Consider the following 55,436-nt stretch of genomic DNA (forward strand, 5'->3'; position numbering starts at 1 on the left):
CATCAGGCCGCTTGAACGATAGGCCCCTGCGCCGCGGATTCCATGATGGCCCGGACGATCAACGTCCACCCCAAGGCCGAATACACGACTGCAACCGCACCACTTCCCGACGATCGAAGATCAGCTACGGCAGCCCTGCTTGACGGAGGAGTCCATACACGAATTGTTAGGGCTCAACCAGCTTAAAATCACCGGCCGCTGCTGCGAACGGCTGGCCAAGCTGAAAGGCCCCGTGAGAGTCACGAGAATACGGCACAAAGACCTCCACTGCCTCACCAGAGATATGAGCCAGTCTTGTACAGATGGCGTCAGTCTTTTGCTGCTGCCCGGGTGGCACCACGTACATGTCCAGGCAGACACCAGCCGCCCGGATAGCACCAGAAATGGCGGATTGAGCAAACGAGGATTGAAGAAACTCAACCATCTCAGCTGACTTCGGATGCTCTGTGCCAAGGTCACCAGCGACCTGTGCAATTTTTCCGTCGCGGCTCATCTGGACGCCAAATGGAATGAACTCTCCGTGCGTGAGCAACATGTACTCGGCAAAGCCACGGGCTTCGTTGTAAAGCGCGTTGAGATCATCTGAAGCCACAATTGAGCCCTAACACCAAGTAGACCCCAAAAATGGGGTGATAACGGATTGTGGGTCGGCGCCGGCTGTGGCGTCAATCAGACAAATCCTACAGGTATTCAAGGACTTGGATGATTGTAGTCGACTTGCTCCAAGCCGATGCTTCCTGGATATCAGGCGAATTGGAGGCGGTATGGCAAGGACGCTCGAAAATGGGGTGCTAATCGGGAGTGAAAGGCTGCAGGGACGGGCGGAGGCGGTTGCGCCGGGTGGGCGATCCACTGGCTTGGCGCTTGCTCGTGACCCGCTTCCCGGGGCGCCGCGGCTGCTGGACCGGTTGCGTGCGCGTTGCCGGGTGATGCATTACAGCGTCCGCACGGAGCGGGCATACGTGGAGTGGGCGCGGCGCTTCATCCTGGCCAATGGCAAGCGTCATCCCAGGGACATGGGCCGCAAGGAGGTGGAGGCCTTCCTGACGCAGCTGGCGGTGAAGGGACGGGTGGCGGCCAGCACGCAGAACCAGGCGCTTTCCGCCTTGCTCTTCCTGTATCGGCAGGTGCTGGGGATCGAGCTGGAATGGATGGAATCGGTGGTCCGGGCGAAGCGGCCGTCGCGCTTGCCGGTGGTGTTGTCGCGAGAGGAGGTGGGACGCCTGCTGGCGCTCCTCGATGGGCAGTGCTGGCTGGTGGCCGCGCTGATGTACGGCACGGGCATGCGGCTGATGGAATGCCATCGCCTGCGGGTGAAGGACGTGGACTTCGACTGCAATGAGATATGCGTGCGCGACGGAAAAGGCGGCAAGGACCGTCGCGTGCCATTGCCGCAGCGCTTGAAGTTGGACCTGCAGCGGCAACGCGACAAAGTGAAGGTGTTGCATGGGCAGGACCGCCTGGCAGGTGTCGCCGGCGTCCACCTGCCGCATGCGCTGGAGCGGAAGTATCCGAATGCCGGGTTCACCCTGGGCTGGCAATACCTGTTCCCGGCGGCGCGACTGTCCCGCGATCCCCGCACGAACCTCAGGCGCCGGCATCATGTCGACGAGTCGGTGCTGCAACGCGCGTTCCGTGCCGCGCGCGACCGGGCGGGCATCGCGAAGCCGGCCAGCTGCCACACCCTGCGGCACTCGTTCGCGACCCACCTGCTGGACGCCGGACAGGACATCCGCACGGTGCAGGCACTGATGGGACACAAGGACGTGGCCACGACCCAGGTCTACACCCATGTGCTGGGCCGTGGCGCGGGCGGCGTGCTCAGTCCGTTGGACCGAGCCGGCGTGGCCGAGGGGCCGGCACCCTGTGTGGCTGGTGCCCAAGCGCCACCATCCCTGTCGTCACCCGCGGTCGATGCCCTGGCTTGAGGTGCACCCCAACGCCACGGGGCCACGCAAGCGCTCCGGTGGGCGGCGTGCTCAGCCTCAGCCGCCCTTGCCCAGCATCAGCAGCAGGCCCTTGGCCGCGGCGAGGCGCGAGAGCGCATCGGGCAACTCGAGCTTCAGTTTCAGCTTGTCCGGACCGTCCATCTGGTAGTGCCTGGGCTGGCCCTGGATCAGTTTGATGATGGCCATCGGGTCGACGTCGGGCTTCTCGACGAACTGCACGCGGCCGCCGTTCTCGCCCAGGTCGAGCTTGCGGATGCCCAGCCGGGTGGCGTCCAGTTTGAGTTCGGCGATGGCGAACAGGTGCTTGGCGGCATCGGGCAGCAGGCCGAAGCGGTCGATCATCTCCACCTGGAGTTCCCGCAGCGCGTCGGCGTCGCGGGCGCCGCTGATGCGCTTGTACAGGGTCAGGCGGGTATGGACGTCGGGCAGGTAATCGTCCGGGATCAGGGCCGGGATGTGCAGCTCGATCTCGGCGCCGCGCGACTCGGTGCCGTCCACGTCGGGGAGCTTGCCCTGGCGGATGGAGTGCACGGCACGTTCGAGCAGTTCCGTGTAGAGGCTGAAGCCGACCTCGGCCATCTGTCCGCTCTGGTCCTCGCCCAGCAGCTCGCCCGCGCCCCGGATCTCGAGGTCGTGGGTGGCCAGGGTGAAGCCGGCGCCGAGTTCGTCCATCGAGGCGATCGCCTCCAGGCGCTTCTGCGCGTCGGCGGTGATCGAGCGCTGGTCGGGGATCACCAGGTAGGCGTAGGCCCGATGGTGCGAGCGACCGACGCGGCCGCGCAGCTGGTGCAGCTGGGCGAGGCCGAACTTGTCGGCGCGGTTCATGATGATCGTGTTCGCGTTCGGGATGTCGATGCCGGACTCGATGATGGTCGTGCACAACAGCACATTGAAGCGTTGTTTGTGGAAGTCGAGCATGACCTTCTCGAGTTCGCGCTCGGGCATCTGGCCATGGGCGATGCCGATGCGCGCGTCCGGAACGAGCGCCTGCAGCTCGCGCTGCATGCGGCCGATGCTCTCGACGTCGTTGTGCAGGAAGTAGACCTGGCCGCCGCGCGCAAGCTCGCGCTGGAAGGCTTCGCGAAGCTGGGCATCGTCCCAGGGCACGACGAAGGTCTGCACGGCCAGGCGGTGCTCGGGCGGGGTGGCGATGATGCTCAGGTCGCGCAGGCCCGCCATGGCCATGTTGAGCGTGCGCGGGATCGGCGTCGCGGTGAGGGTGAGCAGGTGCACGTTGGCGCGCAGGGCCTTGAGCGCCTCCTTCTGGCGAACGCCGAAACGCTGTTCCTCGTCGACGATGACCAGGCCCAGGTCCTTGAAGCGTACGTCCTTCTGCAGCAGCCGGTGGGTGCCGACGATCACGTCGATCTGACCGTCGGCGAGCTTGTCCAGCTCGGCCTTGATTTCCTTGGTGGTCTTGAAGCGCGACAGGACTTCCACGCGCAGCGGCCAGTCGGCGAAGCGGTCGCGGAAGTTGCGGTAATGCTGTTCGGCGAGCAGGGTGGTCGGCACCAGCAGGGCCACCTGGCGACCCGCGCTGGCGGCGACGAAGGCCGCGCGCACCGCCACTTCGGTCTTGCCGAAGCCGACGTCGCCGCAGACCACGCGGTCCATCGGCTGGCTGGAGCCCAGGTCGCGGATGACCGCTTCGATCGCGGCGTGCTGGTCGGGCGTTTCTTCGAAAGGGAAGGCCGCGGCGAAGGGTTCGTACATCGCGCGGTCGACGTCGATCGCGAGGCCGGCGCGGGCCTGGCGCTTGGCCTGGATCTCTAGCAGTTCGGCGGCGACGTCGCGGACCTTCTCGGCGGCCTTCTTCTTCGCCTTCGTCCACTGCTCGCCGCCAAGCGAGTGCAGCGGCGCGGTCTCGACGGAGGCGCCGGAGTAGCGGTTGATCAGGTGCAGCTGGCCGACCGGCACGTAGAGGCGGTCGCCCTTGGCGTACTCGATCTCCAGGTATTCACCGGGCTCGCCGCCGGCCTCGAGCAGCACCAGGCCGCGATAGCGGCCGACGCCGTGGTCTTCGTGGACGATCGGCGCGCCTTCGGTGAGCTCGCCCAGGTCGCGGATGATCGCGTCGGGCTCGCGCCCCGCGCGCCGGCGCCGCCGCGGCTGGCTGGCGCGCTCGGGGAACAGCTGGCGCTCGGTGAGGACGGCGAGTTGCGGCGTGTCGAGCGCGAAGCCATCGTCCAGCGGGGCGACGGCGATCGCGAAACGCATGTCGCCGGCGAGGAAGGCGGGCCAGTCTGCCACCACGTCGGGCTTCAAGCGGGCGGCATCGAGGACTTCCAGCAGCGCCTCGCGCCGGCCCGGCGAGTCGGCGGCCACCAGCACGCGTCCCGGGTAGCTGGACAGGAACGACACCAGCGCCTCGCCGGGCGCGTGGTCGCGCGCGACCACCGGCAGCGGCGGCGCGGGCTGGTCGCCCAGCGCCATGGCGCGCTCGCGCTGCGGATGCGTCTCGCCGCAGATCTCGATGCGGCGGCCGCCGGTCTGCGGCGCGGTGTTGAGCTGTTCGCGCAGGGCGTCGGGCGACAGGTACAGCTCGGCCGGCGGCAGCACCGGCCGCTCGATGTCGTGGCGCCGTTGTTCGTGGCGCTCCGCGGTCTGCTTCCAGAAAGCGTCGGCGGCCTCGATGACGCCTTCGCCCAGCAACGGCAGCGTGTCGTCGCCGAAGTAGTCCAGCAGGGTCGCGGTCTGGTCGAAGAACAGCGGCAGGTAGTACTCCACGCCCGAGGGCGCGAGGCCGGCCTTGAGGTCCTGGTAGAGCGCGCTGCGCCGCGTGTCGAGGTCGAAGCGTTCGCGCATGGTGTCGAGCACGCGCTTGAGCGACGCCTCGTCGAGCGGCATCTCGCGGCCGGGGAGCAGGTGCACGCCGTCGATCTTCTCCAGCGAGCGCTGGGTTTCCGGGTCGAAGCCGCGGATGGTGTCGATCTCGTCATCCAACAGTTCCACGCGGAAGGGTTGCTCGGCGCCCATCGGGAACACGTCGAGCAGGCCGCCGCGCACCGCGAAATCGCCCGGGTCCAGGACCTGTGGGACATGGCGGTAACCGGCCGACTCCAGGCGTCGTTTTTCCGCGTCCAGGTCCAGGCGCTGGCCCAGGGCGACGTCGAAGCTCCCGCCGACGATGTGGCGCTTCGGTGCCAGGCGCTGCATGAGGGTCTGTACCGGGACCACGACGATGCCGCGGCGCAGGCCGGGCAGGCGGTGCAGGGCCGACAGGCGCTGGCTGACGATGTCCGGATGCGGGCTGAAGACGTCGTAGGGCAGCGTTTCCCAGTCCGGGAACGGCAGGACCGGCAGCGTGCCGCCCGCCGCCGAATCCGCGCCGAGCAGGGTGCGCAGGTCCGCTTCCAACTGGTGGGCGCCGTGGTTGTCGCGCGCCACCGCGAGCACGGGGCCGTCATGGGCCCGCGCCGCCTGCGCGACATGCCAGGCCAGCGCGGACGCAGACGCAGGGGCGCGCCACCAGGCACGTTGCTGGCCGGGGCGGGGCAGGGGCGGGGACGGTACGGCGGTGGGACGGTCGTCGGAGCGGGGCATCGGCAGGGCGGGGGATGGAAACGGCGACGGCGCGGGGCAGCAGGCTGCCCCGCGCGCATGACGGATCGCGCAGTTTACCGCGCCGGTCGCGGCAACCGGGCGGTGCGGCCGTACCGGTTCAAGCGCCGATCAGGGCCCTGCCTGGCGGCCCGGTGATGGGGGCATGCGGTCCCGGTCGCGGGCGAGTCGGTCAGCGCCCCTCAGGAAGCGGCTTGCAGCGGCGTCGGGCTGAGGTCGAGGATGACCCGCACCAGGCCTGGCGCGTCCTGCTGCTGGTGGCGCACGAAGCCCAGCGACTCGGCCAGTTGCAACATCGGCAGGTTGTGCTCGAGCACGTCGCCATAGACGTGCCGGACGTGCTTGCCTCGGGCCCATTTGACGATGCGCGTCATCAGGTAGCGCCCCAGTCCCATGCCGGCGATGTAATGGCTCACCAGGATCGCGAACTCGGCGTTGTGCGCGTCCGGGTCGAGCACGATCCGGGCGACCGCGCCCACCAGGGCCTCGCCGGGCGGCAGCGGTTCGGCGGCCACCAGGGCGAACTCGGTCTTGGGGTTGATCCGGGTGAAGCGCTCGGCAGCGTCCGGCGAGAGTTCCTTCATCGTGTGCAGGAAACGCTGGCGGACTTCTTCGGGCTGCAGCAGGCCGAAGGCGGCGCGGATGGGGCCCGCGTCCTCGGGGCGGATCGGGCGTATGAGCACCTCGCGCCCGTTGGGGAGGCGCTGGAGCTCATGCCATGGCGGCAGGCGGTCACGCGTAGCCATGGCGGGATCTTGGCACATGAGGGGTGGACGACATCTTCATCTGGCGATCACCTTCTCGATGGCGGGGAGCCGGACGCCCACCCTTGTTGCGGGACAACGCGCCGGGCCCGAAAAAGCGGACGCCGCGCCGCTGCCGGGGCCATGGAAACGCCCCCGGCAATGCTAGACTCGCGCAGCCTCAATGCATGGAATGTGATCATGGCCGGTGGTGGTGACTCGACCCGCGCGATCTTCTTCGCCCTGGGCGCCAATTTCGCGATCGCGGTCGCCAAGGGCGTAGCGGCGTTCTTTACCGGTTCCGGCGCGATGCTCGCCGAGACCGTCCACTCCCTGGCCGATTGCGGCAACCAGGGCCTGCTCCTGCTGGGCATGAAACAGGCGCGCAGGCCGGCCTCGCCGGAGTATCCGCTGGGCTACGGCAAGGCGATCTACTTCTGGTCGTTCCTGGTGGCGGTGATGCTGTTCACCGTCGGCGGCATGTTCTCGCTCTACGAGGGCATCCACAAGCTGCAGCACCCCGAAGAGCTCAGGCAGTGGTGGTGGGCCGTGGGCGTCCTGATCTTCGGCATCATCGTCGAGGGGATTTCGATGCGCGCCTGCATGCAGGAGGTCAACAAGTCACGCGCCGGCCGCGGCCTCTGGCAATGGTTCCGCGAAAGCCGGCAGAGCGAGCTGGTGGTGATCTTCGGCGAAGACCTCGCGGCGCTGCTTGGCCTGATGTTCGCGCTGGTCGCGGTGGTGCTGGCGGTGGTGACCGGCAACCCCATCTGGGACGCGATCGGCACCATCGGCATCGGCGTGCTGCTGATCGTGATCGCGGTGCTGGTGGCGGTGGAGGTCAAGGCGATGCTGATCGGCCAGAGCGTCGACCCGGAGCGCCAACGGCAGATCCGTGCCTACCTGGAATCGCGCCCGGAGATCGGCCGCCTGATCAGCCTGATCACGCTGCAGCTGGGCAACGACATGCTGGTCTCGGTGCAGGCGCAGATGCAGGGCGCCGCGGACGCACGCGGCCTGGTCGAGCAGATCAACACGGTCGAACGCGGCATGAAGGAGGCCTTCCCCGACATCCGCTGGAGCTTCTTCGAGCCCGACATCAAGGCCGGGATCTGACCCTGATCCGGGGCCGCCTGCTCAGCCGGCGGCCTTCAGCCAGTCCACCCGCCACGAGGCGCCCGCTTCGCCCAGGGTGCCGGCGAGCGGCTTGAGCGCGGCCCGCAAGGTGTCGTCGAGGTGCCAAGGCGGGTTGAGCACGAGCAGACCGCTGCCGTTCATGCGAAGGGGCGAATCGTCGGGGTGGACCATCAGTTCGGCGACCAGCGAGGCCTTCGCCGGCAGGGTGGAGGCGCGGCGGAAGAACGGCTGCAGGGCGCGCCGGCGCTTGATCGGATACCACAACATGTAGACGCCCTGCGGCCAGCGCTCCAGTGACTGCCGGAGGGCCGCGAGGGCGTGGTCGAACTCTTCCAGCTGTGCCTCGTAAGGTGGATCGATCAGGACCAGGCCTCGCGCGAAGCGGGTCTCGCCGATCCGCGGAGGCAGCAGGGCCTTGAGCGCGCCGTAACCGTCGCGCGCATGCACCGCGACGCGGCGGTCGTCGGCGAATACCGTCTTCAGGGCCTGGGCTTCTTCGGCCTGCAGCTCGCAGGCGGCGATCCGGTCCTGTTCGCGCAGGGCATGGGCGAGCAGCCAGGGCGAGCCGGGGTAGGCATCCGCGCCATGCGCCATGCGGCAGGCCTGCACCGCCTGCAGGTAGCGCTCCACCGGCGCGACCTGGCGCGCGCTCGCAAGCAGGCGACCGATGCCGCCATCGGCTTCGGCGGTACGCCGCGCCGCCTCGGCATCCAGGCGATACAGGCCGCGCCCGGCGTGGGTGTCGACGGCAAACACCGGGGTCGGCTTGGCGCACAAGGCGTCGCAGACGGCGAGCAGCACGACATGCTTGATGACATCGGCGTGGTTGCCGGCGTGGAAGGCGTGGCGGTAGTTCATCGGCGGGTCCGTCGGCAGGATGTCCATCCTACGGGCTCCGGCCACGCAAGTGTCGATGGGCCGGCGAGCGGGGTGCATACCCCATGGGCCGGCGGATATGCTGGCCCCATTCCCCATTCCCCATTCCCCATTCCCCATTCCCCATTCCCCATTCCCCACCTGCGCCATGCCCCGAGTACTCCTGGTCGAAGACGAAACCGACATCGCCGAAACCGTTCGCTACGCCCTGGAGGCGGCCGGTTTCGGGGTCGACCATGCGCCGACCGCGGGACATGCCGAGGCGATGGCCGTGCCGGGGCGCCACCAGCTCGCGATCCTCGACATCGGGCTGCCCGACATGAGCGGCCTGGACCTTTGCCGCCGCCTGCGCCGGCATCGCGACCTCCCGGTGATCTTCCTGACCGCGCAGAACGCGGAGATCGATCGAATACTCGGACTCGAGCTGGGCGCCGACGACTACGTCACCAAGCCGTTCTCGCCCCGCGAACTGGTCGCGCGCGTGCGCGTGGTCCTGCGTCGCGGCCAGCGGCAGGACGGGCCCACTGCGTCCGTGGGCGGTTTCGAGCACGACCTGGAGGGGCGCCGCATCCGCTACCGCGGCCAGTTGCTCGACCTCACCCGCTACGAGTACGGCCTGCTGGCCGCGCTGCTGCAGCGCCCCGGCGCGGTGCTTTCGCGCGCGCAGTTGATGGACCGGGTATGGGGCGATGCACTGGAGAGCGGCGACCGTACCGTCGACACCCACGTCAAGACCCTGCGTGCCAAGTTGCGCGAAGCGCGTGGCGAGGGCGACTTCGATGCCATTCGCACCCATCGCGGGCTGGGCTATTCGCTCGACCTCGACCGCGACGCGGGCTGAGGTGGCCTCGGTGCGGACGCCATGAAGATCGGCCTGCGGATTTTCCTGGGGTATTTCCTGATCGTCGCGGTCGCCGGGCTGCTGCTGGCCCGCGTATTCCTGGCCGAGGTGAAGCCGGGCGTGCGGCAGGCGATGGAGGACACCCTGGTCGACAGCGCCAACGTGCTGGCGGAGTTGGCCACCGACGACTTCCTCGCCGGGCGCATCAACGACGGACGCTTCGCCACGCGCATCCGTGCACTGGGCCGGCGCGACCTGGGCGCGGAGATCTGGGGTTTCGGCAAGCGCGCCGCGCAGTACCGCGTCTACGTCACCGACGCCCGCGGCATCGTCGTGTTCGACAGCCAGGGGCGCGACCTGGGACGCGACTACTCGCGCTGGAACGATGTCTACCTGACCCTGCGTGGACGCTACGGCGCCCGCTCCAGCCCGGAGGATCCGGGCGATCCGGATTCGACCGTCATGCACGTGGCCGCGCCGATCCGCGATGCCGACGGGGCGATCGTCGGCGTGCTGACCGTGGCCAAGCCCAACCGTACGATCGCGCCGTTCATCGCGCGCAGCCAGGGCGTGGTCCTGCGCTGGGGCCTGCTGCTGCTCGGCGTGGCGCTGTTGGTCGGACTGGTCGCGGCGGGCTGGCTGTCGCGGCAGCTGCGCGGCCTGCAGCGATACGCCGACGCGGTGACCGCCGGCGAGCGCGTGCCGCCACCACGCGCCAGCGGCGAGTTCCAGGCCCTGGGCGACGCCCTGGAAACCATGCGCACGCGCCTGGAAGGCAAACAGTACGTCGAGCAGTACGTGCATGCGCTGACCCACGAGATGAAGAGCCCGCTGGCGGCGATCCGCGGCAGCGCCGAGCTGCTCGAGGGCGACGAGGAGGGCGGTACGCCGATGGGCGAGGCCGACCGGCGTCGCTTCGCCGCGCGCATCCGCCGGCAGAGCGAGCGCCTGGCCCTGATGATCGACAAGCTGCTGGCGCTGGCATCGGTCGAGCACCGCCGGCAACTGGACGACCCGCGCCCACTGGAGCTGGGCGATGTGCTGCGCGACGCCCTCGAGCTGGCGCGGCCCGGCCTCGACCAGGCCGGGGTCGAGTGCCATATGGAACTCCCGGAGGCCGCCGTGAGCGTGCGCGGCGATGCGTTCCTGCTGCGCCAGGCCTTGGTGAACCTGCTCGAGAACGCCGCGGATTTCGCGCCGCGGGGCAGCCGGATCGAACTGGTGGCGAGCCGTGCGGGCGACCGGGCCGTGGTTGAGGTCCGCGACCGCGGCCCCGGGATCCCCGGCTATGCGCTGGACCGCGTGTTCGAGCGGTTCTATTCCCTGGCCCGACCCGAAGGCGGCAGCCGCAGCAGCGGGCTGGGCCTGTGCTTCGTCGCCGAGGTCGCCGCCCTGCATGGCGGCGAAGCCAGCCTGGCCAACCGCGACGGCGGCGGCGCGATCGCCCGCTTGAGCCTGCCGACGGCGACGCGCTAGCCGGCTTCACCGCCGCTTCACCGTCGCGCCTCCGCCAGCCCCCATCGACCCGCGATCCTGCGCCGGTCGCGACTATGGGAGGACGACATGCGTTTGTGGATGAAGATTCTGCTGGTGGCGGGCATGACGCTCGCCATCCTGGTGCCGTTGACGATGATCCGGGGGGTGATCCAGGAGCGCCAGGCGTACCGCGTGCAGGCAGTGCAGGAGGTGGCGCGGAGCTATGCCGGCACGCAGGCCTTCTCGGGGCCGGTGCTGGTGGTGCCCTACACCGATACGGTCTGGGTGGAGGAGAAGGACGAGGGCGGCGTGCCGCGGCGCGTGGAGCGCGAGCGGACGGGCCGTTGGCTGTTCTTCCCCGAGACGCTGGAGGTCGGCGGACCGATGCGGCCCGATACCCGTCGCCTGGGCCTGCACGAGGTGCGCGTCTACGAATGGGACGGCGTGGCGAAGGCGCGCTTCCGGGCGACGATCCCCGGCACCGATCCCGATGTCCGGCGCCGGATTGGCCGGCCGTGGCTCGACTACGGCTTCGCCGACGTGCGCGGCCTGCTGGAACCGCCGGTGCTGCAGGTCGACGGACGGACGCTCGAGGTCGAAGACGGCCTGGGCGGTGATGGCGGCAATGGCGTGCACGCGCGCCTGCCGGTGCCCACTGCCGGCAGCACCCTCGCATTGGACACGCGCCTGGCGTTCACGCTGGGCGGTACCGAGTCGCTGTCACTGGTGCCGCTGGGCAAGCAGAACAGCTTCGTGGTCGCGTCGACCTGGCCGCATCCCCGCTTCAGCGGCAGCTTCCTGCCGCGCACCCGCGACATCGGCGCGAGCGGCTTCGACGCCCGCTGGCAGGTCGCCTCGGTGGCCACCAACGCGCAGCGCCAGTATCGCGAAGGCCGGCGCCTGCCGGGCAGCGTCGGCGCCGGCAGCGACGCCGACCTGGACGGGACGCGCGGGCGCGGGCCGCTTGACGCGGTCGAAGTCGCGCTGGTGGAACCGGTGAACGTGTACTCGCAGGCGGACCGGGCGAGCAAGTACGGCCTGCTGTTCGTCCTGCTGACCTTCGTGGGCTTCTTCATCTTCGAACTGGTCAAGCACCTGCGCATCCACCCGATCCAGTACGGCCTGGTCGGCCTTGCCCTGGCCATCTTCTTCCTGCTCCTGGTCAGCCTGAGCGAACACATCGACTTCGCCTGGGCCTACCTCGTCGCCAGCGTGGCCTGCATCGGCCTGATCGGCTTCTACCTGGTCGCGGTGCTGCAGAGCGCGCTGCGTGGCTGGGGATTCGCGGCCATGCTGGCGACCCTGTACGCCGCGCTCTACGGCCTGCTGGTCTCGGAGGACAATGCGCTGGTGCTCGGAGCGGGCCTGTTGTTCGTGATCCTCGCCGGCCTGATGGCGATCACCCGCAAGGTGGACTGGTACCAGCTTGCCGGCGGGAGCGTGCCGCCGCTGCCGCGCGCCTAGCCGGAGCGGCTCCGGTGCCGGCGTGGCGACGCGCCGGCACCGGGCTTGGCGGGACCGCAGGCGCATGACCGGTCGCCCCGGCGGCGCCAACGGTTCCGTGACGGGGCGCACAGCCCCTAGAATTCGCGGATGAACACGGCATCGCGCGACATCCAGACCCGGGTCCTCTCGGGCGCGGCCATACAGGCCCACGTCGTCGACCTCGCGCGCCTGCGCATCGAGGTGTTCCGCCAGTGGCCCTATCTCTACGAAGGCGACGCCCGTTACGAGGCGTCCTACCTCAAGGTCTACCTGCAGTCGGCCCACAGCATCGCGGTGCTCGCGATGGAAGGCGGCAAGGTGGTGGGCGCCTCCACCGGCCTGCCGTTGCAGGACGAGAGCGTGGCGTTCCGCAAGCCGTTCGAGGCCGGCCCGATCGCCCCGTCGGAGGTGTTCTACTTCGGCGAATCGGTGCTGTTGCCGCCGTATCGCGGTCGCGGACTGGGACATCGCTTCTTCGACCTGCGCGAGGCGCATGCGAGGTCGCTGGGCGGCTTCCGCTGGACGGCGTTCTGCGCGGTGCAGCGCGATGCCGGCGATCCGCGCCAGCCGCCGTTCCATCGCGGCCACGAAGCTTTCTGGCGCAAGCGTGGCTACACCCCGCGTCCGGAACTGAGCGTGCGCCTGCCCTGGAACGAAATCGACGTCGGCGAGATGGACCACGTACTGACGTATTGGATGCGACCGCTGGAGCGAAGCTGATGCGGGGCGGTGTCGACGTGCCGGGTCGCTGGCGGGTCGCGGCGGCGAAGTACCGGGTGGTGCCGCGGGCGACCGGCTTCGACTTCGCGGCCTTCGCCCGCAAGCAGGCCGAGTGGCTCGACGAGGCCCGGGAGCAGGGCGCGGGTTGGGTCGTCCTGCCCGAGTACCTCTCGCTCGAACTCGCTGCGATCCATCCCCCCGCGGTGCATGCCGACCTGCTGGCCTCGCTGGACGCCTTGCAGGCGCACCACCAGGCGTGGATGGCGCTCTACGCCGGCCTGGCGAGGGCGACCGGCATGCACGTCACCGCGGGCAGCTTCCTGCTGCGGCTCGGGGACGGGCGCTGGCGCAACCGCAGCTACCATTTCAGTCCCGACGGTGGCCATGGCTGGCAGGACAAGCTGCAGCTGACCGGTTTCGAGAAGCAGGCGGGCGTGATCGCCCCGGGCGACGTGCTGCGGGTGTTCCAGGCGGGGCCGGTGCGGTTCGGCATCGCGGTCTGCTACGACAGCGAGTTCCCGTTGCCGGTACGCGCCCAGTGCGAAGCCGGCGCGCGGGTCATCGCCGTGCCCAGCTGCACCGACACCGAGGCCGGCGCGACGCGGGTACGCGTGGGATGCATGGCGCGCGCGCTGGAAAACCGCTGCTTCGTCGTGCAGTCGGTGACCAGCGGCGAGGCGCCCTGGAGTCCGGCCCTGGATACCAACACCGGCGAAGCAGCGATCTTCGCACCGATGGACGCGGGCCTGCCGGCCGATGGCGTGCTTGCCCGGACGCGGGGCGACGAACGCTGGGCCATCGCCGACCTCGACGTCGCCGCGCTCGAGGCCAGCCGCGCCAGGGCCCAGGTGGCCAACGACCTCGACTGGCCCGGACAGGCGCGCCCGGGCCTGCTGCGTGCCCGGGTGTGCGGGCTGGACGCCTGAGCGCGCTCAGGCCAGCAGCGAGACGCCCGGCACCAGCCACAGCGAAACGCCCGCCAGTCCGATCCCGATGGCGGTCGCGGCCAGGACGTCGCTCGGCCAGTGCAGCCCCAGCACCACCCGCGACAAGGCCACGCTGAGGGTGAAGGGCAGCAGGAGCCACGCCAGGGCCGGATAGTGGGCGGTCGCGACGAGGCTGAAGGCGACCGCGTGCAGGGTGTGGCCGGAGGGGAAGCTGAACTCGTCCAGCGGTGCGACCAGCGCGTGGATGCGGCGATCGGTCGCGAACGGGCGCGGCCTGCGCGTCCAGCGCTTGAGGCCCTTGTAGAGGGTCAGCGCGATGGCGCCGGTCGCGGCCATGTGCGCGGAGGCCGCCAGACCGTCGATCCCGTCGAACCCGATCAGCGCGCCCATGAGCACGTACCAGAACACGCCGTCGCCCAGGCGGCTGACGGCGGCGAAGAAGCGGCATGGCCAGGAACGGCGCTCGCCCCAGCGGTTGGCGCGCAGGCACCAGCCCGAGTCGCCCAGGGCGGCACCGTCGATGAGCCGTTTGTGCAGGGGCAGGCGTTGCATCGTCATCTCCTCACGGCGCTCCGGCCATGGCGGTGGATACGGTGTCGGGGTCGACAAGCCCTTCCAGGATCGCGTCCAGGTCGGCGGCCACCTGCTCGGGGCGCAGGGCCGCCACCCCGCGACGGCATTCGGCGGCCATGCGCCGGCGCACGGCATCGTCGTTGGCGATCCGGCAGCTCGCGGCGACGAAGGCATCGTCGTCGCCGTCGGCGATGGTGAAGCCGTCCAGGCCGTCGCGCAGGCGCTCGCGCGCGGCGCCGTAGTCGAAGGCCACCGTCGGCACCCCGCTGGCGAGGGCTTCCAGGGTCACGTTCCCGAAAGTTTCGCTGCGGCTCGGGAACGGGAACAGGTCGCCGCTCGCGCAATGTCGCGAGAGGGCCTCGCCACGCTGCATGCCGCAAAAGACGAAGTCGGGATTGTCGCGCTGCAGGCGCGCGCGCTCGGGTCCATCGCCGATCCAGACGAAGCGCGCATCCGGGCGCTGCGCCTGGATCGCTCGGAAGGCGCGCGCCGCCAGGTCGAGGTTCTTCTCGGCCGCGATGCGGCCCAGGTACAGCACGGCGAGGGCGTCGTCGGCCAGGCCCCAGCTGCGACGCAGCGCCATGTCCCGGTGCGCGGGATCGAAGGCCTGGGTGTCCACCGCGCGCGGCAGCTGCAGGACGTCGCGGAAGCCGCGTTCGCGCAGGAAGCCGGCCAGTTCGGCCGTCGGCACCAGCGTTGCGTTGGCGCGGTTGTGGAAGTGGCGCATCCACGCCAGCGCCGGGCCCTCGAGCATGGCCGCGCCGTAGTCGCGCATGTACTCGTCGAAACGGGTGTGCAGGCCGGTCGCGGCCGGGATGCCCAGGCGGCGCGCGGTGCGGACGGCCGACCAGCCCAGCGGCCCCTCGGTGGCGACATAGACGGCGTCGGGCGCCGCGGCCCGCCACAGGCGCTTGAGCGCGCGGCCGGCCGGCAGGCCCAGGCGCAGGCCGGGATAGCGGGGCAGAGGCAGGCCGGTGACCAGGTGCTCGTGCGCCAGTGCGCGGTCGGCGCGCCCCTGGCGGGGGCGTACCACCTCGACGTGGTGGCCACGGGCCCGCAGCCCGCGCTCGAGGCGCTGCACCGTCAGGGCGACGCCGTTGATCTCGGGCGGATACGTCTCGGTGACGATGGTGTAGCGCATGCACGCCTCCCCGGTTTGGGGAAGCATCACCCTGCCAGGTGTAGGCGCCATGGCAGGGGGGTTACGCGGGGATGACGAAGCCGGCTTGGGGTCGCGCCGGGGGCGCGCTCAGCTCTCGTGGTAGCCGAAGGAGATGCCCAGGCCGGCGATGTCGCCCGATTCGCCCTCCAGGTCGGCCTGGAGCAGCGGGCGCGCCTCCAGCCAGCGCCGCGGCAGGGTCAGCTCGAGATGGTTGCCCTCGGCGACCAGGTCCAGCTGCGGGATCGGGTCGGCCTCGTGCGAGCGGTGCAACAGGACGGCCAGCCGCAGCAGCGCCGAACAGTGGCGCGCCGACGCCAGCAGGCGGTCGGGCAGGGCGTCGAAGGCGGATTTCGGGATCCGGCGCCGGTGCGTGCGGATCATCGCGGCGAGGAACTGCTGCTGTTGCCGCGAGAAGCCGGAGATGTCGGTATGTTCGGCCAGGTACGCGCCGTGCACGTGGTACTGGCTGTGCGCGATGGACAGGCCGATCTCGTGCAGGCGCGCGGCGTTGACCAGCATCACCCGGTCGTCCTCGTCCATGCCCCAGGCCCCGGCGACCTGGTCGAACAGCCGCACCGCGGTCGCCTCGACCCGGCGCGCCTGCGCATCGTCGATGCCGTAGCGCTGCATGAGCGCGGCCACCGCGGACTCGCGCGGATCGTGCTCGCCGCCGCGACCCACCATGTCGTAGAGCACGCCCTCGCGCATCGCCGCCTTGCTGACGGCCATGCGCTGCAGGCCCAGTGCATCGAAGGCCGCCTGCATGATCAGGATGCCGCCGGCGATGACCGGCCGGCGCTCGGCCGACAGGCCCGGCAGGTCTATCTGGTCCAGGCTGGAGGCCTCCAGCAGCCGGTCGCGCAGGGGCGGCAGCGCCTCGGCGGTGATCGCGCCCTTGGTCAGCTTCATCGTCCGGCAGATCTCGCCGATCGCCTTGCAGGTACCGGAAGCGCCGATCGCCTCGTCCCAGCCGAGCGAGCGGTAGGCATTGGCGAACTGCTGGAACTCGGCGCTGATCTCGGCCAGGGCCGCGTTCCACTTCTTGCGCGACAGCTTGCCGTTGCCGAAGAAGCGCCGGGTGCTGGCCACGCAGCCGACCTGCAGGCTCTCGCGCTCGATCGCCTCGAAACCGGAGCCGATGATGAATTCCGTGGAGCCGCCGCCGATGTCCATCACCAGGCGCAGCTGGCGCGGCTTGGGCGGCTGGGCGTGGGCCACGCCGAGGTAGATCAGTCGCGCCTCCTCGCGGCCGGACACCACCTCGATCGCGTGGCCCAGGGCGGTCTCGGCCGGCACCAGGAAGGCCTGCGGCGCCGACAGCCGGCGCACGGTGTTGGTCGCGATCGCGCGCACGCGCTGCGGCGGGATGTCGCGCAGGCGTTGCCCGAAGCGCGCCAGGCAGTCGAAGGCGCGGGTACGCACCTCGGGGGTCAACCCACCCTTGCCGTCCAGGCCTTCGGCCAGGCGCACGGTCTCGCGCAGCCGGTCGACCGTGCGCAATTGCCCCAACATGTAGCGGGACACCATCATGTGGAAGCTGTTGGAGCCCAGGTCGACGGCGGCCACCAGGTCGCCGTCCTTGAGGGGCAGTCTCGCCGCATGCAACAAACCGTTCATGCGGAGATGATCGTTCATCCGCAGATCGACGCCAACAGGGAAAGCTGCGCGGCATGCGGGGCTTCGCCCTCGGCGGGCGTGATCGGCACGTAGTGGCCGTCGCTGCGCAGGGCCCAGGCATTGACGTTGTCGCTGAGGTAGTTCACCACGACCTCGGCGTGGATCCGCGCGGCCACCTCCGGGTCGAGGATCGGGAAGCAGGTCTCCACGCGACGCAACAGGTTGCGTTCCAGCCAGTCGGCACTGGAGCACAACAGGTCCGGCTGGCCGTCGTTGGCGAACCAGTACACGCGGTGGTGCTCGAGGAAGCGGCCGACGATCGAGCGCACCCGGATGTTGTCCGACACCCCGGGCACGCCCGGTCGCAGGGTGCAGGCGCTGCGCACGATCAGGTCGATCTGCACGCCCGCCTGGGAGGCACGGTAGAGCGCGCGCACGACCTGGGGCTCGTTGAGCGCGTTCATCTTGGCGACGATGTGCGCCGGACGGCCCGCGCGGGCGTGCTGGGTCTCGCGGTCGATCCGCTTGAGCACGCCGTCGTGCAGGGTGAAGGGCGACTGCAGCAGGCGCTTGAGCTTGATCGACGGGGCCAGGCCGGACAGCTGCTGGAAGATCAGGTGCACGTCGTTGCCGATTTCGGGGTTGGCGGTGAACAGCCCCAGGTCGGTGTAGAGGCGGGCGGTGCCGGAATGGTAGTTGCCGGTGCCCATGTGCACGTAGCGGCGCAGGCGGCCGTCCTCGCGCCGCACGATCAGCAGCATCTTGGCGTGGGTCTTGAAGCCGACCACGCCGTAGACGACCTGCACCCCGGCCTCCTGCAGGCGGTCGGCGAAGCCCAGGTTGGCCTCTTCGTCGAAGCGCGCGCGCAGCTCGACGACCGCGGTCACGTCCTTGCCGTTGCGCGCGGCCTGCACCAGCTGTTCGACGATCGGCGAGTCCTTGCCCGAGCGGTACAGGGTCTGCTTGATCGCCAGGACGTGCGGGTCTTCGGCGGCCTGGCGCAGCAGTTCCAGGACCGGGGTGAAGGCGTCGAACGGGTGGTGCAGCAGCACGTCGCCGCGGCCGATGCGGTCGAACATGGCCTCGCTGCCCGGCAGCTGGCGTTGCTGGAAGGGCGGGAACTTCAGGTCCATCCGGGTGACCAGGTCGTAGACCTGGATGACGCGGTTGAGGTTCACCGGGCCATTGATGCGGTAGACGGCGTTCTCGTTGAGGTCGAAGTTCTCCAGCAGGGTGCGGACGATCCCGTCCGGGCACTGGTCGGCGATCTCCAGGCGCACCGCGCGCAGGTAGCCGCGACCGACCAGTTCGTCGCGCAGCGCCAGGGCGATGTTGTCCACTTCCTCCTCGTCGACCAGCAGTTCCGAGTTGCGGGTGACGCGGAACTGGTAGGCGCCCTTGACCTCCATGCCCGGGAACAGCTCGTCGACGAAGGTCGACAGGACGGCGGAGAGGAACACGAAGTCGTTGGGGCCGCCCGACACGTTCTCGGGCAACTGGATGATGCGCGGCAGCGAACGCGGTGCGCGGACGATGGCGAGGTTGCCGTCGCGGCCGAAGGCATCGCGGCCCTTGAGCACGACGACGATGTTGAGCGACTTGTTGAGGATCTTCGGGAACGGATGCGCCGGGTCCAGGCCCAGCGGCGACAGCACCGGCATGATCTCGTCGCGGAAGTAGGCCAGCAGCCAGCGCTTCTGCCGGCTGTTCCAGCTGTCGCGGCCGAGCACGCGCACGCCGGCCTCGTCCAGGGCGGGGCGCAGGACGTGGTTCCAGCAGTCGTACTGCGCGCTGACCAGTTCCGCGGCGCGATCGTGGATGCGTGCCAGCACGGTCGACGGCGACAGGCCGTCCGGGGCGGGCATCAGGCCCAGGTCGCCGGCGTGGCGCAGGGTGCCGGCGCGGATCTCGAAGAACTCGTCGAGGTTGGTGCAGGAAATGCACAGGTACTTGAGCCGCTCCAGCAGCGGCACGCTCTCGTCGCGCGCCTGGGCGAGCACGCGGAAGTTGAAATCCAGCTGCGACAGCTCGCGGTTGAAGTACAGCGACGGGTCGTAGAGCGAGCCCGCCTCGCCGGTCGCGGCGTCGTGGGGGGGCGTGTCGTGCGCGGCGTTCATGGACATGCCTCAGGAGTGTACGGGGGCGGGCGGATCGATGGGGGCGGGCAGGTCGTTGGGCCGCAGGCGGCCGGTGCCGAAGTGGCAGGAGAAGGTGCTGCCCTGGCCGACCTCGCTGCTGATCTCCAGGCGGGCATCGTGCAGCTGGAGCACGTGCTTGACGATCGCCAGGCCCAGCCCGGTGCCGCCGCTCTCGCGCGAGCGGCTGGTGGAGACCCGGTAGAAACGCTCGGTGATGCGCGGCAGGTGGCTGGCGGGGATGCCGTAGCCGCTGTCGGTGACCTGCAGGGCGACGCCGCCCTGGCCGTCCGGGCGCCAGGCGATCTCGATGCGGCCGCCTGCCGGGGTGTAGCGCACGGCATTGCTGACGAGGTTGGAGAACGCGCTGTGCAACTCCTTGCCCGAGCCCATCAGGTCCACGTGGGCGCTGTCGTCGATGTCGATCTGATGGCGGCCCTGGCTGAGCGCGGCGGCCTCGCGGCGCAGGGTATGCAGCATCGAGGCCATCGAGACGTGCTCCTCGGCCTGCAGGTGGTCCTGGGATTCCAGCCGCGACAGCGTCAGCAGGTCCTCGACGAGCTGGGTCATGCGCTGCGATTGGCGCTGCATCTCGGCCAGCATCGGCGCCCAGTCGGGCTGCTCCTCGGGATCGAGCATGTCCAGGTAGCCGTGGATGACCGTCAGCGGGGTCCGCAATTCGTGGGACACGTTGGCGACGAAATCGCGGCGCATCTGTTCGAGCTGCAGGAGGCGGCTGACGTCGCGCGCCACCAGCAGCCACAGGTTCTCCGAATACGGGATCAGCCGCAGGCTGAGGGTCGCGGCCGGATTGAACGGGGAATAGGTCTCCAGCGGCTCGGCATTGCGGCCCGCGGCCATCCAGTGCGCGAGCGGCATCGGTTGCAGGCGCTGGACGAGCGACGCGCCGATGTCGTCCGGGTAGCGCAGCCCCAGCAGGCGCGTGCCGGCCTCGTTGAACCACTGGATGCGCTGGCTGTTGCGTTCGACCACGATGATCGCGTCGGGCAGTGCGGCGGCGGCGGCGCGGTAGGCGCGCAGCATCTCCATCAGCCGGCGCTTGCGCGCGCGCATCTCGCCCTGGGTGCGATAGAGCAGGCGGTCGAGCTCGTTCCAGACGCCGTCGCTGTTGGACGGCGTCAGGCGCTGGCGCGCGGTCAGGCGGATAAGCACCTTGCGCAGGCGCCAGTAATGCCAGGCCACGATGCCCAGGGCGGTGGCGGTGAGGAACGGGAACAGCTGTCCGCTCAGCAGGCCCAGCACCGTGGCGGCGGCCAGGATGAGCAGGAGCAGGCCGAGGGTGCGGAACCAGGCGGAGCGGGCGCGAGGAGGCATGGCAGTCAGAGTGTAGTCCGGTCGGCCGGGCCGCGGTGCGTGCGACGCGCCCGCGGGACCCGCGCCGGGTCAGGCTTCGGCCGAGGCCGAGAAGCGGTAACCCGACCCGCGCACGGTCTGCACCATGCCGTCGTAGGCGTGCGGCTCCAGGGTCTTGCGCAGGCGGCGGATGTGCACGTCGACGGTGCGCTCCTCGACGTAGACGCTGCCGCCCCAGACATGGTCGAGCAGCTGCGTGCGCGAGTACACGCGCTCGGGATGGGTCATGAAGAAGTGCAGCAGGCGGTACTCGGTGGGGCCGATCTGCACCGGCTGGTCGTCGGCGAAGACGCGGTGCGCGGCGCCATCGATGCGCAGGCCGCCGACCGAGACGCTGCCGTCCTCGTCGTCCTCGCGCGAGCGACGCAGCACCGCGCGGATGCGCGCCAGCAGCTCGCGGGCCGAGAAGGGCTTGACCACGTAGTCGTCGACGCCGGCCTCCAGGCCGCCCACGCGGTCGTTCTCCTCGCCGCGGGCGGTCAGCATGATGATCGGGATCTCGCGGGTCAGCGACTCCTTCCGCCAGCGCCTCGCCAGCTCCAGGCCGCTGGTGCCGGGCAGCATCCAGTCGAGCAGGATCAGGTCGGGCACCCGGTCGGCGATGGCCGACTGCGCTTCGCGCGCGTCCCCGGCATGGATCGGCTCGTACTCGCCCTTGCGCAGGGCAAAGGACACCATGTCACGGATGGCGGGTTCGTCTTCTACGATCAGGATGCGCTTCTGCACGCGGTCACCAGTGGGGGTTGAAGCGAGCCATCCCGGGTGCGGCCGGCCTGGCGGACCCCGGGTCGACGGAGCCGGCACGGGGCCGGGTCCGGCTTCGCTGGTGCGACCGGAGCGGGTCCGGCCGGGGACCGGGGCATGCGTCCTGGCTGCATGCCCGGAGCGCGTCTGGCTCCCCGAAGCGACCCCAGTAGACTACGGTTTTATGACTGCCGCGTGACAGGGTCGCCCGTCGCATCGCGCAGGGCCACGGGCGCTCAGTCGCGCTTGAGATCCTCGTCGCGGATGCCCTGGCGACGCAGTTCCAGCACGGTCGGCGTGATCGCGGCGATCCGCGACTCGATCCGGGCGCGTGCGTAGTAGTCCAGGTCATCGCGCTTCTTGAGCAGGTTCAGGCGGGTCAGCGCCAGCTCCGGCCGCCCGTTGAGGTAGGCCGCCTCGGCGTAGGCCTCGCCGGCGCGGATGGGGTCGCCGGCGATCTCGCAGGCGCGTGCGAAGACCTGCTGGAACTCCGGGTCCTCGCCCGAGCGCGACAACAGGGGGCGGAGCACGGCCTGGGCGCGCTTGCCCGACTCGGCCGTGTTGTATTCGGCCAGTGCGCGGGCATAGGTGAGCGCCACCGCGCGGTCGTTGGGCGAGCGTCGCAGCAGGGCCTCGAAACGTTCATTGGCCTGTTCGCGCTGGCCGCTGCGCGACTCGGCCTCGGCCAGGCCCAGTGTCACCCAGCTGTCATCGGGGCGTTCCTGGTGCAGCGCGGCGAGTTGGGTGGCGGCGTCGCGCGCCTTGCCGTTGCGCAGCAGGGCGATGGCCTGGCCGTACCGCTGGGCGTCGTCCAGGCGGCCGACGCGGGCGATCTGCGCGTATTCGCGGATCGCTTCGGCGGGGGTGTCGGCGCTGAGCACCCGCAGCCGCTCGCGCGCCATCTCGTACAGGCCGGTCCCGCCGCTGGCCAGCGCATCGGTGTCGATCACCAGGCCGCCGGGCAGCAGGGGGTTGGTGCTGGGCGTCGTGCCGCCGCCGTAGCGCGGGCGCCCCGACTCCTGGCGGCAGGCGTCCTCGCCATCGGGCGAGCGCACGCAGACTTCGCCGCCGCCCTGGGAAAGCCGGATCTGGCGGGCCCGTTCCTTGGCTTCGGTGATGCGGGTGGTGGTGACCGGGTGGGTACGCAGGTAGTCCGGGAAGTCGCCGTAGTAATTGGCGGCGTTCGTCCTTGATTTGGCCTGCATCGTCGCGAAAAAGTCGGCCATCGCGACCGGATCGTAATCGCTGCGCGACAAGGTCTGGATGCCCAGGCGGTCGGCTTCGGACTCGTTGGCGCGGGTGTAGTTGATCTGGCGCTGCTGCATCAGGCCCATGGCGCCGACCATCGCCGCCTGCGCGGCGTCGTCGGCGGAGTTGCCGCCCGCGGCCTGCGCCGCGGCGAGGGCGCCGAGCATGGCCAGCAGGATCGGCACCTGGTCGCGCTGGGCCCGTTCGACCCCGCGCAGCACGTGGTACTGGGTGACGTGTGCGATCTCATGCGCCACCACGCCCGCGACCTCGTCCTCGCGCTCGCTCGCCAGGACCAGGCCCGCGTTCACCCCGATGTAGCCGCCCAGCGTCGCGAAGGCGTTGATCTGGCGCTCGCGCATCATGAAGAAGGTGAACGGCTGGGTCGGTCGGTCGCTGTTGGCCGCGAGCTGGCCGCCCATCGCCGAGAGCCAGCTGTCGATGAGCGGGTCCTCGAGCACGTATTCGTAGTGCCGCAACTGCGCGAGCATCATCGCGCCGTACTCTTCCTGCTGCGTCGGGCTCAGCAGTTCGCCGGCCGAGGAGCCGATGTCGGGCAGGCGGTTCTCCTGGGCCGGGGCGCAGACGCTGGCGACGGCCAGGGTGACGGCGATGGCGAGTGGAGCGATCCGGCGCAAGGGAAACCTCGTGGTGGGGCGGGGCGGTCGAGCCCCGAGCATGGGGGTGCCCGGGGAGGGTGGCGTGAATCCCCGGTTAACCGGAGCCGGCGTGCGGCCGGGGGCGCGGCGCTGGAAAAGACGTCGTGCCATGCCCATATTCGACAATATCGCGAATCGCAAAGTTTCCGCAGGAGTGCCGACTTGAACAGCCCGAGCCACCCGGACGACGCCCGGCGTCCCGAGATCACCCTCTACAGTTCCGCCATCTGTCCGTACTGCGTGGCGGCCAAGAACTTCCTCAAGAGCAAGGGGCAGACCTGGCGCGAGGTGCGCATCGACCTCGACCCGGAGGCGCGCGAGCGGATGATCGCCCTGGCCAAGCGCACCAGCGTGCCGCAGATCTTCATCGGCGACACCCACGTGGGCGGCTACGACGACATGATCGCCCTGCATCGCGCCGGCGGCCTGGAACCCCTGCTGGAGGGCGCGGCATGAGCGCGGACGCCAGCGGCCCGCAGGGCGAGCAGGACCGCATCGAGGCCTTCACCTCGTTCCGCAAGCGCATGAACGAACGCATCCTGGCCGAGCCGAACCAGGTGGTGCGGCGTTTCTTCGCGCTCGATACCCAGACCTACCAGGCCGGCGCGCTCGACGTGAAGACCAAGGAGCTGCTGGGCCTGGTGGCGTCGCTGGTGCTGCGTTGCGACGACTGCATCAGCTACCACGTCGCCCAGTGCCGCGAGGCCGGCGTCGGTCGCGAGGAGATGTTCGAAGCGTTCTCCGTCGGCCTGGTCGTCGGCGGCTCGATCGTGATCCCGCACATGCGTCGCGCGGTCGACTTCCTGGACCAGCTCGAGCAGGGGGCCGCGACCGTGCCCGGGTCGTCCCACGCGCACGATTGAGCGCGCCCCGCGCCGCGCCCGGACCCGTGCCGGGCGCGCATGCGCGCCGCATTCCAGCGTGCCGCCACCCCCGCCGCGGGGACCCCGGGCCCTGAAAAACAGCGCCGTCTCAGGCATAATCCTCCGGCTAACCATCCGGCGGCGTACTTCCCCGACGCCCGCCCCCAGCTGGAAGAATTCCCTATGACGCAGACGATTACCGTCATCCGTGGCGATGGCATCGGCCCGGAAATCATGGACGCCACCCTGCACGTGCTCGAGGCGATGGACCTTGGCCTGCAGTACGAGGAAGCCGACGCCGGCCTGGCCGCACTCGAGAAGCACGGCGAGCTGATCCCGCAGTCCACGATGGACTCGATCCGTCGCAACCGCGTCGCCCTCAAGAGCCCGCTGACCACGCCGGTCGGCGAGGGCTTCCGTTCGATCAACGTCGAGCTGCGCAAGCGCTTCGACCTGTACGCCAACGTGCGTCCGGCCAAGTCCTTCCCGAACACGCGCTCGCGCTTCCCCAGCGGCGTCGACGTGATCACGGTCCGCGAGAACACCGAGGGCGCCTACATCGGCGAAGGCCAGGAAGTGTCGGCCGATGGCGAGACCGCCGTCCTCACCCAGAAGGTCACCCGCCGCGGCTCGGAGCGCATCGTGCGCTATGCCTTCGAGCTGGCGCGCAAGGTCGGTCGCCGCAAGGTCACCATCGTGCACAAGGCCAACATCCTGAAGTCGACGTCGGGCCTGTTCCTGAAGACCGCGCGCGCGGTGGCCGCGGAGTATCCGGACATCGAATGCGACGAGATGATCGTCGATGCGTGCTGCATGAAGCTCGTCATGCAGCCGGAGACCTTCGACGTGATCGTGACCACCAACCTGTTCGGCGACATCCTTTCGGACCTGTGCGCGGGCCTGGTCGGTGGCCTGGGCCTCGCCCCGGGCGCGAACATCGGTTCGGACGCGGCGATCTTCGAGGCCGTGCACGGCACCGCGCCGGACATCGCCGGCCAGGGCAAGGCCAACCCGTGCGCCCTGCTGCTGGGTGCGGCGCAGATGCTCGACCACCTGGGCATGCCGGAGAAGGCCGCTTCGCTGCGCGCGGCGATCATCGCCACGCTGGAGGCGCAGGACTCGCTGACCCCGGACCTGGGCGGCAGCGGCAACACCATGTCCTTCGCCAAGGCGATCGCCAGCCGCGTGTGACCTCGGCGGCGCCGCGGTCTGGCGCATGCAGGCGGTACGATCATGGGCGCCCTCCGGGGCGCCTTTTTCGTGCCCGGGATCGCCCGTCGCGCCACCGGCAGGGGTACGGCCCGCCGGGGGCTCGACAGCACGCCCGCGCGGCCCCAGAATTGCGATTCCTTTCATCCGTATGAAGCGATGAACAAGTCTTCGCCGCCCGTCGAGGTCCGACCCAGCGCCCTGGCGCTGCTGCCGCTGTTCCTGTTCCTGCTGCTGTTCTTCGGCGCCGGCCTGTACTTCACCGGCCAGGGCGAGGCCATGGGCTTCTACCAGCTGCACGCGCCGGTGGCGGTGCTGCCTGCGCTGGCGCTGGCGGCCTGGCTGGCGTGGCGGCGACGCATCCCGCCGATGGCGCCGTTGCTGGCCGGGATGGGCCACCCGAACGTCATGCTCATGTGCCTGGTCTTCCTGCTGGCGGGCGCCTTCGCGACCGTCTCCAAGGCGGTCGGCGCGGTCGATGCGGTGGTCGCCCTGGGCCTGGGCGCGCTGCCGGCTTCGCTGATCCTGCCCGGCCTGTTCCTGGTGGCGGGGTTCATCGCCCTGGCCATCGGCACCTCGATGGGCACCATCGCCGCGGTGGTGCCGGTCGCGCTGGGCGTGTCCGACGCGGCCGGCCTGGACGCAGGCCTGGTGCTGGGCGCCGTGGTGGGCGGGGCGATGTTCGGCGACAACCTGTCGATCATCTCCGACACGACCATCGCCGCCACCCGCAGCCAGGGCTGCCGGATGCAGGACAAGTTCCTGGAGAACCTGAAGTTCGCCCTGCCTGCGGCGTTCGTCACCGTGGCCGCGCTGGCCTTCCTCGGCGACAGCGCCCCGGTCGCCGCACCCGACGATCCGGTCAGCCGCTGGCTGGTGCTGCCCTACCTGGCGGTGCTGGGCCTGGCCCTGGCCGGCATGAACGTGGTGGTGGTGCTGGGCATCGGCCTCGTGCTGGCCGGCGCGATGGGCGTCTGGCTGGGCGGCTACGACGCCATGAGTTTTTCCGGCGACATCTATACCGGCTTCGAGGGCATGGTGGAGATCACCCTGCTGGCCCTGCTGATCGGCGGCCTGGCCGAGTTGACCCGGGTCACCGGCGGCCTGGCCTGGCTGGCGGCGACGATCCGCCGCTTCGCGCGTGGGCACCGCGGGCGCCGTGCGGGCGAGCTGAGCATCGCCGCGCTGGCGGCGGGCAGCGATGCGCTGACCGCCAACAACACCGTGGCCATCCTGGTCAGCGGCAGCCTGGCCAAGGACATCGCCGACCACCACGGCATCAGCGGCCGCCGCAGTGCCAGCGTGCTGGATGTGTTCTCCTGCGTGATGCAGGGCCTGCTGCCCTATGGTGCGCAGATCCTGCTGGCCGGTTCGCTGGCGGGGATATCGCCGCTGGCGATCGCCGGGCAGGTGTACTACTGCTGGGTACTGGCGGCGATCGCGGTGGCGTTCATGCTGTGGCCCTCGCGATCGTCGCAGCCGCCGGTCGCCGCGCCAGCGTCGCGGCGCGGCTAGGGCAGGGGCGCCTGCCGGCAAAAGGAAAGGGGCGCCGAGGCGCCCCTTTCGCATGCAGCAGGTTGCGGCGGGATCAGCGCGACTGCAGCTTCGACAACAGGCGCAGGAACTCCACGTACAGCCAGACCAGGGTGACCAGCAGGCCGAAGGCGCCGTACCACTCCATGTACTTGGGCGCGCCGCGCTCGACGCCGGTCTCGATGAAGTCGAAGTCCAGCACCAGGTTCAGCGCCGCGATCACCACCACGAACAGGCTGAAGCCGATGCCGATGATGCCCGACTCGTGGATCAGCGGGATCTGCACGCCGAACATGCCCAGCACCATGCTGGCCAGGTAGACCAGGAAGATGCCGCCGGTGGCGGCGACGATGCCGAGCTTGAAGTTCTCCGTCGCCTTGATCAGGCCCGAGCGATAGGCGAACAACAGCGCGAACAGGGTGCCGAAGGTGAGCAGCACCGCCTGCATGACGATGCCTTGGTAGAAGTGGTTGTACATCGCCGAGATCGCGCCGAGGAAAAAGCCCTCGACGATCGCGTAGAGCGGGGCGGTGACGGGCGCCCACTCCTTCTTGAACACGGTGACCAGGGCCAGTACGAGGCCGCCGATCGCGCCGCCCCACAGGTACGGGCCGGCGCCGACCGGGCCGTCGAGGGTGAACTCGACCTGGCTCCAGGCGAAGGCCGCGGTGATCACGCACAGCAGGAGCAGCACGCCGGTCTTGTGGACCGTGCCGTTCAGGGTCATGACGTCGCCGCTGCCCTGGACGACGCTGCCGCTGGCGAGGTCGAGGAAGGTGGATTCTTTCAGTGCCGGATTGCCGCTGCGCATGCTCGCTCCTGAAGTGGCATGTGGATCGGGGCGGTCGGTGCCGCCGTTCATGTTGGAGCATACACGGCCCCGCGCGCGCTGGCGCACGGTGCACGTGCTCGTTGACAGTTGCCCGCACCAAGCCCAAAATGGCCGGCCTTTCGCGGCGTTGGCGCGCAACGGAAGTCCGGACCTCGGGGCATAGCGCAGTCTGGTAGCGCATCTGCTTTGGGAGCAGAGGGTCGGGGGTTCGAATCCCTCTGCCCCGACCAAGCCCGGCGCAGGCCGGTTAAGATGCTGGGCCTCGCGCCCGTAGCTCAACCGGACAGAGCATCGGCCTTCTAAGCCGACGGTTGCAGGTTCGAGTCCTGCCGGGCGCGCCAGTGAACGTGTACGTTTTTGTGGTGGGTGTAGCTCAGTTGGTTAGAGTACTGGATTGTGATTCCAGTGGTCGGGGGTTCGAATCCCCTCATCCACCCCATTCATTGCGGTAGTTGTTGCAGCAGGTTGTGGTAAAAAGTGTTTGCGAGCCGGGAATGTTCTGCTATCATCCCGCTCCGCGATTTGGGCCGTTAGCTCAGTTGGTAGAGCAGTTGACTCTTAATCAATAGGTCCAAGGTTCGAATCCTTGACGGCCCACCAAATCGAAGAACACCCGGCCCCGCGCCGGGTGTTTTTTTATGCGCGGACCATGGGCAGCGGGCGCGGTCGCGCTCTAGAATGCCCCGGTTGGCGGCCTCATCGCGAAAGTGGCGGAATTGGTAGACGCCCTGGTTTTAGGTACCAGTGCCGCAAGGCGTGGGGGTTCGAGTCCCCCCTTTCGCACCAGGCCCGGTCGCCGGGTGCCCGGGCAGGCGAGGGCACGGGGCGCGTTCGTCGCAGTCCCGCCGGAGACGTGACCGGCACGGCTGGCAACTGGCGGCCATATCGGGGAAAATAGTCCGTTCCGCTGCCGTCCGGCCCCGTGCCGCCGGCCGCATCTGGACAGCTCAGTCAAACATCGTGCCGAGGCAGGCTGCCCGGTAGCAGGAGTGGATATGCAAGTTTCGGTTGAATCCGTCGGTAACCTCGAGCGCCGCATGACCTTCAGCCTCCCGGCCGACCGCCTGGAGAGCCAGGTGGGCGGCCGCCTGCGCGAGATCGCGCGCGGCGCCAGGATCAAGGGCTTCCGCCCGGGCAAGGTCCCGGCCAAGGTCATCGAGCAGCGCTTCGGCCAGCAGGTCCGCGCCGAGATCCTGGACGGCATGCTGCGCGAGGGCTTCAGCAACGCGGTCCGCGAGCAGTCGCTCAAGATCGCCGGCAACCCCAGCATCGAGCCGGTCGAGGGCGGGGAAGAGCTCGCCTACGTGGCGACCTTCGAGGTGGTGCCGGACTTCGGCGACATCGACGTCGCCAAGCTCAACGTCGTGCGCCACACCGCCGAGGTCGCCGACGGCGACATCGACACCATGATCGAGAACCTGCGCCTGCAGCGCCGCAGCTGGAACGCGGTCGACCGGGCCGCCGCCGAGGGCGATGCCGTCGAGATCGAGACCTGGTCGCAGGCGGGCGAGCAGCGCGTGCCGGCCGAGGGCGTCGAGCGCGGCACCACCGTCATCGGCTCGGGCGCGATGTTCCCGGCCATCGAGTCGGCGCTGGTCGGCCTGAAGGCCGGCGAGGAGAAGGAAGCCGAGGTCGAGTTCCCCGCCGACTGGCGCATGCCGGCCTTCGCCGGCAAGAAGGTCGCCGTCCACCTGAAGGCGGTCAAGGTGTCCGAGCCGGTCCTGCCCGAGGTCGACGCCGAGTTCATCAAGAGCTTCGGGGTCAAGAGCGGCGAGCCGGAACAGTTCCGCGCCGACATCCGCAGCAACCTGGCGCGCGAGCTCAAGGGCGCGCTGATGACCCGCCTGCGCCGCGAGGTCGGCGAGCAGCTGATCGCCGCGTACTCCGACGTCGAGATGCCGCCCCGCCTGGTCGAGAACGAAGCCCGCCAGATGGCCGCCCAGGCCGCCGAGCAGGCGCGTCGCCAGGGGCGCAAGATCGACCGCATCCCGGACGATGCCCACCTGGGTTTCACCGACGCCGCGCGCAAGCGCGTGCTGGTCGGGCTGATCGTGGGCGAAGTGGCCCGTCGCAACGAGCTCAAGCTCGAGCCGGCGCGCCTCAACGAGACGCTCAACCTGATCGCCTCGACCTACGAGGAGCCGCAGCAGGTCATCGAGCTGTACCGCAACGATCCGCAGCTGATGAACGGCCTGCAGGCGCGGGTGATGGAGGAGCAGGTGATCGACTGGATCGCCGAGCGCGCCCAGCACACCGAGCAGCCGCTTTCGTTCAGCGAAGCGATCCGCCAGTAAGCCCGCGCGCCGTCCCGCCCGCGGGACGGCAGGCGACCCGAAGGGCCGGCCTCCGGTGCGTGCACCGGGCCGGCCTTGTCGTTCCAGCGGGCCGGGCGCGCCATGGAGGCCGATTGCCCCTTGCGTCGTGCCGCGAATGGCCCCAAGTTGGACGCATCACACCCTTGATCCCGCAGGTGCCCCGTTGATGGACAACCGAACCAAAGCCCTGAACCTCGTGCCGATGGTGGTCGAACAGACCAGCCGGGGCGAGCGTGCCTACGACATCTACTCGCGCCTGCTCAAGGAGCGGGTGATCTTCCTGGTGGGCGGGGTCGATGACCACGTCGCCAACGTGATCGTCGCGCAGATGCTGTTCCTCGAGGCCGAGAACCCCGAGAAGGACATCAGCCTGTACATCAACTCGCCGGGCGGCATCGTCACCGCCGGCATGGCGATCTACGACACGATGCAGTACATCAAGCCGGACGTCAGCACGATCTGCGTGGGCCAGGCGGCGAGCATGGGTGCGCTGCTGCTTGCATCGGGCGCGCAGGGCAAGCGCTACGCGCTGCCGAACTCGCGCGTGATGATCCACCAGCCGCTGGGCGGCTTCCAGGGCCAGGCGACGGACATCGACATCCATGCCCGCGAGATCCTGGGCATGCGCCAGCGCCTGAACGAGATCCTGTCCAAGCACACCGGCCAGTCGCTGGAAACCATTGCCCACGACACCGAGCGCGACAACTTCAAGGGGGCCGAGGCCGCCCGTGAATACGGCCTGGTCGACCAGGTGCTGGAGCGTCGCCCGGAAGAGTCGATCCAGGCAGGCTGACGGATTGCCCGGGTTCGACCACAAGTTGTTGATTGGACAAGTAATTAATTGCAGGTCCCGGTATGGCTGCCATACCGGGACGCTGTGCTATTCTCGACTCGCGCCAGCCCCGCACCTCGCGGTCGGCGAGATTCAAGCCACACGTACGATTTGGGCCAAAGCATGAGCGACGACCGACAGGGGCGCACACCCGCCGACAGCAACAAGATCCTTTACTGCTCGTTCTGCGGGAAAAGCCAGCACGAGGTCCGCAAGCTGATCGCGGGCCCGAGCGTGTTCATCTGCGATGAATGCGTCGAGCTGTGCAACGACATCATCCGCGAGGAGCTCGAGGAGAAGGCGCAGTCGGCGCGCAGCCACCTGCCCAAGCCCAAGGAGATCCTCGAGGTCCTGGACCAGTACGTGATCGGGCAGCAGCGCGCGAAGAAGACCCTCGCCGTCGCCGTCTACAACCACTACAAGCGCATCGAGAGCCGGCAGAAGAACGACGACGTCGAGCTGGCGAAGTCCAATATCCTGCTGGTCGGCCCGACCGGCTCGGGCAAGACCCTGCTGGCCGAGACGCTGGCGCGGATGCTCAACGTCCCCTTCACCATGGCCGATGCCACCACGCTGACCGAGGCCGGCTATGTCGGCGAGGACGTGGAGAACATCATCCAGAAGCTGCTGCAGAAGTGCGATTACGACGTCGACAAGGCGCAGCAGGGCATCGTCTACATCGACGAGATCGACAAGATCTCGCGCAAGAGCGACAACCCGTCCATCACCCGCGACGTATCGGGCGAGGGCGTGCAGCAGGCGCTGCTCAAGCTGATCGAGGGCACCGTCGCCAGCGTGCCGCCGCAGGGCGGGCGCAAGCACCCGCAGCAGGAGTTCCTGCAGGTCGACACCCGCAACATCCTCTTCATCGTCGGCGGCGCGTTCGCCGGCCTGGACAAGATCATCCGCCAGCGCAGCACCGAGGCCGGTGGCATCGGCTTCGGGGCCAAGGTCAAGAGCGCAGAGCGCAAGGTCGAGATCGGCAAGATCCTGGCCGAGGTCGAGCCCGAGGACCTGATCAAGTTCGGCCTGATCCCCGAGTTCGTCGGCCGCCTGCCGGTGGTCGCCACCCTGGAGGAACTCGACGAGGAAGCGCTGGTCAAGATCCTCACCGAGCCCAAGAACGCGATCACCAAGCAGTTCCGCAAGCTGTTCGAGATGGAGGGCGTGGAACTCGAGTTCCGCCCCGACGCACTCACCGCGATCGCGCGCAAGGCGCTCAAGCGCAAGACCGGCGCCCGTGGCCTGCGCACCATCGTCGAATCGGTGCTGCTCGACACCATGTACGACCTGCCGTCGCAGGAGAACGTGAGCAAGGTGGTGGTGGACGAGTCGGTGATCGACCACAAGTCCGAGCCCTATCTCATCTACCAGACCCCGCCGGCGGCCGCGCCGAAGGTGGCCTCCGCGGACTGATCGCCGCGCTTTCCCGACCGCCGAACGCCGCCCCCGGGGCGGCGTTCGCGTTTCCGGGCGCCGCGCGCCATCCGTCTGATTTCCCTGGATATTCGTCCCGGCCGCGGGCGGGCTGTGACGGGACTGCTTGCATCTGTCGGCGCAGGCCCCCATAACCGTGGCATGGGCACCTGGCCCAGCGGCGGCCGTATCTCCCGTGCGGCGGCCCACCCCCCGATTCCGGAGACCCCATGACCGAATCCACCGACCGCGACCTGCTGGACCTGCCGGTGTTGCCCCTGCGCGACGTCGTCGTCTTCCCGCACATGGTCATCCCCCTGTTCGTCGGCCGCGACAAGTCCATCCGCGCGCTCGATGTCGCGATGGAGGCCGACAAGCGCATCCTGCTGGTGGCGCAGAAATCGGCCGACATCGACGATCCTGGTGCCGAGGACCTCTACACCACCGGCACCCTGGCCCAGATCCTGCAGCTGCTGAAGCTGCCCGACGGGACCATCAAGGTGCTGGTCGAGGGCGTGGCCAGGATCGAGGTCGACGCGATCCAGGAGCGCGACGGCCTGCTGTCGGGCCAGGCGCTGGTGATCGACCCGGTCGCCGATCGCGACGAGCGCGAGCTCGAGGCGGTCAGCCGCTCGCTGATGGGCCTGTTCGAGCAGTACGTCAAGACCAACCGCAAGTTGCCGCCCGAGCTGATCCAGACCCTGTCGGGCATCGACGAACCCGGCCGGCTGGCCGACACCATCGCCGCCCACCTGGGTGTGCGCCTGAGCGACAAGCAGAAGCTGCTCGAGACGCACGGCATCGGCGAGCGCCTGGAGCAGCTGGTCGGCCTGGTCGATGGCGAGATCGACGTGCAGCAGCTGGAGAAGCGCATCCGCGGCCGGGTCAAGTCGCAGATGGAGAAGAGCCAGCGCGAGTACTACCTCAACGAGCAGATGAAGGCGATCCAGAAGGAGCTGGGCGAGATCGACGATGCGCCCAACGACATCGAGGAGCTGACCCGCAAGATCGCCGAGGCGGGCATGCCCAAGCCGGTGGAAGCCAAGGCCAAGGGCGAGCTCAACAAGCTCAAGCAGATGTCGCCGATGTCGGCCGAGGCCGCCGTCGTGCGCAATTACCTGGACTGGGTGCTCGGCGTGCCCTGGAAGAAGCGCAGCAAGGTCCGCAAGGACCTCAAGGCCGCGCAGGACGTGCTCGATGCCGACCACTTCGGCCTGGAGAAGGTCAAGGAGCGCATCCTCGAGTACCTGGCCGTGCAGACCCGGGTCAAGCAGATGAAGGGCCCGATCCTGTGCCTGGTCGGCCCCCCGGGCGTGGGCAAGACCTCGCTCGGGCAGAGCATCGCCAAGGCGACCAACCGCAAGTTCGTGCGCATGTCCCTGGGCGGCGTGCGCGACGAGGCGGAGATCCGCGGCCATCGCCGCACCTACGTCGGCTCGATGCCCGGGCGCATCGTGCAGAACCTCAACAAGGCCGGGACGAAGAATCCGCTCTTCATGCTGGACGAGATCGACAAGATGTCGATGGACTTCCGCGGCGACCCGTCATCGGCCCTGCTCGAGGTGCTCGACCCGGAGCAGAACAACGCCTTCAACGACCATTACCTCGAGGTCGACCTCGACCTGTCGGAAGTGATGTTCGTGGCGACCTCCAACTCGCTCAACATCCCCGGGCCGCTGCTCGACCGCATGGAAGTCATCCGCATCCCGGGCTACACCGAGGAAGAGAAGCTCAACATCGCCATGCGTTACCTGCTGCCCAAGCAGATCAAGGCCAATGGCTTGAAGGACGACGAGATCAAGGTCGCCGAGGGCGCCGTGCGCGACATCGTGCGCTACTACACCCGCGAGTCGGGCGTGCGCAGCCTGGAGCGCGAGATCGCCAAGATCTGCCGCAAGGTGGTCAAGGAGATCGCCCTGGCCGGCCCGGTCGCGAAGAAGGCCGCCTCGAAGAAGGGCGCGATCAACGTCACCAGCAAGAACCTCGACAAGTACCTGGGCGTGCAGCGCTTCGACTATGGGCGCGCCGAGGAACAGAACGAGATCGGCCTGGTGACCGGCCTGGCCTGGACCGAGGTCGGCGGCGACCTGCTGCAGATCGAGTCCACCCTGGTGCCGGGCAAGGGGCAGTTGCTGCTCACCGGCCACCTGGGCGACGTCATGAAGGAGTCCGCGTCGGCGGCCCTGTCGGTCGTGCGCGCGCGCACCGAGAGCCTGGGCATCGACCTGGACTTCCTGCAGAAGCACGACGTGCACGTCCACGTGCCCGAAGGCGCGACGCCGAAGGACGGACCGAGCGCGGGCACGGCGATGGCGACGTCGCTGGTGTCGATGCTGACCCGCAATCCGGTCCGCGCCGACGTGGCCATGACCGGCGAGATCACCCTGCGCGGTCGCGTGCTGCCGATCGGCGGACTGAAGGAGAAACTGCTCGCGGCGCTGCGCGGCGGCATCCGCACGGTGATCATCCCGGACGAGAACCGCAAGGACCTGGTCGACCTGCCCAAGAGCGTGACGCAGGGCCTGGAGATCAAGCCGGTGAAGTGGATCGACGAGGTGCTCGAGATCGCCCTGGAGCGACCGGTGTCGCCCGCGCCGGTCTCCGGACCGGGCGAGCTGCCTGTTCCGGACAAAAGCAAGCAGACCCCACAAGCCGACGTCAAGCACTGAGCGTGTCCGTCCGTCAGAAACGCGCGCTGAAGGCTGAAACCCGCATCACAGCTAGCTTTCACGCTTGCGTCGCTTGCGTACGCACTGGTATAACGAGCGCAACCGCGTCGACGTCGTCCCGCATGCCGTCGAGCGTGGTCAAATCGATCGGGGTGATCCTGCCGGGTCGTTGATCCGGGTTCCGGGGCGCTTCGATTTTCAGAACAATGCGGCCATGTCCGCAAAGGGAGTCAAAACGAATGAACAAGGCTGAGCTTATTGAGGCTGTCGCTGAAGCGGCTGATCTGTCCAAGACCGATGCGGCTTCCGCCGTCGATGGGTTCGTCAGCGTGATCACCAAGGCGCTCAAGAAGGGCGACACCGTGACGCTGGTGGGCTTTGGCACCTTCCAGGTCCGCAAGCGCGCCGCGCGCCAGGGCCGCAACCCGAAGACCGGCGAGACCATCAAGATCAAGGCCTCGAAAAATCCTGCATTCAAGGCTGGTAAGGCGCTGAAGGATGCAGTAAACTAACTAGCTCGGCCGGCGGCACTGCAACATGTGTCAAAGGCGACGCACCGGGTGCTTAGCTCAGTGGTAGAGCGTCTCCTTTACACGGAGAGGGTCGGGGGTTCGAAACCCTCAGCACCCACCAGCATCCAGTCGTCAGTGCGAAAGGTTTCAAGCGCGGAGCGGTAGTTCAGTTGGTTAGAATGCTGGCCTGTCACGCCGGAGGTCGCGGGTTCGAGTCCCGTCCGCTCCGCCAGTTTTACCCGAAGGCGCCCTTGTCGGCGCCTTCGCTTTTAAGTGAGAGCCGGTGTTTTCCGGACCCCTGCGCGGGGCGTGGAAAATCCGGGCGCAACGGCCGATGGCCGTTGTCTACAACCAGGTTCAAGGCGCGGAGCGGTAGTTCAGTTGGTTAGAATGCTGGCCTGTCACGCCGGAGGTCGCGGGTTCGAGTCCCGTCCGCTCCGCCAGTCTTGTTTGCGACGGCATCCCGGTTCCCGGGGTGCCGTTTTTCTTTGCATCACCGCGCGCCCGCGCCGGCGCGGGACCGTCGGCGCATGGGGCCGACCGGGCGGTACCGCGGCCGTGACCGCGGGGGCTTCGCCGCGGGCTGAACCACGGTAGACTGTCGGGCTTCCGCATCAACGCGACTCGAACATGCTGCAGACACTTCGCGAAAAATCCTCTGGCCTGCTGGGCACCATCGTGCTCGCCATCCTGATCGTGCCGCTCGGCCTGTTCGGCATCGACCAGTACCTCGTGCAGGGCAGCAACGACACCGTGGCCCGCGTCCAGGCGCCCCCCGCATGGTGGCCGGATGCGCCGTCGTGGTGGCCGGTGTCGATGGCCTGGCAGGAAGAGACGGTCAGCGTCGACGACTTCCGGAGCCGTTTCGACCAGGCCCGGCAGCAGGCGCGTGCGCAGCAGGGCGAGGCCTTCGACCCGCGCGACTTCGAGAGCGTCGACAACAAGCGCAAGGTGCTCGAGACCCTCATCGACCAGCGCGTGCAGCGCCTGGCGGCGCGCAACGGCGGCGTCGTGGTCAGCGACCGCCTGGTCCGCTCGACGATCCAGGAGATCCCGGCGTTCCAGGTCGACGGCAAGTTCAACCCAGAGCGTTACCAGCTCGCGCTCGCCTCGCAGGTGCCGGCGCAGAGCCCGGGCCAGTTCCAGGCGACGGTGCGCGAAAGCCTCGAAGAGACGCTCGTGCCCGCCGGACTGCAGGAAAGCAGCTTCGCCACGAAGTCTGAAATGGATCGCCTGGTGAAGCTGATCGGCGAGCGTCGCGACGTGCACATGCTCATCCTCCCGCCCGACGGCGACGAGGTCGAGGTGCCCCAGGCCGACGCGAAGGCGTGGTACGACAGCCACCCGGCGGACTTCCGCGCGCCGGAGACGGTGACCCTGGAGTACGTGGAAATCGATACCGCCTCGATCCCCGCACCGCCGCCGGCCGACGAAGCGGCCCTGCGTGCGCGCTACAAGGAGGAGATGGCGAAGTTCCAGACCTCCGAAGAGCGCCTGGCCTCGCACATCCTGGTCGAAGTCCCCGCCGATGCCGACGAGGCGACCGCCAAGGCTGCCCGGGAGAAGGCCGAGTCCCTCGCCGCCCAGGCGCGCGAGCCGGGCGCGGATTTCGCTGCCCTGGCCCAGGCCAACAGCGACGACGTGGGCTCCAAGGACGCGGGCGGCGACCTGGGCTGGGTCGGCAAGGGCATGATGGTCGCGCCCTTCGAGGACGCGCTGTTCGGCATGTCCGGGCCGGGCGTCAGCGACGCGGTACAGAGCGAGTTCGGCTGGCACGTCATCCAGTTGCGCGAAATCAAGGCCGGGCAGGTGGAGCCGTTCGAGCAGGTGCGCGAGACGCTGGCGCAGGAGCAGGCAACGGCCGATCGCGAGCGCGCGGTGAACGAGTTGATGACCCAGGTCGTCGACCAGATCTACAAGAACCCCAACGACCTGTCCGGCGTTGCCGCCGCGACCGGCCTGGAGGTGGAGACCATCGGCCCGGTTTCGCGTGACTCCAGCGAGGGCATCATGGCCTCGCCGGGGGTCAAGCGCGCGGCATTCGACGAAGTGCGGATCCAGGACGGCACGATCAGCGATCCGGTGGAGATCGCCCCCGGCCACAACGTGGTGATCCGTGTCTCGGCCCACCAGCCCGAGGCCGCGCGTCCCTTCGACAAGGTGCGCGGGCAGGTCGAGGCCGCGGTGCGCGCCGACCTTCTCGAGAAAACCGCCCGCAAGCAGGGTGCGGCGCTGCTCGCGCGCATGCGTGCCGGTGAGACCCTGGCACAGGTCGCCGAGTCGCGCGGCCTCGCCGAGCCCGATGCCATCCCGGGCGTGCCGCGCGGCGCGCCGGTGCCCAGCGTCGAGGTCAACGAGGCGATGTTCGCCGTCGACGCGCCGGCCGATGCGTCCAAGCCGACTCCGGGCATGTTCCCGCTGCCCGATGGCAGCCTGGTGCTGTTCACGGTGGACAAGGTCGTGCCCGGCGATGCAGGCACCATCGACGATGCCCAGCGCGAAATGCTGAAGGGCCAGGTCGAGCAGGTCGCTGGCTACGAGGATGCGCAGTCCTACATCCGCGGCATGCGCAAGCGCATGACGGTCACGGTGTTCGAGGAAAACCTCTAGGCGAAGGCTTCGCAGCCGGAATGGGACGCTCCCGTTCCGGCCCCGCGGGGCCGGCGACCGCGCCGCGTACGCCATGCATGAAAAAGCCCGGCAGCTGCCGGGCTTTTTCTATTCGGGAGCTGTGGGTCTGGCTCAGTCCGAGCCGTCGCCGATACCGGTCATGCCGAGGATGTTGTAGCCCGCGTCGACGTAGGTGATTTCGCCGGTGATGCCGGCGGACAGGTCCGAGGCGAGGAAGGCGGCGACGTTGCCGACGTCTTCGATGGTCACGGTCCTACGCAGCGGTGCGTTCTCTTCGACGTGGCCGAGGATCTTGCGGAATCCGGCGATGCCGGCCGCCGCCAGGGTCTTGATCGGGCCGGCGGAGATTGCGTTGACGCGGATGCCCTCCGGGCCGAGGTTGTAGGCCAGGTAGCGGACGTTGGCCTCGAGGCTGGCCTTGGCCAGGCCCATCAGGTTGTAGCCGGCCAGGGCGCGATCGGCGCCGAGGTAGGTGAGGGTCATGATGGAGCCGTTGCGTCCCTTCATCAGCGGGCGCGCGGCGTTGGCCAGCGCCGCCAGCGAGTACGACGACACGTCGTGGGCGACGGCGAAGTTCTCGCGCGTCAGGCCGTCCAGGAACTGCCCGGAAATCGCCTCTCGCGGGGCGAACGCGATCGCATGGACGAGGATGTCGAAGCCGTCCTCCCAGCGCTTGCCCAGTTCGGCGAAGCAGGCTTCGATCTGGGCGTCGTCGCTGACGTCGAGGGGCAGCACGATGTCGCTGCCAGCCTCCGCGGCTGCGGCTTCTACGCGCGACTTGAGCTTGTCGGTCTGGTAGGTGAACGCCAGCTCGGCGCCTTCGCGATGCATGGCCTCGGCAATGCCGGTGGCGATCGAACGCTGACTGGCAATGCCGGTGATCAGTGCGCGTTTGCCTTTCAGGAAACCCATGGAAACTCCCTCGGTGGTGGGGCATGGCCGCGATGGCGGCCGAGCAAACCCCTAGTCTAGAGGCTTCGCCGGGTCTGCGGGAGTCGCGACGCTGGATCGCTCGGCGATCCGCAGGCGTTGCCCGACCTGGAGCACGCTGTCGCGCGCGAGGTCGTTGCGCTGCAGCAGTTCCGATACCGACAGGTCGTAGCGCTTGGCGATCGTCCAGGGGTTCTCGCCCCGCGCGACGACATGGCCGGCGGGCAGCGGCGCTGCCTGTGCCATGTACGCCGAGGCATCGGCCATCGTGGCGGGGGCTGCAGGGGTGCCGGTCACTGCCGTCGTGCCCGGGCCCGCGGCGGCGAGCAGGTAGGCGGTGCCGGTGGCCGGCTGGCGGATGCGGCCGTCGGCATGCACCGGGTTCAGGCGCTGCAGGCGGGCGATGCTCTGCCCCGAGCTCGCGGCGAACTGGTCGATGCGCTGGGTGCCGTCGGGTACCGGGACGGCGCGCAAGCGGGCCACGGGCCGGTCGAGCGCCTTGAGCCAGTCTTCGTCGCGCCCGGCGCGGACGATCAGGCATGACAGCGCGTGGATCTTGCGCACGTAGGCCTGGGTGATGCCTGGCATGCCCGGCAACTGCTCCGGGCTGGCCTCGCGCGCGGCCAGGCCGTTGCGCCTGAGCGCGCCGAAGACCCGGTACTCGCCGGCGTTGTAGGCCATGACCGCGAGCCGCCAGTCGCCGGCGAACATCCCGTGCAGGGTCTTGATGTAGCGCACAGCCGCACGGGTGGAATCCACCGGCGACAGGCGTCCGTCGTAGTGGCTTGAGATCGGCACCTTGTGGTTGCGCGCGGTCAGCTTGATCATCTGCCACATGCCGGCGGGGCCGGCCGGACTGCGTGCCCCGGGCTTGTAGCCGCTCTCGACGAAGGGGATGAGTGCGTACTCGGTGGGCAGGTGCGACTCGCGCAGTTTGTCGACCACGTAGCCGAACAGGGGCAGCAGGGTGTCGTCGGGCTGGGCGAGGCGTTGGGGCGCCTGGGCGAAATGGCGGCTCCAGCGGTCGCTGACATCGTCGTCGCACTGGGAATCGGAGAGGCCGTCGCGGAACGCGTCGTAGATCTCGCGCCCGTTGCGCGTCGCCGGTGCGACCGGCGGCGGGGTGGCGGCGACCGGTTCGACCGCGGCGGGGGCGGGTTCGGCGGTGCCCGTCGGGGACGGCTCGGTGGCCAGCGCGGACGCAGCCATGCCCAGGCCGGTCAGGAACCCGGCCGCCCACGCGGTCGCGCGCCTCATGCGACGAACCCGTCCTTCCAGCGCCGCAGGGCGGCCAGGGTGGCGACATCGTCCCCGGCAGGCGTGCCCAGCCAGGCGCCGACCGCGGCCTTCACCGAGGGCGTGCCGCAGCGAAGGAACGGATTGCAGCGGCGTTCGTCGGCGAGCTTGCTGGGCAAGCTGGGTTGTCCGGACTGGCGCATGGCCTGGGCCTCCTCGGTGCGGTCCAGCAGGGCCGCATTGTCGGGTTCCACCGCCCGCGCGAACGCGGCGTTGGAGAGAGTGTACTCGTGGCCGCAGCACACGGCCGTATCGCCGGGCAGGGCGGCCAGGCGCATCAGCGATGCATGCATCTGATCCGGGGTACCTTCGAACAGCCGTCCACAGCCCAGGCTGAACAAGGTGTCGCCGCAGAACAGCCAGCTGTCTCCGTCCTTGGTGAGATGAAAGGCGATGTGGCTGAGGGTATGCCCCGGCACGGCGAGGACCGCCACGTCGATACCCAGCAGTTCCAGACGGTCCCCATCTCCCAGGGCATTGAGCGGAAAGGGAATCCTGTCGTCCAGCGGGCCGTGGACCGGCAGTCCCGGCCAGCGCTCCAGCAGGGCCTGGGTGCCGTCGATGTGGTCGTAGTGGTGGTGGGTCAGCAGGATCGCGGCCGGCTGCAGGCCCTGTTGCGCGGCGGCGAGTACCGGCCCGGATTCGCCCGGGTCGACGACGATGGCGCGCCCGTCCGCGTCCGACAGGGTCCAGATGTAGTTGTCCTGCCGGGACGGCAATGCCTGCAAGTGCATGGTGACGGCCCCCCTGGAATCGCGCAGAATCGGATGGACCCTTGTTCCTTCTGCCCGGGGTATGCCCGGACAGGTGGCCACCCGCCTGCCCACCAGTCGCGACCATGCCCGCGCTCCAGCCCACCCGTCAACCTGGAAACGCCGATCTGGGACATCCGTGGTTCGCGGGCCCGGCGGGGCAAGGCCTGCTCGCGGCCGAGAGCCGGGCGATGGCCCGGATGCTGGCGGCGATCCCCGCGTTGCCCTGGGTCTGGGTCGGCGTGGCCGGCGCGGCACCACCCCACCGGGACATCGGCCGGGGCATCTGCATGCACCGGGCGCCTGGCGGTTTCGCCGGCTCGGTGCGCTGTGGCTTGCCCTTGCCGCTCGCCAACGAGAGTTTCGGCGCGGTCCTGCTGCAGCATGTGCTCGACGACGGCTTCGCCGACACCGGCGCGGTCCTGTCCGAGTGCCGTCGGATCCTCGCCCCGGGCGGCGTGCTGTGGCTTGCGGCACTCAATCCCTGGAGCACCTATCGCGCGCGCTGGTGGCGCAGTGGCATGCGCGCGCGCGGTCCTGGCTATTGGCAGGCCGCGCTGGCGCGTGCCGGTTTCCCGGTCGATGCCGTCAGCCTTCAGTGGCTGGGCCCGCGCTGGCGGCCGGAGGATGCCGAGGCCGGCATCGGGGCCGCCGACCGGCTCCGCGCCGGGCTGGCGCTGACGGTCAGCAAGCGCGTGCATGCCGCGATCCCGCCCAACGCGGTCCGCAAGCTGCGCCTGCAGGCGGGCGTGGGGGCGATGCGCGCGCAACTGCGCGTGGTCGGGGATCCGGGCGGGGAGGGGTCTCAAAAGCCGGGCGGCCGTCCATAATGGCCGGATGACATCCGAAACCAAGAAGTCCGTCGAGATCCATACCGACGGCGCCTGCCTCGGCAATCCCGGCCCCGGTGGCTGGGCGGCCCTGCTGCGTTACCAGGGCCGCGAGCGCGAACTGAGCGGCGGCGAGGCCGATACCACCAACAACCGCATGGAGCTGATGGCGGCGATCGCCGGGCTGGAGTCGCTCAAGGAAGCCTGCGTGGTGTCGCTGACGACCGACTCGCAGTACGTGCGCCAGGGCATCACCCAGTGGATGGCCAACTGGGTCCGCCGCGGCTGGAAGACCGCGGGTGGCGATCCGGTCAAGAATCGCGATCTCTGGGAACGCCTGCATGCCGCCGCGCAGCGCCACCGCGTCGAGTGGCATTGGGTCAAGGGCCATTCCGGCCATCCCGACAACGAGCGCGTGGATGTGCTCGCACGCGACCAGGCGATCCGCTTCAGGCGTTCCTGAGCCCGCGCCTCGCCTGCTGAGACGGACGCTTGTTACCGTGTCCACGCCCCGCCAGAGAGTGATCCACACGACCGATGCGCCAAGTCATCCTTGATACCGAAACGACCGGCCTGAGCTGGGAACGCGGCAACCGGGTGGTCGAGATCGGCTGCGTGGAGTTCATCGAGCGGCGGCCGACCGGGCGAAATTTCCATCGCTACCTCAATCCCCGCTGCGAGTTCGAGGCCGGCGCGCAGGAGGTCACCGGGCTGACGCTGGAGTTCCTCGCCGACAAGCCCCTGTTCGAGGACATCGTCGAGGAGTTCCTCGAGTTCATCGACGGCGCGGAGCTGGTCATCCACAACGCGGCCTTCGACGTCGGCTTCCTGGACAACGAACTGCGCCTGGCGGGCAGCCAGTACGGCAAGTTGGCCGACCGCTGTGCGATCGAGGACTCGCTGCTGCTCGCGCGCCAGCGTTTCCCGGGCCAGCGCAATTCGCTCGATGCGCTGTGCAAGCGCCTGGGCGTGGACAACGCGCATCGCCAGTTGCACGGCGCGCTGCTCGATGCGCAGCTGCTGGCGGAGGTCTACATCGGGCTGACCTCGGGCCAGGAGGAGATCGGTTTCGGCAGCGATACCCGCGCCGCCGAGGCCGCCGCCGATGCGGTGGCCGCCTTCCAGGGCCGTAGCGAGCGCCCGCGCCCGCGCGTCGCGGTCGAAGCGGCCGAACTGGTCGCGCACGAGGCGCGCCTGCAGGTCCTGCGCGCGAAGGCCGGGCGTGCGATCTGGGACCCAGTGCCCGAAGAGGTGGCCAGCGAGTCCTGAGGCAGCCGCCGGTAGGCGTCAGTGGTTGCGGACCAGGACCACGGTGATGTTGTCCGAGCCACCGCCGTCCAGCGCCGCCGCGACCAGCGTATCGACGCATTCCTGGGCACTGCAGTCGTGCTGGGCGAGGACGCGGCCGATGGCGGTGTCCTCGACCTCCTCGGTCAGGCCGTCGCTGCACAGCAGCAGTTGCATGCCCGGTCGCAGTTCGCCGGTCATGGTTTCCACGTTCAGGTTGCGCGGGTCGGTGACGCCAAGCGCCTGGGTGACGACGTTGCGATGCGGGTGGCTGCGCGCCTGCTCGTGGGTGATCGCGCCGTTGGCGATCAGTTCCTGGACGTAGCTGTGGTCCTGGGATAGCTGGGCCAGGTGGCCATCGCGCCAGAGATAGACCCGGCTGTCGCCGACCCAGGCCACTTCGAACCGGTTGCCGGTGACGCGCGCGGCGACCACGGTGGTGCCCATCGGCAGGGCATCGTGGCGGCGGCGCGAGCTGCGGATGATCTCCTCGTCGGCGATGCGGATCGCCTGGGTCAGCGGCGTGCCGTCGCGGACTTCCCGGACGATGGTTTCGCGGGCAAGCGCACTGGCGATCTCGCCGTACTCGTGGCCACCCATGCCGTCGGCGACCAGCCACAGGCCCATCTCGCCATCGCCGTAGTAAGTGTCTTCGTTCAGCTCTCGGCGCAGGCCGGCGTGCGTCAGGTGTCCGAATTCGATCATGGGATGGGCATGCCGGTCGCGATTGTGCCTCTTGGACGGGGTAACGGAATCATCGACGGCAATCGGCCGCGTGGCAAGGAAATGCGTCAACGAAGCCGTTTGGCGGGCGTCGTCGGCCAGTACGGGAAGCCCTGCGCAAAAAAGACCCCGGCGGGGAGTGCGCCGGGGTATCCAAGGCCGGGGGCAGGATCAATGACGATGCCGGGGCAGGGCGCCCCGCGCGATCAGAAGGTCAGGCTCCACTCGTTGATGTAGCCCACGTCGCCGCCGGCGTTGTCGTTCACGCGGAGCTTCCAGGTCCCGTTGAGCGTCTCGCTCGACAGGTCCAGGGTGGCGCTGCCGATGATGTTGTCGGTGCCGCCGCCGGAACGGTTGGCGAGCAGGTAGGCGCTGCCGTCCGGTGCGACCAGGTCGACCCGCAGGTCGCCGCGGTAGGTATGGCGGATGTCCACCCTGATCACCGCGTCTGTCGGGGCCTTGCCGCTGCGACCGGAGACGCTGATAGCGCTTTCGACCTTGCGGTAGTCGCGAATGCCGACGTCGGCGGTGTTGGCGTAGGTCTGCCTGCCGGGATCGACCGGGTCGGTCGGCGGGTCGACGGGGTCGTTGCCGGTGACCGCGGCGACGGCGGCGGCCGCGTCGATCAGGCCCGGGCCGCAGCCACCAGGACACTTGGATGCCGCGATCGGGCGCGCGGTGTCGGCGAGGATCGTGCGGATCTGCGCCGGGGTTTTCGGCGTGGAGGCGGCGGACTGGATCAGCGCGACGATGCCGGCCACGTGCGGCGTTGCCATCGAAGTGCCCTGGAAGAAGGCGTAGCCATTGCCGGCGACCGTGGACAGGACGCCTTCCTCGTCGTGCGAGCGGGTGCAGGAGGGCGCCTGGTTGAGCGGCAGGAACTCGGTGCTGGGCGAGCAGGTCTCGCCACCCGGTGCGGTGATGTCGATCGTCGCGCCCCAGCTCGAGTAGAAGGCGCGGTTGCCCTTGTTGTCGCTGGCGGCCACCGAGATCACGTTGTTGCAGCTGGCCGGCGTCGCGTTGGCGACGTCGATGTTGCTGTTGCCGGCGGCGGCGACGACAACGCTGCCGTTTGCGATCGCGGTGTTGATTGCGTCCTGGTAGGCCGGCGTGTCGCTGCAGGGGCGGTCGCCGCCGAGCGAGAGATTGATGACCTCGGCCGGGTTGGCGTTGGCCGGCAGGCCGGCAACGCTGCCGCCGGAGGCCCAGATGATGCCGTCGGCGATGTCGGCGGTGTCGCCCAGGCCATCCTTGCCGAGGGCGCGGACCGGGACCACCTTGGCCTTGAAGGCGATGCCGGCGACGCCGGTACCGTTGTTGGTGACCGCGGCAATGGTGCCCGCCACGTGGGTGCCGTGGACGCCGGTCGTGCTGGCCGAGGCGTCGGTGGCGTCGGCGTCGCGCCCGTTGCCGTCCTGGCTGCCGCCGCAGCCGGCGGGCAGGCCGTAGCGGCTGCATTCGAAGCTGCTGCCGCCATTGACGCTGGAGACCATGTCGTAGCCGGGCAGGATGTTCGCATTCAGGTCGTTGTGGGCCACGATGCCCGAGTCGACCACCGCGACGACCACGCCGCTGCCGTCGGCCTGGTCCCAGGCGGCCGGCACGCGAGCGCCCGTCGCGCTGTTGGCGTAGTGCCACTGCTCGGCGAAGCGCGGATCGTTGGGCGTGGACAGCGCGCGCTGCTTGTAGTTGGGCTGGATGTACTCGACGTCCGGGTTGGCGGCGATCAGCCGCATCATCGCCTGCGCTTCGACGCGGTCGAGCTTGCGGTCGGTCCGCACCAGGTCGGCGCCGGTCGCCAGGCGACGTCCATGGCTGAAGCCCAGTGCCTTGCCCTTGCCGTTGCCGGCGCCGAGGGCGCCCAGGCTGCGGCCGTTGCCGCCCAGGCTGCGCATCATCGCGGCCGGGTTGCCGCGCTCCGGCGTGCCGGCACGATACTTGACGATGAACGAGTCGTACTCGGGTTCGGCGGCCGAAGCCACTCGGGCCGCGTTGAGGTCCTGTGCGGCAGCCGTGCCGCCAAGGAGGAGGCCTGCAGTCGCCATGGCGAGCAGGGTCCTGCGAAAACCGGGGTTGCTTCCTGAAGTCATCTCTACATCCTTATCGTGATGGAGTCGTCCGGAGTCCGGCGGGCCCTGGGCGGGTGCCGGATCCGGCGTGGCGGCCGGCAGCAGGAGGCTGCCGGGGGTCGTCCCTGGACGCCGGAGCAGCGGGGCCATGCACGTTGCGGTCCGCCCGCGTGCATGTCCCCCCGACCCGTTGCCGGAGGCGTGCGCGGCCAATCGCCTGCACGCCGGTGGACGCCCCGAGGAATAAGTCAGGCGCGACATCACGACCTCTGCGCTTCGGACTTTTGTTGATCTCGTTCTGATCAAAGCGTGCGCGGGATCGTGAAAATCCCGCCCGGGAGACGCCGAGGCTGAACGAGATGGCCGTATTTGCCGATCGGGGTGGGGGGGCGTGCGCGATCCGCGTTTAGGGGTACGTCCCTTCCCGACGCGGAGGTTGTCGATGACATCGAGGTTCAAGCCCGCCTGGCCCGGCAATGGCCACCGATACATCACCATCGGCGAGGTCAGGATGGACCTGTGTTATCGGACGCTTTCGATCGCCGGCGAGGACGTGGGCCTGCCGCAGCGTGCCTTCGACCTGCTGTGGCTGCTGGCCGCCGAACCCCACGCGCTTCACTACCGCGCCGACCTGCTCGACCGCCTTTGGCCGGGCCTGGTGGTGGAGGATGCAAACCTTTCGCAAAGCGCCTGGCTGCTCCGCAAGGCACTGGGCCCGGAGCGCAAGGGCTGGTTGAGGACCGTGGTGCGCGCGGGCTACGTGTTCGAACCGACCGACCCGGTGTGCGTGGTCGCCGTGGATTCGCCGATGGCGCCTGCGCCTGCCGCCGCCGGGGAGGCTGCGGCGAACGCCATGCCGGGCGATGTTCCGGTGGCGGGCGAAGCAGGCGTGGCCGCGACGGTGACGCCCACCCAGGCCAGGCGCGGCGGTCGCGGGTCGGGCAATGCGCTGCTGCGCTGGCTGAGCATCGGCGGTGGATGCCTGGTGTCCCTGATCACGCTGTTGGCGATCGCCCAGGAAGCGGCCACCGGTACGGGCGCGCCGGAGGAGGCCGACGAACGCCCCCGTGTCACCGAAGCCCGGCGCCGGCAGGCACCGCAATGGGAAAGCGTGTTCGCGACATCGACCCGCATCGACGGGCGCGGTGGTTGCGGTCCCGAGTCGCTCATGCGTGCCACGAGCCCCTGCGGCGAACTGGCCTGGGGCCGCTGACAGGGCAACGCCCCGCCCGGAACGGGTGGCGCGACCGGTCAGCGCGAAACGGCGAGCGGCCCTGCGGGCGTGGCCCGCTTCCGATGGGCGATCCGTGCCGCGCGCACCGTGTTGCAGTTCAGGCGCGCGACCTTGGTGGCGTCCTGGTAACCGCCGGCGACGAGGAACAGCACGGGCAGCCGGCGTTCGCGGGCCATCGTGAACACCGCCAGGTCGCGACGGAACATCTCGCCCGTGCGCAGCCTGAGCTGGCTCTTGGGGTCGTGCACGTGGCAGTCCGCCCCGGCCTGGTAGATGAGAAGGTCGGGCGCGACGTCGTCGATGATGCGCCCGACCCCGTCGAGGACACGCGCGTAGCGCGCGAAGCCTTCCTCGCGCGAGACATGGAAGGCCCACGATCGCGTGCCGCCCCGGCATCCGAAGCGCGTGCCGAAGATCGAGACCGCGAACAGGTTGGGCATGCGCGCGGCGAACTCCTCGGTGCCGTTGCCGCCGTGCTCGTCGCAGTCGACGACCAGAACTTTCAACGTGGGGTGGGCATGCGCGACGAGGGCCAGGCCGTTGATCGCGCAGAAGCCGCTGCCCGCCAGCGGGTGCGCATGGTGGAAGCCCCGTGCGATGTTCATCGCGATGCCGGCCGGATGCGCGAGGCACCGGTCGACGGCGGCCAGTTGTCCACCCAGCATCGAGAGCGTGGCGTCGCGAACCCGGGGCGTCCAACGGATGCCCTGACGCGAGGCCAGTGGCTCGCGGCCATCGAGGAACGCCTGCAGGTAGGTGGGGTCGTGAAGGCCGTCCAGCTGCGCCGGCCGGACGGGCGTCGCCGGCTGCAGGTCGACCAGGGCGAGGCGCTGGAGCAGGTCGCGGGTCGCGCGCAGTCGCGCCAGCAAGGGCTCCTCGCCGGGCGCATAGGCGTCGCTATAGAACGCCGGGATGCGCATCGAGCAGGTCCTTGGCGTATCGGTGCAGGTCGTTCCAGCCTGTGGTGCCGGGCGACAGCATGTTGCCGGTGCGTTGCCGCTGGAACTGCATGCCGAACGCACGGGCGCGATGTGCCGGGGAGACCGAAAGGGTGGATATCCGCAGGAAACGCACGCGCGCGAGCGCGGAAAGCGCGAACACCTCTCCATGCGGGTGGCGCGACAGGGGTTGCGCGCCTGGCGCCGGTTCGAGCGCGGCGATGCTGCCAGGAGGGATCGGCACGCGGCAGATCTGCGCCGGGCCGACGAACATCGCCGAGTGCGACTCGCCCAGCGCGACCTTCTCCACCAGCACCGGCCGGCCGTCGCCATCCACGAACAGGTTGACGCGGCCACCGCGGCGGATCTTGCCGTGCGCGATCTCCAGGAAGAATTCCTCGGCCTGCGAGCAACTGCCGATCTCGGGTTTGTCGGGCATGGGCGGCAATGGCGACAGCGGCGAGGCGCGGCGATGCAGGATCGCCTCGACCAGCGCCAGCACGACGCGACTCTCCTCGCGCTCGAGGCGCGCGCCGACGGCACGCACGCGCTCGTCGAGGTCCAGCAGCGACGCGCCGCCCGGCAGCCCGGCAAGCGCGTGCCGGAGCGCGTCCGGCGCCTGCCCCAGGTCGCGCCAACCCCCTGGCCAGCCATGGCGCCGGGCGTGCAGGCCGATGCCATGGGCGCGCCGGGCGTCGATGTCGCGGAAGACGCGCAGGTCGGCGGGATCGCAGGGGTCGACCGGCGTGTTGATCGACTGCGACAGGAAGCGCGTGGCCTGGGTCAGGCCACAGCCTCGCCGGTCGGTGCCATGCGCCGGATGCTCGTCGAGCATCTCGCACAGGGTCCGGCAGAGCGGAAGACCCGCCGCATCGAAGGCCTCGACCAGTTCGTGCGACATGGTCAATGGATCGAGAGCAGGAGCGCGCGCACCAGTTGCGATGCCTGTGCGCGGTCGCGCGCATCGATGGTGAAGGCGGGCACCGGTCGGGGCCACGCCGCGGTCTCGCGCCGAATGGCGTCGAGCCTGAAGCCCGGCGCCAGGTCGGCCTGGGTGATGCCCACGACCACGGCCATGCCGGGGTCCACCGCCGCCACGGCATGCAGCCAGTGGCGGCACTCGGCGGCGATATCGGGACTGGCGGCATTCAACAGCAGGATCACGCCGAGCGCGCCATTGAAGATGATCGGGCGCATGTGGCTGAAGTGCTCCTGGCCCGGCAGGCCGTACAGCTGCAGCGGCGTGCCGTCGTCGAGCAGCACGGTGGCGAAGTCCAGCGCGACCGTGGTGGTGGTCTTCTCGCCCATGGCGCCGTCGCTGAGCGGCATTTCGGTCGAGACCGGCGGGGTGCCGGCGAGCGTGCGCAGGGCGGTGGTCTTGCCGGCGCCGACGGGGCCGGCGAAAACGAACTTGAAACTCTGGTGCTGCAAAATGGCGTCCTCGATGATTCCGTTCGTGGGCTAGCCCAGCTCCGGGGCCAGGCCGAATCGACGTGCGATCGCCCCCCAGATGCCGGTTCGCGAAGGCTTGCGGGATGAGGGGGCGGGGGAAGCGCGGGGCGCCGGCCCGGCCGACTGCAGCAGGTCCGAAGCGGCCAGTGCCCACAGCAGCGCGCCGACCTCCGATGCACTGGTGGTCCTGCCCATGGCGCTTTCCAGTGCCGTCGGCGTGCAGCTGTCGGCGGTGAGGGCGCTGGCCAGGTGCATCAGCCGGGCCATTGAGGGCAGCGATCCGAAATCCGGCCACGTCTCCAGGCGGTATTGACCGGTGGGGAAGGGCGGCAGGAGCTGCCGGCCCCGTTGGGTGGCGGCGATCAGGAAGGGTTCAAGCCCGGCGAATGCACACTGGGCCGGCACCAGGTTGGCCGCGTTGCCGAGGCTGACCGTCCAGCCCGGCTTGCAGAAGTTGTCCTGGGCATGGAGCAGGTCCGAATGGGTCGGGGCATAGGCCCGGCCCGAGTCGGGATCGATGAGGACCGACACGCTGCCCAGCGCGATGGTGACGCGCTTGCCGCGAAGGCGTGGCGAGGCGAGCACGCAGGGCAAACGCTCCTGGGTGTCGGACTCGGTCGCCTCCTCGGCGCCGGCATTGCTTTCCAGCAGTTCCACCAGCAGTTTCACCAGGCGGGCAGCCGGCACGTCGCAGGCGACCGCATGATCGCCGTCCTGTCCGGGCGGCGCCTCGTCGCCAAGCATCGTCACCACGGGGGTGCCGCGCTTTCGCGCCAGGGCCATCGCCTGCGCGCCATAGGCGTCCTCGCCGGCGGCCACCAGCAGGTGGCAGCGGGTGCCATCCCAGGCCTCGACGCGGGCATTGATCTTGTAGGCGGCCAGCAGCTTGGCCGCGAGTCTCACGCGCTTCTCGGAATCGTCGCAGAGCGCGGCTGTACGAATGTCGTAGTGCATCAGCTCGCTTGCCGTTCGGTCGTGCAGGAGGACATCCGGGGCGGCGGCTCGCGCCGCCCCGGACGGGACGCGTTCGATCAGGAGAAGTCGAGCGTCTTCTCGAACGTGCGCAGCTCATGGCGGGCCATGGCCAGGTTGGAGCGCGCGCGGTCCAGCACGACGTAGAGGAACAGCTTCTGGTTGGACTCCAGCGGGCGGATCAGGTGGTACTGCTTGGTCAGGTTGATCAGGATGTCTTCGATCGTATCGTTCAACTTGAGTGCGTTGGCGACCTTGCGCTTGGCGCGGATCACTTCCGAGTTGCCGGCGGCGGCCAGCTCCAGGTTCACGCCGGTGCCATCGCCGGCCAGCATCATGCCGCTGTCGGCGTCGACCAGCGCGGAGGCCACGTAACCGTCGAGCTCGCGCAGGGGTTCCATCGAAATCTTTGCCATGGTTCTTCTCTTCTCTTCTCTTCGGGTGGGTTGAAACGGGGTGGACTCCATCCCTGGAGCGAGAGGCGTTTGCCTGTCAGGCGCGGTCCAGGACCGATGCCAGTTCGCTTGCCGCGTCCAGCGCGAAGCGCAGGGCCATGGCGAAGGTTTCCGACCTGTCGGCGGACAGGCAGAGGGTGTAGGCGCCCTTGGAGGAGGGCACGCGCACGATGACGATGCTTCCCTGTTCCGAGGCGATGCTGGTGTAGCCCGCCGGGCTGTGCAGGGTTTCGCGGGAGAACGACTCGCCCAGGGCCAGCAGCGAGCTGGCGATGGCGGCGATCCGCGCTGGGACCAGTTCCACATTGGCGCGGGCGGCGTGGGCGATCGCGCGGCCATCCGCGGTCGCCATCACGGTATGCATCACGCCTTGCGTGGCCTGCAGGCGCCGCTCGAGCACGGCCGAACAAGCGCTGGACGTGGGGTCGATGGGTGATGCGGTTCGGGTGGACGGGGCGGAGGGTGCGGAAGCGGGGGAAAGCGAAGTCATGGGGGCCTGCATGTGAAGGACGTGCACCCGCGAACGGGTCTGCGGGCAGTTACGCAAACGCCATGCCAATTTGTGACCAAGGTCAAGTTAATTTTGTGAAATCAAGGCGCTCTTGTTGTGCGACGTGGTTTGTCCCCGGGACATCCCGCGCGCGTCGCGATCGCGCGCCCGTTGCGTGCCATCGCGGGGTGGGGTGCCCTCGCAGGGCATAAGCTGACGTAGGGCGGCTTGAAATGACTAGCGCTGTCATTATTTGCCGCATCGGGCGGCGGCGTGCGCGTGGGCGACGGCTGCCTGGCCACCGCAAGACAGCGGGCCGGCGCCGGCTGGAGGGGATGCGTCGGCGGCTGCGCCGGACGTTTCGCCCGCGCACAAAAAAACCCTTGCAAGCAAGGGTTCTTTGCAAAACTGGCGGAGAGGGGGGGATTCGAACCCCCGAGGCGCTATTAACGCCTGCCTGATTTCGAATCAGGTACATTCAACCGCTCTGCCACCTCTCCGGTGCCTGGCCGGCGGTCGATCTCGCCGGGCGCGGGGGCGTCATCATACGGTTGGACGCGGCGGCCGGCAAGCCTCTTCGCAAGGCGTCGCATGGCGCCGGTGGCCGGTGCGCAGGGCAGGCCGTCCGGGGCCCGCGTTACACTGCGCCCTCACTCCATCAGGTGCTTCCCCGATGTCCGAAATCCTCGTCCCCGTCTCCTTTGGCGAACTGCTCGACAAGATCGCGATCCTGCAGATCAAGTCCGAGCGCATGAGCGACGAGGCCAAGCTGGCCAACGTGCGCAAGGAGCTGTCGGCCCTCGAGCAGACCTGGATGGCGCACCCCGCGGCCGGCAACGACATCGTCCGCCTGCGGGCCGATCTCAAGGCGGTCAACGAGCGCCTGTGGGTGATCGAGGACGACATCCGCGTCAAGGAGAAGGCGCAGGCCTTCGATGAGGCGTTCATCAAGCTCGCCCGCAGCGTGTACTTCGAGAACGACGAGCGCGCCCGCATCAAGAAGGACATCAACCTCGCCCTGGGCTCGTCCTATGTCGAGGAAAAGTCCTACCAGGACTATGGCGCCGGCCAGGGCGCGAGCTGACCACGACCCCGGCCGGGCTGTCGGTCAAGCGGTCGCGACGCGGTCCACGCGGCACAGGTAACAGCCGTGGCGCGCGTGGTGCAGGTGCAGGAACTCGATCTCTCCGCGTTCGAGCATCGCCCTGATGCAGGCTTCCAGCGCGTCGCCGGGCACCACGTCCGCGTCGAGCAGGTCGCCGTTCGTGCCATAGCCCCTGACCGAAAGCAGCTTGCTGCGGAAACGCGGCGGCACCTCGTCGATGCCGGGGCTGGCCCTGCGCGCATGCCTGCGCACGAAGATCGCGCCCGACGCGCGGTAGGGCGAGGGGCTGACGTGGTGCGGATGGGCGACCAGCAGCACCTCTTCGCCGACGTCCGCGTCGACCAGGCTGACCCGGCACGGGTAGGTGCGCGGCCGGTCGGCCACGAAGCGTCGTGCGCCACGCGCGGCGAGCGCGGTGTCGTCGAGTTCGAAAAGGGCCGCGAAGGGGTCGGGGGGCAGGGCGGCGATGCGAAAGCGGGGGGGCGTGGCCATGGGGGCGCTCCGTGTGGGGGAGCGTCATCCTCGCGCGATGCCAGCGTGCGTTCTCGCCGTTTCCGGACGTCGAAGTCGACGGTCCGCCAGGCTCATCTCGCCAGCGCGTAGGCCGCGATCGCGAACGCCAGCAGGGCGGCGGTGACCGCGATCACGGCGATGGCGTTGGCCCGGCGCAGGCTTCTCTCCTGCGCCGCGAGCGCGTGGCGCAGGCCGAGCAGGGTGTTCTCCAGCTCCTGCGAGGCGCGCGTCAGCGTCGCCAGGGTCTGCTCCATCTCGGCGGCGACGGTCTTGATGGCCTGGTCGTTTTGCAGGACCGCGTCCTGGAGTTCGGCGATCTGCTTGGGTACCTGCGAGGGCTCGGCGTTGCGGGTGAACATCGGCCGCGCGGCGCGCACCAGTTCCGGCAGCAGCGGGGCCATGACGGTGAACCAGGAGGCCATCAGCTCTGCTCCAGTGTCGAAGGGGTGGGGTGGTCGGCGCGATGGCGTTCGAAGGCGGCGATCGCGTCGTCGACGCCGACCAGGTCCATCACGCCCGGATGTTCGACCTTGGTGCCCCAGCGCAGCGCGGCGGCGGGCTTGCCCAGGTAGCGGCGCGCGGCGTCGTCGTAGCGGTCGACGCAGTAGCGGCGGTCGCTGTAGGGGCCGCTGCGGGCGGGGTCGGTCGCCGCGTGCAGGCCCAGGACGCGGGTGCCCATCGCGTTGGCGATGTGCATCGGTCCCGAGTCGGGGGTGACCAGCAGGTCGGCGCGGGCCAGCAGGGCCGGCAACTGCTTGAGCGTGTCCCGGCCCACCAGGTCCAGCACCGGGTGGCGCATGGTCGCGACGATGGCATCGGCGGTCGCGCGCTCGAGTTCGCTGCGTCCACCGCACAGCACCACCCGCCAGCCTTTCCCGGCGGCATGGTCGGCCAGGGCCGCGTAGCGCTCGGCGCGCCAGTTGCGCAGCGGATGGCTCGAGCAGGGCGAGACCATCAGCGTCGGGCGGCCGTCGGCGGGCCACTGCGCGGCGGCCCATTCGAAGGCCTCGGGCGGTACCGGCAGGTTCCAGCGCACGTCCCCGCGCTGGAGGCCAAGGGGCTCGCAGAAGCTGCCCAGCACGTCGAGCACGTGCGGGCCCGGGCGGTCGGGGATGCGCTCGTTGACGAACAGGCCGTGCAGCTCCTTGGCGCGGCGCCGGTCGTAGCCGACCCGACGGCGCGCCGGGATGAAGGCCGACAGCAGGTTGGCGCGGGCGGCGAGCTGCATCTGCAGCAAGGCGTCGAAGCGCGGCGCATCGCCGAGCCAGCGACGCAGCTCGCGCCTGACCGCGCGCATGCCGGCCAGGCCGCTCTTCTTGTCGTATTCGATGAAGTCCACGCCCGGCAGGCCATCGAGCAGGCGGCGCTCGCCGCGACCGATCACCCAGGCCAGGCGGACGCCCGGCCACGCCGACTGCAGGGTATGGACCAGGGGCAGCACGTGGGTCACGTCGCCCAGCGCGGACAGGCGCAGCAGGCAGATCGAATCCGGGGCGCGGGCGCTAGGTGAATGGGGCGTTGTAATTGTTAGACTCCAAGGCAATGACCGGCTACGACGCCACCGAGGGATTGACGCCATTCCGGGACGATACCGGGTACGGCGCGATTCTGTTCGACCTGGAGCGCGTGCGACAAGTCGCGCCGGAGTGGTTTTCGCCCGCGTTCTGGGGCGACAAGGCCCGCGCCGTCGAGAGCGGCGGCCGCGGCGGGGCCTGGTTCGTCGACACGCCCGTCGGCCCGGCGGTGCTGCGGCGCTACCTGCGCGGCGGCGTGGCGGCCCATTTCAGCCGCGATCGCTACTGGTGGCACGGGTCCAACCGCACCCGCAGCTTCGCAGAGTTCCGCCTGACCCGCAGCGTGATCCGCCGCGGCCTGCAGGTGCCGCGCCCGATCGCGGCCTATTACCGGCGCGAGGGCCTGCGCTACCAGGCCGCGATCCTGCTCGACCGCATCGAGGACGTGCGCTCGCTGGCCGACCGGGCCGCGGTGGCCGCCGACGGCGCACCGTGGGAAGCCGCCGGGCGGCTGGTGGCGCGAAGCCACCGGATCGGCCTCGACCACGCCGATCTCAACGCGCACAATCTGCTGTTCAACTCGGCGGGCACCGGCTGGGTCATCGACCTGGACCGCGGCGAACTGCGGATCCCGGCGACGGGTTGGCGCGAGCGCAACCTGTCGCGGCTGCAGCGTTCGCTGCTCAAGCTGCGCGGCGAGCGCCCCGTCGAGGACGTGCAACGTGATTACGCGCGCCTGCGCTCGGCCTACGATGCGGTCTGGGCGCGCGGATACTGAGGTGACCGTGCAGGAAGACAACGCGGGGCCAGGGGAGGC

General features: G+C 69.4%; 49 protein-coding genes and 9 tRNA genes. 31 read left to right on the forward strand and 27 right to left on the reverse strand.

Features of this window, described 5'->3' with window-relative positions:
• Positions 1-166: 166 nt before the first annotated feature.
• Entirely contained in the window at positions 167-592 is a 426-nt protein-coding gene (locus H4F98_RS10725) for a hypothetical protein (protein ID WP_182687546.1), read from the reverse strand.
• 172 nt (positions 593-764) lie between these two features.
• Here H4F98_RS10725 and H4F98_RS10730 point away from each other — a divergent pair, with 172 nt between their 5' ends.
• A complete protein-coding gene (locus tag H4F98_RS10730; protein ID WP_182687547.1) occupies positions 765-1,928 on the forward strand; it encodes an integron integrase in 1,164 nt (387 codons plus the stop codon).
• Positions 1,929-1,985: 57 nt separating this feature from the next.
• Here H4F98_RS10730 and mfd read toward each other — a convergent pair whose 3' ends face one another.
• Both mfd and H4F98_RS10740 read right to left on the reverse strand, forming a co-directional pair.
• Complete coding sequence (mfd, locus tag H4F98_RS10735; protein ID WP_182687548.1) at positions 1,986-5,492, reverse strand: transcription-repair coupling factor; 3,507 nt, start codon at positions 5,490-5,492, stop codon at positions 1,986-1,988.
• Between the two features lie 200 nt (positions 5,493-5,692).
• Complete coding sequence (locus H4F98_RS10740) at positions 5,693-6,256, reverse strand: GNAT family N-acetyltransferase (protein WP_141517150.1); 564 nt, start codon at positions 6,254-6,256, stop codon at positions 5,693-5,695.
• Positions 6,257-6,454: 198 nt separating this feature from the next.
• Here H4F98_RS10740 and H4F98_RS10745 point away from each other — a divergent pair, with 198 nt between their 5' ends.
• Positions 6,455-7,369: a cation diffusion facilitator family transporter gene (locus H4F98_RS10745; protein ID WP_182687750.1), complete on the forward strand. Its 915-nt coding sequence runs from the start codon at positions 6,455-6,457 to the stop codon at positions 7,367-7,369.
• A gap of 21 nt (positions 7,370-7,390) precedes the next feature.
• Here H4F98_RS10745 and H4F98_RS10750 read toward each other — a convergent pair whose 3' ends face one another.
• Positions 7,391-8,248, reverse strand: coding sequence for a 23S rRNA (adenine(2030)-N(6))-methyltransferase RlmJ (locus H4F98_RS10750; protein ID WP_182687752.1), 858 nt, complete (start codon positions 8,246-8,248; stop codon positions 7,391-7,393).
• Between the two features lie 166 nt (positions 8,249-8,414).
• On the opposite strand from H4F98_RS10750, the gene creB reads away from it, so the two are divergent.
• The 5 genes from creB to H4F98_RS10775 all read left to right on the forward strand — a co-directional run bounded on the left by creB (position 8,415) and on the right by H4F98_RS10775 (position 13,714).
• Complete coding sequence (gene creB, locus H4F98_RS10755; protein ID WP_182687549.1) at positions 8,415-9,107, forward strand: two-component system response regulator CreB; 693 nt, start codon at positions 8,415-8,417, stop codon at positions 9,105-9,107.
• 21 nt (positions 9,108-9,128) lie between these two features.
• A complete protein-coding gene (gene creC / locus H4F98_RS10760; protein WP_182687551.1) occupies positions 9,129-10,583 on the forward strand; it encodes a two-component system sensor histidine kinase CreC in 1,455 nt (484 codons plus the stop codon).
• 87 nt (positions 10,584-10,670) lie between these two features.
• Positions 10,671-12,047, forward strand: a complete 1,377-nt coding sequence (gene creD / locus H4F98_RS10765) for a cell envelope integrity protein CreD (protein ID WP_182687553.1) — start codon at positions 10,671-10,673, stop codon at positions 12,045-12,047.
• A gap of 129 nt (positions 12,048-12,176) precedes the next feature.
• A complete protein-coding gene (locus tag H4F98_RS10770; protein ID WP_182687555.1) occupies positions 12,177-12,788 on the forward strand; it encodes a GNAT family N-acetyltransferase in 612 nt (203 codons plus the stop codon).
• A complete protein-coding gene (locus H4F98_RS10775) occupies positions 12,788-13,714 on the forward strand; it encodes a carbon-nitrogen hydrolase family protein (protein WP_182687557.1) in 927 nt (308 codons plus the stop codon). The genes H4F98_RS10770 and H4F98_RS10775 overlap by 1 nt, the downstream gene beginning before the upstream one ends.
• A gap of 6 nt (positions 13,715-13,720) precedes the next feature.
• Here the strand turns inward: H4F98_RS10775 and H4F98_RS10780 are convergent, their stop codons facing one another.
• The 7 genes from H4F98_RS10780 to H4F98_RS10810 all read right to left on the reverse strand — a co-directional run bounded on the left by H4F98_RS10780 (position 13,721) and on the right by H4F98_RS10810 (position 23,268).
• Entirely contained in the window at positions 13,721-14,287 is a 567-nt protein-coding gene (locus tag H4F98_RS10780) for a phosphatase PAP2 family protein (RefSeq protein ID WP_182687559.1), read from the reverse strand.
• 10 nt (positions 14,288-14,297) lie between these two features.
• Positions 14,298-15,449: a glycosyltransferase family 4 protein gene (locus H4F98_RS10785; RefSeq protein ID WP_182687561.1), complete on the reverse strand. Its 1,152-nt coding sequence runs from the start codon at positions 15,447-15,449 to the stop codon at positions 14,298-14,300.
• A 108-nt stretch (positions 15,450-15,557) separates the two neighbouring features.
• Complete coding sequence (gene ppx / locus H4F98_RS10790; protein WP_182687563.1) at positions 15,558-17,087, reverse strand: exopolyphosphatase; 1,530 nt, start codon at positions 17,085-17,087, stop codon at positions 15,558-15,560.
• 14 nt (positions 17,088-17,101) lie between these two features.
• On the reverse strand, positions 17,102-19,204 hold the full coding sequence (gene ppk1, locus H4F98_RS10795; RefSeq protein WP_182687565.1) for a polyphosphate kinase 1: 2,103 nt from the start codon (positions 19,202-19,204) through the stop codon (positions 17,102-17,104).
• Positions 19,205-19,213: 9 nt separating this feature from the next.
• Positions 19,214-20,557 carry a phosphate regulon sensor histidine kinase PhoR gene (phoR, locus tag H4F98_RS10800; protein WP_182687567.1) on the reverse strand — a complete coding sequence of 448 codons (1,344 nt, stop codon included), beginning with the start codon at positions 20,555-20,557 and terminating at the stop codon, positions 19,214-19,216.
• A 69-nt stretch (positions 20,558-20,626) separates the two neighbouring features.
• Positions 20,627-21,322, reverse strand: a complete 696-nt coding sequence (gene phoB, locus H4F98_RS10805; protein WP_141517817.1) for a phosphate regulon transcriptional regulator PhoB — start codon at positions 21,320-21,322, stop codon at positions 20,627-20,629.
• 254 nt (positions 21,323-21,576) lie between these two features.
• Positions 21,577-23,268 carry a M48 family metalloprotease gene (locus H4F98_RS10810; protein WP_182687569.1) on the reverse strand — a complete coding sequence of 564 codons (1,692 nt, stop codon included), beginning with the start codon at positions 23,266-23,268 and terminating at the stop codon, positions 21,577-21,579.
• Positions 23,269-23,409: 141 nt separating this feature from the next.
• On the opposite strand from H4F98_RS10810, the gene grxC reads away from it, so the two are divergent.
• From grxC to H4F98_RS10830, 4 genes are all read left to right on the forward strand, one after another.
• The gene (gene grxC, locus H4F98_RS10815) at positions 23,410-23,703 is read left to right on the forward strand and encodes a glutaredoxin 3 (RefSeq protein WP_182687572.1); all 294 of its coding nucleotides are present in this window, start codon (positions 23,410-23,412) and stop codon (positions 23,701-23,703) included.
• A complete protein-coding gene (locus H4F98_RS10820) occupies positions 23,700-24,110 on the forward strand; it encodes a carboxymuconolactone decarboxylase family protein (protein ID WP_182687574.1) in 411 nt (136 codons plus the stop codon). Before grxC ends, H4F98_RS10820 begins: the two co-directional genes overlap by 4 nt.
• A 183-nt stretch (positions 24,111-24,293) precedes the next feature.
• Entirely contained in the window at positions 24,294-25,301 is a 1,008-nt protein-coding gene (locus H4F98_RS10825; protein WP_182687576.1) for an isocitrate dehydrogenase, read from the forward strand.
• A 177-nt stretch (positions 25,302-25,478) separates the two neighbouring features.
• Positions 25,479-26,834: a Na+/H+ antiporter NhaC family protein gene (locus H4F98_RS10830; protein ID WP_182687578.1), complete on the forward strand. Its 1,356-nt coding sequence runs from the start codon at positions 25,479-25,481 to the stop codon at positions 26,832-26,834.
• A gap of 73 nt (positions 26,835-26,907) precedes the next feature.
• Here the strand turns inward: H4F98_RS10830 and H4F98_RS10835 are convergent, their stop codons facing one another.
• Positions 26,908-27,663 carry a Bax inhibitor-1/YccA family protein gene (locus H4F98_RS10835; protein WP_182687580.1) on the reverse strand — a complete coding sequence of 252 codons (756 nt, stop codon included), beginning with the start codon at positions 27,661-27,663 and terminating at the stop codon, positions 26,908-26,910.
• Positions 27,664-27,837: 174 nt separating this feature from the next.
• Between H4F98_RS10835 and H4F98_RS10840 the strand changes: the two genes are divergently transcribed.
• From H4F98_RS10840 to H4F98_RS10905, 14 genes are all read left to right on the forward strand, one after another.
• Positions 27,838-27,914 (forward strand) — tRNA-Pro (locus H4F98_RS10840).
• A gap of 34 nt (positions 27,915-27,948) precedes the next feature.
• Positions 27,949-28,025 (forward strand) — tRNA-Arg (locus H4F98_RS10845).
• A gap of 21 nt (positions 28,026-28,046) precedes the next feature.
• Positions 28,047-28,123, forward strand: a tRNA-His gene (locus tag H4F98_RS10850).
• An 85-nt stretch (positions 28,124-28,208) separates the two neighbouring features.
• Positions 28,209-28,284: transfer RNA gene (locus tag H4F98_RS10855), tRNA-Lys, on the forward strand.
• 101 nt (positions 28,285-28,385) lie between these two features.
• Positions 28,386-28,470: transfer RNA gene (locus H4F98_RS10860), tRNA-Leu, on the forward strand.
• A gap of 209 nt (positions 28,471-28,679) precedes the next feature.
• The gene (tig, locus tag H4F98_RS10865; protein ID WP_182687582.1) at positions 28,680-29,978 is read left to right on the forward strand and encodes a trigger factor; all 1,299 of its coding nucleotides are present in this window, start codon (positions 28,680-28,682) and stop codon (positions 29,976-29,978) included.
• Between the two features lie 187 nt (positions 29,979-30,165).
• The gene (gene clpP / locus H4F98_RS10870; RefSeq protein ID WP_141517810.1) at positions 30,166-30,792 is read left to right on the forward strand and encodes an ATP-dependent Clp endopeptidase proteolytic subunit ClpP; all 627 of its coding nucleotides are present in this window, start codon (positions 30,166-30,168) and stop codon (positions 30,790-30,792) included.
• A 162-nt stretch (positions 30,793-30,954) separates the two neighbouring features.
• Positions 30,955-32,247 (forward strand): ATP-dependent Clp protease ATP-binding subunit ClpX, encoded by a 1,293-nt coding sequence (clpX, locus tag H4F98_RS10875; protein ID WP_182687585.1) that lies wholly within the window; start codon positions 30,955-30,957, stop codon positions 32,245-32,247.
• 230 nt (positions 32,248-32,477) lie between these two features.
• Positions 32,478-34,916, forward strand: a complete 2,439-nt coding sequence (gene lon / locus H4F98_RS10880) for an endopeptidase La (protein ID WP_182687587.1) — start codon at positions 32,478-32,480, stop codon at positions 34,914-34,916.
• A 239-nt stretch (positions 34,917-35,155) separates the two neighbouring features.
• On the forward strand, positions 35,156-35,428 hold the full coding sequence (locus H4F98_RS10885; RefSeq protein WP_141517807.1) for an HU family DNA-binding protein: 273 nt from the start codon (positions 35,156-35,158) through the stop codon (positions 35,426-35,428).
• 46 nt (positions 35,429-35,474) lie between these two features.
• Positions 35,475-35,549, forward strand: a tRNA-Val gene (locus H4F98_RS10890).
• Between the two features lie 34 nt (positions 35,550-35,583).
• Positions 35,584-35,660: transfer RNA gene (locus tag H4F98_RS10895), tRNA-Asp, on the forward strand.
• A 134-nt stretch (positions 35,661-35,794) separates the two neighbouring features.
• A tRNA-Asp gene (locus tag H4F98_RS10900) sits at positions 35,795-35,871 on the forward strand.
• Positions 35,872-36,058: 187 nt separating this feature from the next.
• A complete protein-coding gene (locus H4F98_RS10905; protein ID WP_182687589.1) occupies positions 36,059-38,038 on the forward strand; it encodes a SurA N-terminal domain-containing protein in 1,980 nt (659 codons plus the stop codon).
• 132 nt (positions 38,039-38,170) lie between these two features.
• Here H4F98_RS10905 and H4F98_RS10910 read toward each other — a convergent pair whose 3' ends face one another.
• From H4F98_RS10910 to gloB, 3 genes are read right to left on the reverse strand one after another with little or no spacing between them, the layout of a single operon-like run.
• Positions 38,171-38,971: an enoyl-ACP reductase FabI gene (locus tag H4F98_RS10910; protein ID WP_182687591.1), complete on the reverse strand. Its 801-nt coding sequence runs from the start codon at positions 38,969-38,971 to the stop codon at positions 38,171-38,173.
• A gap of 51 nt (positions 38,972-39,022) precedes the next feature.
• Positions 39,023-40,246 carry a lytic transglycosylase domain-containing protein gene (locus H4F98_RS10915; protein ID WP_182687593.1) on the reverse strand — a complete coding sequence of 408 codons (1,224 nt, stop codon included), beginning with the start codon at positions 40,244-40,246 and terminating at the stop codon, positions 39,023-39,025.
• Positions 40,243-41,019, reverse strand: coding sequence for a hydroxyacylglutathione hydrolase (gene gloB, locus H4F98_RS10920; RefSeq protein ID WP_182687594.1), 777 nt, complete (start codon positions 41,017-41,019; stop codon positions 40,243-40,245). The genes H4F98_RS10915 and gloB overlap by 4 nt, the downstream gene beginning before the upstream one ends.
• 209 nt (positions 41,020-41,228) lie before the next feature.
• On the opposite strand from gloB, the gene H4F98_RS10925 reads away from it, so the two are divergent.
• The 3 genes from H4F98_RS10925 to dnaQ all read left to right on the forward strand — a co-directional run bounded on the left by H4F98_RS10925 (position 41,229) and on the right by dnaQ (position 43,136).
• Entirely contained in the window at positions 41,229-41,867 is a 639-nt protein-coding gene (locus tag H4F98_RS10925) for a methyltransferase domain-containing protein (RefSeq protein WP_182687596.1), read from the forward strand.
• Positions 41,868-41,874: 7 nt separating this feature from the next.
• Positions 41,875-42,330, forward strand: coding sequence for a ribonuclease HI (rnhA, locus tag H4F98_RS10930; protein WP_182687598.1), 456 nt, complete (start codon positions 41,875-41,877; stop codon positions 42,328-42,330).
• 74 nt (positions 42,331-42,404) lie between these two features.
• Positions 42,405-43,136 (forward strand): DNA polymerase III subunit epsilon, encoded by a 732-nt coding sequence (gene dnaQ, locus H4F98_RS10935; protein WP_182687601.1) that lies wholly within the window; start codon positions 42,405-42,407, stop codon positions 43,134-43,136.
• An 18-nt stretch (positions 43,137-43,154) separates the two neighbouring features.
• On the opposite strand, the gene H4F98_RS10940 is transcribed toward dnaQ, so the two are convergent.
• The gene (locus H4F98_RS10940) at positions 43,155-43,859 is read right to left on the reverse strand and encodes a PP2C family protein-serine/threonine phosphatase (protein ID WP_141517800.1); all 705 of its coding nucleotides are present in this window, start codon (positions 43,857-43,859) and stop codon (positions 43,155-43,157) included.
• A gap of 224 nt (positions 43,860-44,083) precedes the next feature.
• A complete protein-coding gene (locus H4F98_RS10945) occupies positions 44,084-45,967 on the reverse strand; it encodes a S8 family serine peptidase (protein ID WP_220479187.1) in 1,884 nt (627 codons plus the stop codon).
• A 421-nt stretch (positions 45,968-46,388) separates the two neighbouring features.
• On the opposite strand from H4F98_RS10945, the gene H4F98_RS10950 reads away from it, so the two are divergent.
• Positions 46,389-47,159 (forward strand): winged helix-turn-helix domain-containing protein, encoded by a 771-nt coding sequence (locus tag H4F98_RS10950; protein WP_182687602.1) that lies wholly within the window; start codon positions 46,389-46,391, stop codon positions 47,157-47,159.
• 38 nt (positions 47,160-47,197) lie between these two features.
• Here H4F98_RS10950 and H4F98_RS10955 read toward each other — a convergent pair whose 3' ends face one another.
• The 7 genes from H4F98_RS10955 to H4F98_RS10985 all read right to left on the reverse strand — a co-directional run bounded on the left by H4F98_RS10955 (position 47,198) and on the right by H4F98_RS10985 (position 51,987).
• Positions 47,198-48,100, reverse strand: a complete 903-nt coding sequence (locus H4F98_RS10955) for an arginase family protein (protein ID WP_182687604.1) — start codon at positions 48,098-48,100, stop codon at positions 47,198-47,200.
• Positions 48,078-49,019, reverse strand: a complete 942-nt coding sequence (locus H4F98_RS10960; RefSeq protein ID WP_182687606.1) for a hypothetical protein — start codon at positions 49,017-49,019, stop codon at positions 48,078-48,080. The genes H4F98_RS10955 and H4F98_RS10960 overlap by 23 nt, the downstream gene beginning before the upstream one ends.
• A 2-nt stretch (positions 49,020-49,021) precedes the next feature.
• Positions 49,022-49,549, reverse strand: coding sequence for a GTP-binding protein (locus tag H4F98_RS10965; RefSeq protein ID WP_182687608.1), 528 nt, complete (start codon positions 49,547-49,549; stop codon positions 49,022-49,024).
• Between the two features lie 30 nt (positions 49,550-49,579).
• Positions 49,580-50,473 carry a hypothetical protein gene (locus H4F98_RS10970; RefSeq protein WP_182687610.1) on the reverse strand — a complete coding sequence of 298 codons (894 nt, stop codon included), beginning with the start codon at positions 50,471-50,473 and terminating at the stop codon, positions 49,580-49,582.
• Positions 50,474-50,601: 128 nt separating this feature from the next.
• On the reverse strand, positions 50,602-50,958 hold the full coding sequence (locus H4F98_RS10975; RefSeq protein WP_182687612.1) for a roadblock/LC7 domain-containing protein: 357 nt from the start codon (positions 50,956-50,958) through the stop codon (positions 50,602-50,604).
• 76 nt (positions 50,959-51,034) lie between these two features.
• Entirely contained in the window at positions 51,035-51,397 is a 363-nt protein-coding gene (locus H4F98_RS10980) for a roadblock/LC7 domain-containing protein (protein ID WP_182687614.1), read from the reverse strand.
• Positions 51,398-51,896: 499 nt separating this feature from the next.
• Positions 51,897-51,987, reverse strand: a tRNA-Ser gene (locus tag H4F98_RS10985).
• 173 nt (positions 51,988-52,160) lie between these two features.
• Between H4F98_RS10985 and H4F98_RS10990 the strand changes: the two genes are divergently transcribed.
• Positions 52,161-52,571, forward strand: coding sequence for a DUF6165 family protein (locus H4F98_RS10990; RefSeq protein WP_182687616.1), 411 nt, complete (start codon positions 52,161-52,163; stop codon positions 52,569-52,571).
• A 24-nt stretch (positions 52,572-52,595) separates the two neighbouring features.
• On the opposite strand, the gene H4F98_RS10995 is transcribed toward H4F98_RS10990, so the two are convergent.
• The 3 genes from H4F98_RS10995 to H4F98_RS11005 all read right to left on the reverse strand — a co-directional run bounded on the left by H4F98_RS10995 (position 52,596) and on the right by H4F98_RS11005 (position 54,630).
• Positions 52,596-53,084 (reverse strand): DUF1203 domain-containing protein, encoded by a 489-nt coding sequence (locus H4F98_RS10995; RefSeq protein ID WP_182687618.1) that lies wholly within the window; start codon positions 53,082-53,084, stop codon positions 52,596-52,598.
• Positions 53,085-53,176: 92 nt separating this feature from the next.
• Positions 53,177-53,527 carry a hypothetical protein gene (locus H4F98_RS11000; RefSeq protein ID WP_182687620.1) on the reverse strand — a complete coding sequence of 117 codons (351 nt, stop codon included), beginning with the start codon at positions 53,525-53,527 and terminating at the stop codon, positions 53,177-53,179.
• A complete protein-coding gene (locus H4F98_RS11005) occupies positions 53,527-54,630 on the reverse strand; it encodes a glycosyltransferase family 9 protein (RefSeq protein WP_343064763.1) in 1,104 nt (367 codons plus the stop codon). Before H4F98_RS11005 ends, H4F98_RS11000 begins: the two co-directional genes overlap by 1 nt.
• A 17-nt stretch (positions 54,631-54,647) precedes the next feature.
• On the opposite strand from H4F98_RS11005, the gene H4F98_RS11010 reads away from it, so the two are divergent.
• Positions 54,648-55,397, forward strand: coding sequence for a 3-deoxy-D-manno-octulosonic acid kinase (locus tag H4F98_RS11010; RefSeq protein WP_182687624.1), 750 nt, complete (start codon positions 54,648-54,650; stop codon positions 55,395-55,397).
• Positions 55,398-55,436 lie beyond the last annotated feature (39 nt).

It is taken from the genome of Marilutibacter spongiae (assembly GCF_014145325.1).
GTDB classification, from domain to species: Bacteria; Pseudomonadota; Gammaproteobacteria; order Xanthomonadales; family Xanthomonadaceae; genus Marilutibacter; species Marilutibacter spongiae.

Coding starts and splice junctions, on each gene's coding strand:
- H4F98_RS10960 (WP_182687606.1), bottom strand. CDS start 49,019: ATGTCGCACGAACTGGTCGAGGCCTTCGATGCGGCGGGTCTTCCGCTC.
- H4F98_RS10885 (WP_141517807.1), top strand. CDS start 35,156: ATGAACAAGGCTGAGCTTATTGAGGCTGTCGCTGAAGCGGCTGATCTG.
- H4F98_RS10745 (WP_182687750.1), top strand. CDS start 6,455: ATGGCCGGTGGTGGTGACTCGACCCGCGCGATCTTCTTCGCCCTGGGC.
- rnhA (WP_182687598.1), top strand. CDS start 41,875: ATGACATCCGAAACCAAGAAGTCCGTCGAGATCCATACCGACGGCGCC.
- creC (WP_182687551.1), top strand. CDS start 9,129: ATGAAGATCGGCCTGCGGATTTTCCTGGGGTATTTCCTGATCGTCGCG.
- ppx (WP_182687563.1), bottom strand. CDS start 17,087: ATGAACGGTTTGTTGCATGCGGCGAGACTGCCCCTCAAGGACGGCGAC.
- H4F98_RS10770 (WP_182687555.1), top strand. CDS start 12,177: ATGAACACGGCATCGCGCGACATCCAGACCCGGGTCCTCTCGGGCGCG.
- H4F98_RS10740 (WP_141517150.1), bottom strand. CDS start 6,256: ATGGCTACGCGTGACCGCCTGCCGCCATGGCATGAGCTCCAGCGCCTC.
- H4F98_RS10825 (WP_182687576.1), top strand. CDS start 24,294: ATGACGCAGACGATTACCGTCATCCGTGGCGATGGCATCGGCCCGGAA.
- H4F98_RS11000 (WP_182687620.1), bottom strand. CDS start 53,527: ATGGCCTCCTGGTTCACCGTCATGGCCCCGCTGCTGCCGGAACTGGTG.
- mfd (WP_182687548.1), bottom strand. CDS start 5,492: ATGCCCCGCTCCGACGACCGTCCCACCGCCGTACCGTCCCCGCCCCTG.
- H4F98_RS10730 (WP_182687547.1), top strand. CDS start 765: ATGGCAAGGACGCTCGAAAATGGGGTGCTAATCGGGAGTGAAAGGCTG.
- H4F98_RS10820 (WP_182687574.1), top strand. CDS start 23,700: ATGAGCGCGGACGCCAGCGGCCCGCAGGGCGAGCAGGACCGCATCGAG.
- H4F98_RS10785 (WP_182687561.1), bottom strand. CDS start 15,449: ATGCGCTACACCATCGTCACCGAGACGTATCCGCCCGAGATCAACGGC.
- H4F98_RS10775 (WP_182687557.1), top strand. CDS start 12,788: ATGCGGGGCGGTGTCGACGTGCCGGGTCGCTGGCGGGTCGCGGCGGCG.
- lon (WP_182687587.1), top strand. CDS start 32,478: ATGACCGAATCCACCGACCGCGACCTGCTGGACCTGCCGGTGTTGCCC.
- H4F98_RS10810 (WP_182687569.1), bottom strand. CDS start 23,268: ATGCTCGGGGCTCGACCGCCCCGCCCCACCACGAGGTTTCCCTTGCGC.
- H4F98_RS10995 (WP_182687618.1), bottom strand. CDS start 53,084: ATGGCCACGCCCCCCCGCTTTCGCATCGCCGCCCTGCCCCCCGACCCC.
- H4F98_RS10780 (WP_182687559.1), bottom strand. CDS start 14,287: ATGCAACGCCTGCCCCTGCACAAACGGCTCATCGACGGTGCCGCCCTG.
- H4F98_RS10955 (WP_182687604.1), bottom strand. CDS start 48,100: ATGCGCATCCCGGCGTTCTATAGCGACGCCTATGCGCCCGGCGAGGAG.
- H4F98_RS10905 (WP_182687589.1), top strand. CDS start 36,059: ATGCTGCAGACACTTCGCGAAAAATCCTCTGGCCTGCTGGGCACCATC.
- H4F98_RS10910 (WP_182687591.1), bottom strand. CDS start 38,971: ATGGGTTTCCTGAAAGGCAAACGCGCACTGATCACCGGCATTGCCAGT.
- gloB (WP_182687594.1), bottom strand. CDS start 41,019: ATGCACTTGCAGGCATTGCCGTCCCGGCAGGACAACTACATCTGGACC.
- H4F98_RS10835 (WP_182687580.1), bottom strand. CDS start 27,663: ATGCGCAGCGGCAATCCGGCACTGAAAGAATCCACCTTCCTCGACCTC.
- H4F98_RS10750 (WP_182687752.1), bottom strand. CDS start 8,248: ATGAACTACCGCCACGCCTTCCACGCCGGCAACCACGCCGATGTCATC.
- tig (WP_182687582.1), top strand. CDS start 28,680: ATGCAAGTTTCGGTTGAATCCGTCGGTAACCTCGAGCGCCGCATGACC.
- H4F98_RS10990 (WP_182687616.1), top strand. CDS start 52,161: ATGTCCGAAATCCTCGTCCCCGTCTCCTTTGGCGAACTGCTCGACAAG.
- clpP (WP_141517810.1), top strand. CDS start 30,166: ATGGACAACCGAACCAAAGCCCTGAACCTCGTGCCGATGGTGGTCGAA.
- creB (WP_182687549.1), top strand. CDS start 8,415: ATGCCCCGAGTACTCCTGGTCGAAGACGAAACCGACATCGCCGAAACC.
- H4F98_RS10975 (WP_182687612.1), bottom strand. CDS start 50,958: ATGGCAAAGATTTCGATGGAACCCCTGCGCGAGCTCGACGGTTACGTG.
- H4F98_RS10950 (WP_182687602.1), top strand. CDS start 46,389: ATGACATCGAGGTTCAAGCCCGCCTGGCCCGGCAATGGCCACCGATAC.
- H4F98_RS10940 (WP_141517800.1), bottom strand. CDS start 43,859: ATGATCGAATTCGGACACCTGACGCACGCCGGCCTGCGCCGAGAGCTG.
- dnaQ (WP_182687601.1), top strand. CDS start 42,405: ATGCGCCAAGTCATCCTTGATACCGAAACGACCGGCCTGAGCTGGGAA.
- phoR (WP_182687567.1), bottom strand. CDS start 20,557: ATGCCTCCTCGCGCCCGCTCCGCCTGGTTCCGCACCCTCGGCCTGCTC.
- H4F98_RS10830 (WP_182687578.1), top strand. CDS start 25,479: ATGAACAAGTCTTCGCCGCCCGTCGAGGTCCGACCCAGCGCCCTGGCG.
- creD (WP_182687553.1), top strand. CDS start 10,671: ATGCGTTTGTGGATGAAGATTCTGCTGGTGGCGGGCATGACGCTCGCC.
- H4F98_RS10915 (WP_182687593.1), bottom strand. CDS start 40,246: ATGAGGCGCGCGACCGCGTGGGCGGCCGGGTTCCTGACCGGCCTGGGC.
- clpX (WP_182687585.1), top strand. CDS start 30,955: ATGAGCGACGACCGACAGGGGCGCACACCCGCCGACAGCAACAAGATC.
- ppk1 (WP_182687565.1), bottom strand. CDS start 19,204: ATGAACGCCGCGCACGACACGCCCCCCCACGACGCCGCGACCGGCGAG.
- H4F98_RS10945 (WP_220479187.1), bottom strand. CDS start 45,967: ATGACTTCAGGAAGCAACCCCGGTTTTCGCAGGACCCTGCTCGCCATG.
- H4F98_RS10925 (WP_182687596.1), top strand. CDS start 41,229: ATGGCCCGGATGCTGGCGGCGATCCCCGCGTTGCCCTGGGTCTGGGTC.
- H4F98_RS11010 (WP_182687624.1), top strand. CDS start 54,648: ATGACCGGCTACGACGCCACCGAGGGATTGACGCCATTCCGGGACGAT.